A 57,671-nucleotide genomic window follows, 5' to 3' on the forward strand; every position below is an offset into this window, starting at 1 on the left:
GTTTCGCCGGTGATCCCACCTTAAGCCGTCAGGATCTGCGCAACATGGTGGCGGCGATAAAGAAGCAGGGCATTAACCATATTAAAGGCAATCTGGTTATCGACACCTCCGTTTTTGCCAGTCACGACATGGCGCCGGGCTGGCCATGGAACGATATGACCCAGTGCTTCAGCGCCCCGCCAGGTGCGGCAATCGTTGATAAAAACTGCTTCTCGGTGTCGCTCTACAGTGCTAATACGCCGGGTGAGAATGCCTTTGTGCGCATCGCCTCCTATTATCCGGCGCATATGTACAGCCAGGTACGCACCATTGGCCGCAACAGTGGTGAAGGGCAATATTGCGAACTGGATGTGGTGCCAGGCGAATTGAACCGCTACACCCTGACAGGCTGTATGCGACAGCGTGCCGAACCGCTGCCGCTGGCATTTGCAGTACAGGATGGCGCGGCCTGGGCTGGCGAAATCCTCAAGGCGGAATTGCGGTCATCAGAGATTGACTACAGCGGACATCTGGTGCGCCAGACCCAGGTCACGGAGCCGGGCACGGTACTGGCATCTACACAATCCTCGCCGCTGCATACGCTGTTGCACACCATGCTGAAGAAATCAGACAACATGATTGCCGACACGGTGTTTCGCACTATTGGTCATCACTACTTTAATGTGCCTGGTACCTTCCGCGCCGGGCAGGATGCGGTTCGCCGCATCCTGAAAGCTAAAGCCAACGTCGACATGGGCAACAGCATTCAGGTCGATGGTTCCGGTCTGTCGCGCCATGATCTGATTTCCCCGCAAACCATGATGCAGGTGTTGCAGTTCATTGCGAAGAATGACAACACGCTGGATTACATTTCGATGCTGCCGCTGGCGGGCTATGATGGCACACTGCAGTATCGCGGCGGACTGCATGAGGCGGGGCTGGATGGCAAAGTCTCGGCGAAAACGGGTTCACTGCAGGGCGTCTATAACCTGGCGGGCTTTATTACCACCTCAAGTGGCGCGCGGGTTGCATTTGTTCAGTTCCTTTCCGGGTATGCGGTTCCACCGGAAGATCAACGTACTCGCCGTATTCCGCTGGTGCGATTTGAGAGCCGTCTCTACCGCGACATCAATCAGAACAACTGATTATTCAGTCATAAAAAAGCGCAGCAGTCAGGTCAACCGCTGCGCTTTTTATTGCCCCTTCATCAGAAGCGGGTGTTCACGCTCATATAATAGGTGCGGCCCGACTCGTTAAAGGTATTGGCCCCTGCGCCATAGAGCCACGCTCCGGTGGTGGCATTGCCGGTGGTCTGCGCGTTGCCCTGACGGAAATGACGCTTGTCAAACAGGTTGTCGATACCTACGGTGACACTGGCATATTTATTAACGTCATAGGTGCCGCTCATGCCCACAACCGAATAGGGGCTCACCTGATCGGTGGCGCTACCGGTGACGGCGTTACCTTTATAATCATATTTCTTTGGAACCTGTTTACCGTACCAGGTCAGGGTGGTCTGCAGGGAGAGATCCTGCATCACCTGCCAGTTCAGCGTCGAATTGAGCGTATATTCCGGAATAATCGACAGACGATCGCCAGTCTCTTTATTCTTACTCTGCAGCATGTAAGTGAAATTATTGTTCCACGTTACGCTGTCGGAGAATGGGACATTGACCGTGCCTTCCAGCCCCTCGACGACCGCTTTTGGCACATTTTCCCATTTGTAGATGTCGGTTTTGCCGTTAGAAGCGGTGCCGGTTGGCGATGTACCTGCATCAATTTTGTTACGGTAGTCGTTGCGAAACCAGGTCAGGCCCGCCTGATAGCCGTCGCGCTTCCATTCGACCCCAATCTCTTTATTGATGCTGTTTTCCGCCTTCAGGTCGTCATTACCCATCAGATAACAGGCACCGGCACTGGCGGCACAACCCTGACCGTTGCTGTAAAGCAGATAGTTCGGGTTGGTCTGATAGAGGCTCGGCGCTTTGTAGGCACGCGCAATCCCCATTTTCAAAGTGAACTCATCGCCCAATCCCTGTGACAGATTGAGCGACGGGCTCCAGTTATCGCCGACAATCGAATGGTGATCGAAACGCAGGCCCGGCGTCAGCATGGTGCTGTCGGTCAGTTCAATATTGTCTTCGGCAAATAGCGAGAAGATCTCTGCCTGCGAATAGGGTGTGCGGCCGGTCGTAGCAATACCCGGAATCGAACCGTAGCTGGCAGCCTGAGTGGTCGAAGAAGGATCCTTCATACGCTGCTGATTCCATTCCGTCCCGAAGGTGGCGGTCTGATTCACCAACCATTCAAACGGCACGCTGATCTCACTGTGCAACAACACATCATCAAGCTGGATGGTATTAAAGTTGCTGTTGGCGAAGATGCCTTCGGTGCCGCCCGCCAGTCCCTCATTCAGACGTGAATTGCGGGTGTTCTCATATTGCGCGTAAGTATTGGTGCTGATGCCATTATCCCAGGCACCGGTCCACTTAACTGAAAAGTTCTGGCGATAAAGCCGGTTAGTCTCATCACCATATTTGCTTTTCACCAGGGCGTTGGTATTGGTGTTCTGCGTGTCCCCGGCATAAAGGTTGCCCTGACGACTGTAACCGGCCCCGACTTCCAGCGCCTGCATCGGCGCAAATGCCCAACGCAGCAGGCCATGAATATCTTTGTTGATCGAGCCTTCCCGACCCGCCGGGTACGATCCGGCATAACTGCCGGTGCGGTCTGCGGCGTGCCCTTCATTAATGTCGTAAGCATCAGCCTGGGTTTTTGCCAGACCGCCATAGAGCCGGAAACTGACATCATCGCCCAGTGGCCCTTCAAGGCTGAAGTTGGTGCGTCGGGTCGCACCCTCCTCCTTGTGCTGCGGCACGTTGTAATAGGCGCTCCATGAGCCGTGCCACTGATTATCCATCTCTTTTTTGGTGATGATGTTCACCACGCCGCCCGCTGCACCGTTACCGTAACGGGCCGCTGCCGGACCACGGATCACTTCAATGCGATCAATGATCTCTGGCGGCACCCAATTAGTATCGCCGCGCGTGTCGCGCTCGCCACGCCAGCCAAGCCGCACGGCGTTGCGGCTGGTCACCGGCAGACCATCGATCAGGATCAGAGTATTTTCTGGCCCCATACCGCGGATATCAATCTGACGATTGTTTCCGCGCTGGCCGCTGGTGGAGTTACCGGTCAGATTGACGCCAGGCATGGTGCGAATAATTTCGGCGACATCGCGTGCGGGTGGATGTTTTTTAATTTCGTCGGCGGTGATAGTCGACACACCAGGTGCCTGCAACGTCTGCTCGGCGGCGGTCACCATCATGGTGTCGTCGTGGAGGGTGTCTGAGTTGCTGCTGTTGATAGCCGGGTCGCGGGTGGCTTCGGCAGCCACTGCACCGGCAGAAATGAGAGAGGCGGTGAAACCCAGTTCAATCATAAAGGCGAACGAAAGCCGGGATAACTTTTTCATTTTTCTATTCCTGGATTGCCAGCGAGGATGCCACTGCCGGCGTGCCGATAAAAAGGTCATGACCTTGCCTGCAACATTTTTCCCTTCTCGCCGGGCCTGTTTCAGAACCGCTTTGCGCCAGTCTGAAAGCAGGTGCGGCAGAGAAGGTATGAGCGCTCCCTGTCGAGCGGAAACACCCTATTGCAAATGCAAATAATTATCAATACTATTATCTATAACATGCATGACCCTAATCAAGGGTGAGCGAAAGATGGCGCGTATGACGTGGTTAAATGAAGAAACCGGCAGTGAACGCTGGTGGCAACAGCAGCAGCAACGGGGCATTCCTCTGGTTGAAGCTGGCGAAAAGGGAACCTGTCAGGTCACCTTTTTCTGGCGCGATCCCCAGGGTAACACGCAGCACTCCAATACCCGGCGCGTCTGGATCAATATTACCGGCGTAACCGATCATCATCATTCAGCGGTTCCCTCCTCATTAACACCTGTTCCCGATACTGATGTCTGGTGGTGGCAAACCACTCTGCCCGCTGGCTGGCGCGGCAGCTACTGCCTGATTCCTGATAGTCAGGAAGAGACTTTTACCGGGCAGGCCGATATGCAGGCAGTGCGTCAGTGGTGGAGTCAGAAATTCCCGCAGGCGCAAAGCGACCCGCTGAATCCTCTGCGTAGCTGGGCGGGCGGGCGTGGAATGAGGGTCTCGCCACTGCACCTGCCACACGCACCTGATCAGCAGGCATGGCGTGCGGTTGATGAGGGCCATGCCGCCGATAGTCCTCTGCAACACTATTTGTGGCGCAGCGAACGGCTGGGAAACCAGCGTCAGGTCTGGATCTGTGTCACTGGCGAGGCCAGTGCAGGCGATCGTCCGCTGGCACTGCTGCTGGATGGTCAGTTCTGGGCGCACAGCATGCCGGTTGCCGGCCCGCTCCAGCAACTCACGGAGGCTGGCGAACTGCCCCCTGCGGTCTATGTCATGCCCGACATCATCGACCGTGAACACCGCACGCGTGAGCTGACCTGTAACCCTCACTTCTGGCTGGCAATTCAGCACGAGCTGTTGCCGCAGGTTCAGCGCTGGGCGCCGTTTCGTGCCGACCGCACGCTGGTAGTGGGACAGAGTTTTGGTGGTCTTTCTGCCGCTTACGCCACCCTGACCTGGCCGGAAACCTTTGCTGGTGCGATAAGCCTTTCCGGGTCGTTCTGGTGGCCCGCGCGCGGCGACCCCAATGGCTGGCTGCCACAACAGTTACAGCAGGGTTTGTTGCAGGCCCCACCGCGCCGCTTCTATCTGGAAGCGGGACGGCGTGAACGGCTGATTCTGGCAGCAAACCAGCAGTTTCAGCGCGATCTGACTGTGGCAGGACATCAGGTCAGCTACCACCCGATTGAAGGCGGTCACGATGCGCTGTGCTGGCGCGGCGGATTGCTGGCAGGCCTTAAAACCATGTGGCAACAGCCATAACCCACTGATATCCCCCCGCCTGCGTGCCATTAAAAGATATCGGATGTGCAGGATAGCGGCGTCAGCGCGCCCGGCGCCTGCGGACAGGAGACCGACATGCAACAACTTAATCCTTTCGACGATCCGCAGCAGGATTGTCAGGTGCTGAAAAACGATCAGCAGCAATACAGCTTATGGCCCGCTTTTGGTGCCATTCCGCCAGGATGGCAACCGGTGTTTGGCCCTGAGCTGCAGGCCCGTTGCCTGAGCTGGTTAAATGAAAACTGGCACGATATCCGTCCGGTTATGACGCAGGACAGAGACGACAATGTCTGAGATCACCCTTAACCCGCTGACAGAACAAAAAATGCTGCCGCTGGTCGCTGCCCAGCCTGGAATCTGGATCGCTGACCAGCTATCGCCCCATTCCAATGCTTACGCCGTGGCACATTTCGTCGAACTGCGTGGTGCGCTGAACAGTGCGCTGCTGTCCCGGGCTATCGTTGCTGGCATGCAGGAAGCGGACACGCTGAATATGGCCTTTGGGGAGCAGGAGGGCGAACCGCTACAGTGGCCTGCACCCCAGATTTTCCGCGATCCTGAGGTGATCGATCTGCGCGACGCCGCCGATCCGCAGGCCGCAGCACGTGCGCTGATGCAGCAGGATATGTCCGGCGATCTGCGGGTGCTAAGCGGTGCGCCACTTTACCATCACAGCCTGCTTCGGCTGGGCGAGCATCACTGGTACTGGTATCAGCGCTACCATCATCTGGTGGTCGATGGTTTCAGCTTCACCGCCCTGACCCGCCGTATCGCCAATCTCTACAGTGCCTGGCAGCGCGGCGACACGCCGGAGCCGGCCCCGTTTGTGCCGTTCAGCGACGTCGTTGATGAATATCAGCGCTACCAGCAATCTTCGGGCTGGCAGCGCGATCGCCAGTTCTGGCTGGAGAAAGGCGCACAGTTACCTGCGCCCGCCTCGTTGTCCGCTCTGCCACTGGCCGGTCAGAGCGCCAGTAGCGACCTGCTGCGCCACACGTTTGCCGTGGATCGCGACACTTTTCAGGCGTTGCTGGCGCACACACGGCAGCACAACCTCAGCACAGCGGATACCGCCTTTGCGCTGGTGGCGTTATGGCTGGCGCGCCTAACTGGTCAACATGCCTTCGCCGCCGGTTTCATCTTTATGCGCCGCATCGGCTCGGCGGCGCTCTGCGCAACCGGGCCGGTGATTAACGTGCTGCCAATAGCGGTCCGTTACGATCCGGCACAGCCGCTGGATGCGCTGGCCGCGCGACTGGCGGATGAAGTCAAAAAAATGCGTCGTCATCAGCGTTACGATGCCGAGCAGGTACAGCGCGACCTGGGTCGCTCCGGCGACAGCGATCCGCTCTACGGGCCGGTGATTAACCTGAAAATGTTCGATTACCAGCTCGATTTCGCCGGCATTGAAGGCGTAACTCATCAACTGGCATCCGGCCCGGTACGCGATCTGGAGATTGCTATCTACCTCAGCGAACAGGGCGACCTGACGCTGGAGTTGCTGGCCAATGCACAGCGCTACAGCAACACAACACTGAAGCAGCATGCCAGCCGCTTTGGCTTGCTGCTTCAGCAGCTTGCCGCCCGGCCAGCATGTGCCTGTGGTGAGCTTGATATGCTGATGGCGCAAGAGCATCAGCAGCTCGCCGCGATCAACCAGACCGCCGTGACGCTTCCCACAGAAACCCTGAGCAGCCTGCTGCTCCGACAGGCGCAGCGTACGCCGCAGGGCCCGGCGCTGGCGGATGAGGGTCATCAGCTTAATTATCAACAGATGCAACAGCAGGTCGCCGCGCTAGGACAACAGCTGATAGCGCAGGGTGTGACACAGGGTGATATCGTCGCCGTGGCGCTGCCGCGGTCGGTCTTTCTATCGCTGTCGCTGCAGGCGATTGTCAGCATTGGCGCAACCTGGTTGCCGCTTGATACTGGCTACCCGGATGATCGGCTGCAGATGATGCTGGAAGATGCCGCGCCGAAAATTCTGATCACCTGCCGTGAAGTGGCCGGGCGGCTGGCGGCACTCTCTCGGGTCACACCGCTGTTTTATGATGCGCTGTTAGCCCCCGTTGATAATGTGCTGACGCAGGCCCCGCGTCCACATGATGGCGCATACATCATCTATACCTCCGGCTCGACCGGTCGGCCAAAAGGGGTGCTGGTCAGTCACGAGGCGATCGTCAACCGTCTGTTGTGGATGCAGGATCACTATCCGCTCGGCAGTGATGATGTGGTGTTGCAGAAAACCCCGAGCAGCTTTGATGTTTCGGTGTGGGAATTCTTCTGGCCGCTAATCGTCGGCGCACAACTGGTGATGGCACCGCCCGATACCCATCGCGACCCGGACGCGCTGCAGCAGCTATTTGCCCGATACGGGGTGACGACCACCCATTTTGTTCCGTCAATGCTGGCAGCTTTTGTCGCCTCGTTGCAGGAGGATGACGCGGTGGAACATTGTGCCACCCTACGCCAGGTCTTCTGTAGCGGCGAAGCGCTGCCCACTGAGCTGTCACGACAGTGGCAGACGCTGACCCAGGTGCCATTGCATAACCTTTATGGCCCGACCGAAGCAGCGGTTGATGTCAGCTACTACCCGGCCTTTGGCCCGGAACTGGCGGCCATTGAAGGTGCCAGCGTGCCGATTGGCTTCCCGGTCTGGAACACCGGCTTACGGATTCTGGATGCGCGTCTGCAGCCGGTACCGCCTGGCGTGGCGGGTGACCTCTATCTGACCGGCGTGCAGCTGGCGCATGGCTATCTTGATCGTCCCGACCTCACTGCCAGCCGGTTTGTAGCCGATCCGTGGGGCCACGGCTCCCGGATGTACCGCACCGGTGATGTGGCGCGCTGGCTGCCAGATGGTGCGGTGGAGTATCTGGGCCGCAGCGACGATCAACTTAAAATTCGCGGACAGCGTATCGAGCTGAACGAGATCGACCACGCCATGGCTGCGCTATCCGGCATTGAGCAGGCCGTCACACATGCGGTAGTGCTGGGGAGCAGCAGCGATCGGCAGGGCGATGCCCGCCAGCTGGTCGGCTATGTGGTGGCTGATGGCCCGATCGATACCGACGCAATGCGTCAGACTCTGACCACACAGTTACCGGCGCATATGGTGCCGGTGGCGATTGTTCAGCTGGCGGCGTTACCGCTCAGCAGCAACGGCAAGCTGGATCGTAAAGCGCTGCCACTGCCACACTCCCAGACGGCGGTTACCGGTCGCGCGCCGCATCCCGGTCTGGAGACCACCCTGGCACAGGCTTTCGCCACGCTGCTGGAACGTGAGTCAGTCAGTGCACAGGATGATTTTTTCTCGCTGGGTGGCCATTCACTACTGGCGATGCGGCTGGCAGCACAGCTGCGCCGGACGTTGAATCAGCCGCTGTCAGTGGGTCAGATTATGGTGGCCTCCACGGTGGAAAAGTTGGCAGTACTGCTCAGCAGCGAACCCGCGGAGACAGCCCGCGCCGGATTTGAAGCGGTATTGCCGCTGCGGCGCACCACTGGCCCGACGCTGTTCTGCTTCCATCCCGCCTCCGGTTTTGCCTGGCAGTTCAGCGTCTTGCAACGCTATCTGGATGCCCGCTGGTCACTATTGGGTATTCAGTCACCCGACATCAACAGCCCGCTGAACCAGGCGCAGCACCTTGATGCGGTGTGTGAGGCGCATCTGGCGACGGTGCGCCAGCAGCAGCCACAGGGACCCTACTATTTCCTGGGCTATTCGCTGGGTGGCACGCTGGCACAGGGTATCGCCGCACGGCTGGAGGCCGAGGGTGAAACGGTCGCTTTCCTCGGGCTGCTGGATACCTGGCCGCCAGAGACGCAGAATTGGGATGAACGGCGCGGCGAAAACGTGCTGGATCCGGCTGTGCTGGCAGAGGTTAATCGTGAGCGAGAGCAGTTTATCGCCGCGCAGCGTCAGCAGGCGGGGGAAGGGATGGAGGCGCTGTTTACCACCATTGAAGCCAATTACGCCAGTTCAGTGCGGCTGCTGGCAACAGCGCGCAGTGCCCGTTTCCGTGGGCACGCAACCCTGTTCCTGGCGGAACAGACTCAGCAGCCCGGTCAGGACGCGCGCCGCGCCTGGGCGCCGTATGTCGGCGAGCTGACCATCTGGCCGCTGGACTGTGCGCACGTCGAGATCATCTCACCGCGCATGTTCGAACAGATTGGGCCACGACTGCAGCAGTGCCTGGCCTCGCTGAATCCCTGAGCCGTTCTGACTTTGCGCTTTCTCCACCCGAAGAAAGCGCAGGTCAGCCTCTTCCCAGCGGCACAATCATTGGCGTCCCGGCCACCGGATCGTTAATGATGATGCAGCGCAGATTGTAAATCGCTCCAATCAGTTCCGGAGTCACAATCTCTGCCGGTTTGCCTTCGGCAATGATTTTCCCGTCGCGCATCGCAATCAGGTGGCTGGCGTAGCGGCATGCCTGATTAAGATCGTGCAGCACCACCACCAGCGTGCGGCCATGCTGTTGATTGAGATCCTGCATTAATTCCAGCAACTCGATCTGATGGGCGATATCCAGCCAGGTGGTCGGCTCATCCAGTAGCAATAGCGGCGTCTGCTGAGCCAGCACCATCGCAATCCACACCCGCTGCCGCTGGCCGCCAGAGAGCGTATCAACCTGTTGCTGCGCTAAATCAGCCACGCCGGTGGCCTGCATTGCCTGCTGAACAGCCGCCTCATCCTCCTGTCGCCAGCGCCCAAACAACGACTGGTGCGGATAACGCCCACGCGCCACCAGCTCACTGACGCTGATGCCCGCTGGCGCATTCGAACTTTGCGGTAGCAGCCCCAGTCGGCGCGCCACCTCTTTGGTCGCGTAATGAGCAATCGTATTGCCATCCAGCAGCACCTCACCTTTCAGGGGCGAGACCAGACGGCATAAGGTGCGCAGCAGCGTCGATTTTCCGCAGGCGTTGGGGCCAATAATAACGGTCAATTCACCGTCGGGGATCGCGACGGTGAGATTCTCCGCCACGATTTTTTTGTCATACCCCAGCGTCAGCGCGTCGCCCTGCAAACGTGTTTTCACTGTCATTGGCGTCCAGCCTCCCGCACCAATAGAGCAATCAGATAGAGCCCACCCAGGCTAACCGTGATAACGCCAACCGGCAGCTGATAAGGCAGGAAAAAGTGCTGCGCAGCGTAATCCGCGGCGGTTAACAGCAGCGCGCCGCACAAGGCAGCCAGAGGCAGCGCACCATGGATGCCACCACTGAGCCGCCGGGCAATCTGTGGTGCCAGCAGTGCAATAAAAGAGATGGGACCGACCAGCGCGGTAGAGGCGGCGGTGAGAATCACGCCCGTCAGCATCAGCATGACGCGGCTGCGTTCAACCGGTACGCCCAGCGCGCAGGCGGTGTCGTCACCCATCTCCAGCAGATGCATGCGCCGGGCCAGCATGCCTGTTGCCAGCAGCGCCAACAGCAGCACGGTAATCACCGGCGTGGTTTTCGCCCAGGTAATGCCGTTAAGTGATCCTGCGCTCCAGAGTCCGGCGCTCAGTGCCGCCTCCAGTGATGCGCTGATAATCAGCCAGCTGTTCAGCGCCATCAGCAGTGCCCGCACGCTGATGCCCACAATAATCAGACGAAAAGTCTCCACGCCGTTGCGCCAGCTGAATAGCCAGACCACGCCCGCCGTGAGCAGCCCGCCAGCCAGTGCCGCCAGCGTCATCCCTTCCATGTTCTGCTGGAACAGTACCAGCGCCACCAGCACACCGCTATAAGCGCCGGTATTGAAACCCAGAATATCGGGACTGCCCAGTGGATTGCGCAGGAGCGACTGAAAAATCGCCCCGCTTACGCCCAGCGCCGCACCAATCAGCAGCGCCACCATGACGCGCGGCAGACGCCACTCCAGCACAATCAGCTGAATATTGCGCGCCGCCTCACCGTTGAGAAGTGCCCATAACTGGCTGGCAGAAATTGGCAAAGTACCGCGCGTAATACCCATAAAAGCCAACACCCCGCAGGCCGCCAGCAGCAGCAGCGCATTGATTATCACCCGTTTCATATCTGCCCTCTTCCCAGCTTGCGACGCACCAGCACAATCAGCATCGGCGCACCGAGAATGGCTGTGACAATCGACACGCGCAGTTCACCCGGCACCAGCAGTCGTCCCAGAATATCGGCGGCCAGCAGCAGACAGGGGGTAATAAGGAGGGTTCCCGGCAGCATCCAGCGATGATCGTTACCCAGCAGCCAGCGTGCCAGATGCGGCGTCATTAAGCCGACAAAGGCGATGGGCCCAACAGCGGCTGTCGCCGCCCCACTCAGTAGCGCAATAGCCAGCAATCCCACCAGTTGAGTGCGCACCACACGGGTGCCAAGCGCGGTTGCCATATCCCCGCCCATACTCAGGCTGTTGAGCGAACGCGCCAGCAGTAGCGCCAGAAGGCTACCGACCACTACCGCCGGAAAGGTAGTGCGCAGAAGGGCAAAATCGCGGATATCCAGCGAGCCACTGTGCCAGAAACGCAGATGATCGTAGATGTCAGGATTGAGCAGCGATAAACCAGAGGTTAACCCCTCCAGCACCGCGCCCAGCGCCACGCCTGCCAGCGTCAGACGTACCGGATTAACGCGGCCACCGCCCAGCGCACCGGTCAGCGCCACCAGCAGGGAGGCCAGCAGTGCGCCCGTAAAGGCAAAGCCTAGCCAGTCAGCGGGGGAATCGGCGCCAGACAGGGCGATGCCCAGCACCACCGCAAAACCCGCACCGGCATTAATGCCCAGAATGCCGGGATCGGCCAGCGGATTGCGCGTCAGGCTCTGCATCAGCGCGCCCGCCAGACCTAAACTGATCCCGGCCAGCAGACCCGCCAGGGTGCGCGGCAGTCGGGCATCGCGCACGATGACACAATCGACGCGGTTACAGTCGCTGAATAAGGCCTGCGTGACATCATGAAAGGGGATAGATTTGGCACCCAGCATCAGGCTGAGCACGAGAAGCAACAACAGCAGCATCCCTGAACCTGCTATTGCACGGAGTTGACGCATAACGTTTAAACCTTCACCGATTCAATGAGATCGCAGCACGAGTCATTATGATAATGATACTTGTTATCGTTCTTAGCCGTTTTTTGTATGTTACCATGACTCCCGGACTCAATGATGAGGAAAATGGGTGCAAAAAAGCGACGTTATGAACAAACCCTCCCACTTTATCGATCTCAGCCTGCTGAGAACCCACCCCGCCTTTCGCGCCATTTTTATCGCCCGCTTTATCTCCATCGTCGCCCTCGGCATGCTGGCGGTGGCGGTACCGGTTCAGATTCAGCAACTGACGCAGTCGCCGCTGCTGGTGGGTCTGGCGGTGACGCTGGCCGGTGCCGGCATGTTTATCGGCCTGCTGACCGGCGGCGTGCTGGCGGATCGCTATGAGCGCCGCCGTCTGATCCTGTTTGCCCGATCCACTTGTGGCCTGGGCTTTGTCGCCTTATGCATCAATGCCCTGCTCCCTTCGCCATCGGTGATCGCCGTCTTTGTGCTGGGACTGTGGGATGGTTTTTTCGGCGCGATAGGCGTCACCGCGCTGCTGGCGGCGACTCCGGCGCTGGTCGGGCGTGAAAATCTGATGAAAGCAGGTGCGATTACCATGCTGACGGTGCGATTTGGTGCGATTCTCTCCCCCGCCATTGCCGGACTGGTCATCGCGCAGGGCAGTGTGGCATGGAACTACGGGCTGGCGGCGTTTGGCACGCTGCTGACGGTCTTAACCCTGCTGCGGTTACCGCGGCTTGCGCCACCGCCGCAGCCGCGTGAACATCCGCTGAAAGCACTGGCCAGCGGCGTGCAATTCCTGTTTGCCAGCCCGATCGTTGGCATGGCGGCGCTGGTCGGTGCGCTGGTGACGTTAGCCAGTGCGGTGCGCGTGCTCTATCCGGCGCTGGCGCCACACTGGCAGGTGGGACTGAGGGAGTTAGGGCTGATGTATGCCGCCGTTCCGCTGGGTGCTGCCACAGGTGCCCTCACCAGCGGACGGCTGGCACAATCGCCGCAGCCGGGCCGCCTGATTCTGGCCAGTGCCATCGCTGCCTTTATCGCGCTGGCTCTGTTCAGCCTGATGCCGTGGTTCAGCGCGAGTCTGGTCTGCCTGGCGGCCTTTGGCTATTTCAGTGCCATCAACAGCCTGGTGCAGTACGCGATGATCCAGACGCTGACGCCTGATGCGCTGCTTGGCAGGATCAACAGCCTCTGGACCGCGCAGAATGTCACCGGCGATGCGATAGGTGCAGCGATGATTGGCGCGATGGGTTCACTGCTGTTGCCGCAGCAGGCGGCCAGCCTGTTTGGTCTGGCAGCCACCGTGCTGGGCATCAGCATGTGGCTGCTGATGGCGCGTCTGCGTCGCTATCAACCGCCTGCACCGGCGGAAAGAGGATCATGATTTAACGAACAGCGTCTCCAGCCGCGTCAGCAAATTGCTGGCGCTGTAGTAGTCGAGCCGGAAGCTATCCAGCCCCAGCGCATAAACCGCTTTTGCGCGCACAGCTGGGGTCTGCGCAAGGAAAGGGTTGCTCATCACCTGTGCGGCGGTGGGCTCTTCAGCGGCAAACAGCAGATATGATTGACCATTAAGGCCTGCCGCCAGATTTTCTCCTGACAGTTGCAGGATATCTTTACGCTGTCCCATGCTGTGACCAGACTGAAGAGTGGCCGGCGGCGTCGCCAGAGTGAAGCCCAGTTGCTGCAGTAATTTCCCCTGCGCCGACGCATCCGTCCACAGATTGACTGCCCGGCCATCCCCGTTCCACACCATCGCTGAAACCGGCTGCGGCGGCAGGGTCAGCTTCGCTTTCAGAGCCTTTTCTCGTGCCTCAAACTCAGCTTTCCGGGCGGCAGCTTCCGCTTCATGCCCGGTCGCCTCACCCAGCAACGTCACCAGTTGCTGCCAGCTTTTATCGTCGTAATTCACCACCAGCACCGGCGCAATCGCCGCGAGCTGATCGACCAGTTTGATCGCCGAATCATTCCCGGTGGCGCTGACCACAATCAGGTCTGGCGCTTCAGCAGCAATCGCTTCTGCACTGGGCTCACCAATGTAGAGACGTTTTACGCCGCGCTGTTTGGCCACTTCGCCCCACTGACGGAAGAATCCCTGCTTATCAGCCAGCCGACTGCCGGGTGCGGTTGCGCCACTGGCGACGACCGGCGCATCAATCGCCAGCAGCGAGCCGGTCAGGGTAACGCTGGTCGAAACAATGCGCATGGGTGCCTGGGTCAGCGTGATATTGCCTGTTGCCCCGGCGACAGTTCGCGGCCAGCCGGTCTGGGCAGCAGCGGTAACGCTGAACAGGCAAATACTCAGGAAAAACAGCGCTATCGCCGATGTGACACCATGTTTAGTCATAACTTTTCGTCCACTTCACTGGGGTGAGTTTAGAGGCTCTTTGTGCTGATTTAACCGGAAAATGCAGCCGAATCGCCGCGTATTTATTGACACTTTCAGCTAATCAACGTAGGTTACTGGCCATCAATACAAATGATAATCATTATTAGTTATCTTATCGTTTACAGGTGGGATTATGGTGGAATCGCTGGCGTTTGAACATCCCTTGCTGCAGGATTTCCCGGCACTCTGCCGCGGTTTCCTGTTTACCTCTCCCTGGCAAAGCCTGACTACCCAGGGCTGTTTTACCACCCTCTCCACCCCGGTGAAACAAGGCGAGCAGCTGACAGGGGATTTTCAGCAACAACTACAGCACCATTTTGCCTCTGCCAGAAAACAGGGTATTGCTCATCCCATTCTGGTGGGCGCGATCCCCTTCGATGTGGAGCAGCCTGCAGCGCTGTTTATCCCTGAATCCTGGCAGACCTTTAATCGTGACGATCTGAAAGCCCGTGCCTCATCAGTTGAGGCTGATTTGCCACAGGTTCGTCGTCGCACGGCGGTGCCGGATCATGACACCTTCATTGACATGGTTGCTCAGGCTGTTGCTGCCACGCAGCGCGGCGATCTGGATAAAGTCGTGCTGTCTCGTCTGATGGATATCATGGCTGAACAGCCGATTGATACTGCCGCCCTGATGCAGCGCATCGTGGCGCAGAACCCTGGCAGTTATCACTTTCATCTGCCACTGCCCGATGGCGGCGCGCTGGTTGGCGCCAGCCCTGAACTGATGGTCCGTAAGCAGGGTCGCCAGTTCAGCTCCTGTCCGCTCGCCGGTTCAGCGCCGCGCAATAGCGATCCGCAGCGTGACCAGACCTCAGGCGACAGCCTGATGCGCTCGGCGAAAGATCGCCATGAACATAAGCTGGTGACGGACGCAATGCGTACCACGCTGCAGCCGCGCAGCCGCCTGCTGTCGGTCCCCGAGACACCTTCACTGCTGACCACTGCGACACTCTGGCATCTCGCCACGCAGATTCGGGGGGAGGTGCTGGACGATCGTGAAAACGCGCTGTCGCTGGCCTGTCTGCTGCATCCGACACCGGCCCTCAGCGGCTTCCCGCATCAGCGTGCTCAGGCGCTGATTCAGCGACTTGAGCCGTTTGAGCGTCAGCTGTTTGGCGGCATCATTGGCTGGTGTGACGATCAGGGCAATGGCGAATGGGTCGTTACCATTCGCTGCGGTACAGTGAATGGCCCGCGGGTGCGGCTGTTTGCGGGCGCAGGCATTGTGGCGGACTCACAACCTGAATCAGAATGGCGTGAAACCGGCGTCAAACTTGACACCATGCTGCGCGCTTTTGGACTGCAATAAAGGAACCTGGATGACAATTTCCTACAGCCGCTGGCCGGACGATCTGGCCGCACGTTACCGTGAAAAAGGGTACTGGCTCGATCTGCCGATGACCGACATCCTGGAGCGTCATCGCGACAGCGACAGCGTGGCGGTGATTGATGGCGACCGACAATTTACCTATCGCCAGCTGGCGGCGCTGAGTGACAACCTTGCCGCGGCATTGCAGCGTCGCGGCCTGAAGTCAGGCGATACGGCGCTGGTGCAACTTGGCAACGTGGCGGAATTTTACCTGACGCTGTTTGCCCTGTTCAAAATCGGCGTCGCCCCGGTTAACGCCCTGTTCAGCCATCAGCGCACCGAACTGACCGCCTATGCCAGTCAGATCTCACCGCGGCTGCTAATTGCCGACCGCAGTCACTCACTGTTCGCCGATGATGCGTTTATTGAGCAACTTCGCCGCGAACAGCGTTCACTACAACAGGTGATCCTGCGTCATGACGCTCAGACGGAAAACAGCCTCGACACCCTGCTGGCCGAACCTGCTGGTGACTTCATGGCCACCCCGACCGCAGGCGATGAAGTCGCCTTTTTCCAGCTGTCGGGTGGCAGTACCGGCACACCGAAACTGATCCCGCGCACCCATAACGATTACTACTACAGCATCCGTGAGAGTGACGTTATCTGCGGTGTTACCGCCGACACCCGCTACCTGATCGCCCTGCCCGCCGCGCATAACTTTCCGATGAGTTCGCCGGGCGCGCTGGGCGTTTTTTACGCGGGCGGACAGGTGATCTTAGCCGCCGATCCCAGCGCAACCCTCTGCTTTCCACTGATTGAAAAACATCAGGTTACCGATACCGGCCTGGTTCCGCCCGCCGTCAGTCTCTGGCTGCAGGCGATTCAGGAATGGCACAGTAATGCTGCGCTCGCCTCGCTGCAACGCATTCAGGTCGGTGGCGCAAAACTGGGCGAAACGCTGGCCGCGCGCATCCAGAACGAGATCGGCTGCACCCTGCAGCAGGTATTTGGTATGGCGGAAGGTCTGGTGAATTACACCCGGCTGGATGACGATGAGCAGACCATTCTCATCACGCAGGGACGCCCGATCTCCCCGGATGACGAGGTATGGGTCGCCGACGATCAGGGTAATCCATTGCCAACAGGCTCCATCGGTCGCCTGATGACGCGCGGTCCTTATACCTTCCGCGGCTACTACAACAGCCCGGAACATAACGCCGCCAGCTTCGATGACCAGGGCTTTTACTGCTCTGGCGATCTGATTGAGATCACGCCTGCTGGCAACATCATCGTGCAGGGCCGGGAGAAAGATCAGATCAACCGGGGCGGTGAAAAGATCGCAGCCGAAGAGATCGAAAACCTGCTGCAGCGCCATGCGGATGTGATCCACGCGGCGCTGGTTTCCATGAGCGACGAGCTGATGGGTGAAAAGAGCTGTGCCTTTATTGTTACCCGGCAACCGGTTAAACCGGTGACGCTGCGTCGTCACCTGCGTGAACTTGGCGTCGCAGAATTTAAGCTGCCCGACCGTATTACCTGCGTAGATGCCCTGCCGCTGACCGCGGTCGGAAAGGTGGACAAAAAACGTCTGCGCCAACAACTTGCCGATCAACACGCGCAAGCCTGATCTGTCCGGAGATTTTCAATGGCTATTCCACAACTGACCTCTTACCCGCTGCCAGCCGCCACCGAGTTGCCGAACAACAAAGTGAAATGGACGCTGGAGCCGGGCCGTGCCGCCCTGCTGATCCACGATATGCAGCGCTATTTTCTCAACTTCTGGGGCGACAACAGCCCGCTGGTTGAGCAGGTCGTCGACAATATTGCCCGCCTGCGTCGCTACTGCAAAGCGCAAGGCATTCCGGTGTTTTACACCGCTCAGCCAAACGCGCAGAGCGATGAAGATCGTGCACTGCTCAACGACATGTGGGGACCGGGCCTGAATAAACATCCCGATCAGCAGAAGATCGTGGATGCGCTGGCACCGGATGAAGACGATCAGGTCCTGACAAAATGGCGCTACAGTGCTTTTCACCGCTCGCCGCTGGAGTCAATCCTGCAGGAGATGGGCCGCGATCAGCTGATTATCACCGGCGTCTATGCCCATATTGGCTGCCTGACCACCGCCACCGATGCGTTTATGCGCAATATACAGCCGTTTATGGTGGCCGATGCGCTGGCTGACTTCAGCCGTGAGGAACATATGATGGCGCTGACCTACACCGCGGGCCGCAGCGGAAAAGTGGTGATGACCGCCGATCTGATGCCTGTGCCACTCAGCAAAGACGATTTGCGCGCGTTGATCCTGCCGCTGCTGGAAGATGATGAGGTGCCGGAAGATGATGAAAACCTGATTGATTACGGTCTGGACTCAGTACGCGTGATGGCGCTGGCGGCACGCTGGCGTCAGGTACATCGTGATATCGATTTCGTCAGCCTGGCGAAAAATCCGAGCATTGATGGCTGGTGGGCGCTACTGGCGCGGGAGCCGGCGAAATGAGCCACACATTCGATTTTAGCGGTAAAATCGTCTGGGTAACCGGTGCCGGCCAGGGCATCGGCTATCATACTGCGTTAGCCTTTCATCAGGCTGGCGCACAGGTCGAGGCCTTTGATCAACGTTTTCAGGGCCATGATTACCCGTTTCCCTGCCACACGATGGATGTAGCCGATCCGGCTCAGGTCAAAACGATCTGCCAGCGCGTATTGGCCGCGCAGCCACGCATTGATGTGCTGGTCAACGCAGCCGGTATTTTGCGTATTGGTGCCACTGATGAGTTGTCATTTGCTGACTGGCAGGCCTGTCTTAACGTCAATGCGGGCGGCGCGTTTAACCTGTTCCAGCAAACATTGCCACGCTTTCGCGAACAGCGCAGCGGTGCCATCGTCACCGTTGCGTCTAATTCGGCTCATGCGCCGCGTATCGGCATGTCCGGTTATGGTGCTTCAAAAGCCGCGCTGCGCAGCCTCTGTCTGACCGTGGGTCTGGAGATGGCACCTTATGGCGTTCGCTGTAATATCGTTTCACCGGGTTCTACCGACACCGATATGCAGCGCAGCCTGTGGCATACACCGACCGGTGAGCAGGAGATGATTGCGGGCTTCCCGGATCAGTTTAAGCTCGGCATCCCGCTCGGCAAGATTGCGCAGCCGCAGGAAATTGCGGCCAACGTACTGTTTCTCGCGTCGGATCTTGCCAGCCATGTGACGCTGCAGGATATTGTGGTTGATGGTGGCGCAACCCTGGGAGCCTGATTATGTCAGCGATCTGGAAACGATCCATTGATCTGCCCGCCCTGAATGCCCTGGGTGAGAACTCACTGGTTGCCCATCTCGGTATCGTTTTTACCCTGATAGGCGATGATTATCTGGAAGCGACAATGCCGGTCGATGCCCGGACGCAACAGCCGTTCGGACTACTGCATGGCGGTGCTTCCGTGGTGCTCGCGGAGTCGATGGGCTCCATTGCCGGGTATCTGGCAGTTGAAGAAGGTAGTAGCGTGGTGGGTGTTGAAGTGAATGCCAGCCATCATCGTGCGGTGTCAGCTGGGTTAGTGCGGGGGGTTTGCCGTCCACTACATCTCGGTAAACGCAGCCAGAGCTGGCAGATTGAGATTCGGAACGGTCGTGATCAACTGTGCTGCAGTGCGCGACTGAGCGTGGCGGTGATGAGTTAGCTGCAGACAGAACGATGCCCCCTTTCAGGCCTGAAAGGGGGCATCGCATATCACGCTATAGCAGGCGATCTGTTAACGTTGATAGATAATTTCAACGCCTTCGTCGTCTTCATCATCCCAGTCGTCATCCCACTCTTCATCTTCTACTTCCACCGTGTTTTCAATGGTTTCTTTGTGGTAATCGTCCCACATGAACTCCACTTTCTCCGGCTGCTTCTGTTCAAGCTCCGCTTCTTTCGGGTTAGCGTTGATAAAGCTCATCACATCCCAACAGAGTTCGTTAACACCGGTACGGCTTGCGGCAGAGATCAGGTAATACTTATCTTCCCAGCCCAGCGCTTCAGCAACCGCTTTAGCCCGTGACTGCGCCTCTTCTTCACTGATGAGATCAATTTTGTTGAAGACCAGCCAGCGTGGCTTGTTGAACAGTTTCTCGCTGTATTTCTCCAGCTCGCCGAGAATGATGCGGGCATTTTCAACCGGATCGCTTTCATCGATGGGGTCAATGTCGATCAGGTGCAGCAACACACGGCAACGCTCAAGGTGCTTCAGGAAGCGAATACCGAGGCCTGCGCCATCGGCTGCGCCTTCAATCAGACCAGGAATATCGGCCACGACGAAGCTCTGTTCGCTGTCCATACGAACCACGCCCAGGCTCGGCACCAGCGTGGTAAACGGATAGTCCGCTACTTTGGGTTTGGCTGCTGATACGGCACGGATAAAGGTCGATTTACCGGCATTCGGTAAGCCCAGCATCCCGACATCTGCCAGCAGCATCAGCTCCAGCTGCAGGTCACGCTTTTCGCCTGGGGTACCCATGGTTTTCTGGCGCGGACTGCGGTTTACAGACGATTTAAAACGGGTGTTGCCCAGGCCATGCCAGCCACCTTTGCCGACCATCAGTTTCTGGCCGTGACGCGTCATGTCGCCGAGTGTCTCGCCGGTACCCTGATCAATAACCCGGGTGCCGACCGGCACTTTAACTTCGATATCTTTACCGCGTTTACCGGTACAGTCGCGGCTCTGGCCGTTCTGCCCACGCTCGGCGCGGAAAGATTTTTCGAAACGATAATCGATAAGGGTATTGAGGTTTTCATCAGCGATCAGATAAACGTCACCGCCGTCACCGCCATCACCCCCGTCAGGGCCGCCTCTCGGGATATATTTTTCGCGGCGGAAGCTAACGCAACCATTACCGCCATCACCGGCGACGACCAAAATTGTCGCTTCATCAACAAACTTCATTTTCACTCTCCGTCACACAATCGCCTGCAGCACTCTGCAGACGGGTCCGCCAGGGTCTTCTGCGCTGACCAGCGGCGGATAAATCAGGATTGGCTTTCGCCAGTGCGTACATAAAGTGTACAGCAAACTTTTGTGATGCGTCGCTTTTACCGCGACAGAGCGCAGAATGTAAAAAGCCCCGCAGGAGCTGCGGGGCCTTCAATTCGTGCGTTCAGACGTTGAACGTCTGCGTCACGACAACCTTACTCAGCAACGATGCTGATGTATTTACGGTTGTTCGGACCTTTAACTTCGAATTTTACTTTGCCGTCTGCGGTAGCAAACAGGGTGTGGTCACGACCACAGCCTACATTGGTACCGGCGTGGAATTTGGTGCCACGCTGACGAACGATGATGCTACCTGCCAGAACAGATTCACCACCAAAACGTTTTACACCCAGACGTTTTGCATTGGAGTCACGACCATTTCGAGTCGAACCACCAGCCTTTTTATGTGCCATTTGTCAGATCTCCTCTTACGCCGTGATACCAGTGATTTTCACATCAGTGAACCACTGGCGATGGCCTGCCTGCTTACGGTAGTGCTTACGACGACGAAACTTAACGATCTTAATTTTCTCGCCACGACCGTGAGCCACAACTTCTGCCTTGATCATTCCGCCTGAAACCAGTGGCGCGCCGATTTTCACGTCTTCGCCATTAGCAATCATCAGAACCTGGTCAAACTCAATCGTTTCACCGGTTGCGATGTCCAGCTTTTCCAGGCGAACGGTCTGACCTTCGCTTACTCGGTGTTGTTTACCACCACTTTGGAAAACCGCGTACATATAAAACTCCGCTTCTGCGCTTGCCTTTTAGTTCATCAGGCGGCGCGCTAAATATTCACAATAGGGCGCGAATTCTACGCAAAACTCCAGAAGAAGACAAGAGCACTTTGCACACTCTTGCAGAAAAAAAACACAGGCTGAATGCAACCGTTTCTCAGGCAGAAAATTCAAGTACAATCAGTAACAGATTACCTGAACGCTGGCTGGGTAAAAGCACTTACCATGGCAGAGATAACGAGTCATAGCTGAAAAGACGAATGAACTTAGAACAGATTAATGAATTAACCGCACAGGATATGGCTGCCGTTAACCAGACCATCCTCGACCAGCTGAATTCAGATGTCTCGCTCATCAACCAGTTGGGCTACTACATCATCAGTGGTGGGGGCAAGCGTATCCGTCCCATGATTGCCGTGCTATCCGCACGAGCCATGGGCTACAAGGGCGACCTGCATGTAACCAATGCGGCGCTGATCGAATTTATCCACACCGCCACGCTGCTGCATGACGATGTCGTGGATGAATCCGATATGCGTCGTGGCAAAGCGACCGCGAACGCGGCGTTTGGCAATGCGGCAAGCGTGCTGGTCGGTGATTTTATTTACACCCGCGCCTTCCAGATGATGACCAGCATGGGGTCGCTGCGTATCCTGGCGCTGATGTCAGAAGCGGTAAACGTGATTGCTGAGGGCGAAGTCCTGCAGCTGATGAACGTCAACGATCCCGACATCACCGAAGAAAGCTACATGCGTGTGATTTACAGTAAGACAGCGCGCCTGTTTGAAGCGGCCTCACAAGCCTCTGCAATACTGGCTGAAGCCACACCTGAAGAGGAAAAAGCGCTACAGGATTATGGGCGCTATCTGGGTACTGCTTTCCAGTTAATTGACGATTTACTGGATTACAGCGCAGACGGCGAGACGCTGGGTAAAAATACCGGCGATGACCTGAGTGAAGGCAAACCGACGCTGCCACTACTGCATGCTATGCAACACGGCTCGCCTGAACAGGCGAAAATGATCCGTGAAGCCATTGAACAAGGCAATGGCCGCCATCTGCTGGAACCGGTACTGGAAGCGATGAATCAGTGTGGTTCACTGGAATGGACGCGCAGCCGAGCCGAACAGGAAGCGGATAAAGCGATTGAAGCCTTGCGAATTCTGCCCGAATCGCCGTGGCGCAGCGCTCTGGAGTCGCTGGCGCACATGTCAGTTCAGCGCGATTTCTGATCCCTCACGGAGCCTGGCAGGCTCCGTTTTTGCGTCCCTGCTCTCACGTCTTTCTTCCTTCTTAACTTTTGCCCTCCTTTTGCGCGCCATCACACAGAGCCGATGCTGAATCTAAATATTACTGGAAATTAATGGGAATTATTTGATATAAAAACCCAGCTCTTTCCAGATAACGGTAAAAAGTAAAGCCAACGTCCCGCTGGACGACGCAATGACAAGGAAAAGGAGAACAGGGTATGCAAAAAAGTATGGAAGACTGGCACCCGGCTGACATTATCGCAGCGCTGCATAAGCGTGGTATGACACTGGCGGCGCTGTCACGCGCAGCAGGTCTGAGTTCATCAACGCTGGCTAATGCACTGACGCGTCCATGGCCTAAGGGCGAATGGTTGATCGCGGATGCAATCAAGGTTCATCCTTGTGAGATCTGGCCCAGCCGCTATTACGATCCCGCTACCCACTGCCTGCTGGATCGCAGAAAACGTATCAGGACACCGGCCGATCATACCGGTGACACCTGAGATCTCAGGCGATCTTCAGGCAAAAAAACAGCCCCAAAGGGGGCTGGCTCTTTCAGAACATCTCCGGGATTACTCTTCGCTGACGCGCTCGATATTCGCGCCCATGGCTTTCAGTTTATCTTCAATGTGCTCATAGCCGCGATCGATGTGATAAATACGATCAACGAATGTCGTTCCTTCCGCAATACAACCAGCCAGAACCAGACTGGCAGAAGCACGCAGATCGGTTGCCATCACTTGCGCACCTGACAGGGTTTCGACCCCATGACAGATTGCCGTATTGCTCTCAATCTCAGCATGTCCGCCCATACGAATCAGTTCAGGGATATGCATGAAACGGTTTTCGAAGATGGTTTCGGTAATCACGCCCGTGCCTTCCGCTACCATGTTTAACAGTGTGAACTGCGCCTGCATATCGGTTGGGAAACCTGGATGCGGTGCGGTGCGCACGTTGACCGCTTTTGGCCGCTTGCCGTGCATATCCAGGCTGATCCAGTCATCTCCGGTTTCGATATCTGCACCGGCATCCCGCAGCTTAGCCAGTACAGCATCGAGCGTATCAGGCTGGGTTTTGTGACATATCACTTTGCCGCCCGAAATAGCTGCAGCCACCAGGAAAGTACCGGTTTCGATACGATCGGGCAGGACACGGTAAACACCGCCGCCCAGACGCTCAACGCCTTCGATGGTGATTCTATCGCTGCCCGCACCACTGATTCGCGCACCGAGGGTGTTAAGGAAGTTGGCGGTATCAACAATTTCCGGCTCACGCGCCGCATTCTCAATTACGGTGGTACCGGTCGCCAGTGTCGCAGCACTCATAATAGTCACGGTGGCACCGACGCTGATTTTGTCCATGACAATCAGCGCGCCCTTCAAGCGGCCGTTGACTGACGCTTTTACGTAGCCCTCTTCCAGCTTGATCTCGGCACCCAGTTGTTCAAGACCGGTAATGTGCAGGTCAACCGGCCGTGCGCCGATAGCGCAGCCGCCCGGCAGGGAAACCTGACCCTGACCAAAACGAGCGACCAGCGGGCCCAGCGCCCAAATTGAGGCACGCATTGTTTTGACCAGATCGTAAGGTGCACAAAATACATCTACCGCGCTGGCATCGACATGCACAGAACCGTTGCGTTCCACCTTCGCACCCAGCTGGCTCAGCAACTTCATGGTGGTATCAATGTCGCGCAGCTTTGGTACGTTCTGAATCTCTACCGGCTCTTCAGCCAGCAGGGCAGCAAACAGAATAGGAAGCGCGGCGTTCTTCGCCCCAGAAATGGTTACGTCACCACTTAAGCGGGTGGGGCCTTGCACACGAAATTTGTCCATTGACACGGCTCTCAATTAACTAGCTAAAGATTAGACTCGCCCACGGCGAGTTCACCACGCTGGGGATCAGAAACCGTTGAGTTTACGATCACGCGCCCATTCAGCGGGAGTATAGGTTTTGATAGAGACAGCATGCATGCGGTTATCTGCGATAAATTCCATCAGTGGCGCGTAGACAGCCTGTTGTTTTTTCACGCGGCTCAGTTCGCCAAACAATTCGCCTACTGCGATCACCTGAAAATGGCTACCATCATTGCTCATCACATGAACTTCGTCTAAAGGCAATGCTGCCATCAGCACGGCCTGAATTTCACTGTTTTCCATTGGGCTTAACTTCATCTTAATAATAATAAGGCTGACATAGTAGAGGAAAGCGGCTGACTCTTAAATACGCAAAAGCCCCTATAGTAAACAGGGGCTTAGCATAACAACTGGAAATCAGGCGCTTTTATCCACAGAAACAATAATCTGTTGCAGATTGTAAAGCGTAATCAGAGAGTGCAGTTTGTCGCTGATGCCCGTAAAGCGAGGGGTAATACCCTGTGCTCGTGCGATTTCCCGCAGATGCACCAGCAGGGCGAGACCGGAAGAATCAACACGCTCCAGCGCCGCAACGTCGATCGTATCGACATCTTTAATCAACGTCTCACGTTGCTGCCAAAGGCTCATCAACGTGTCGCGATCCAGTTCGCCTTTCAGTAATAGCGTGCTGACTTCCCGCTCCCAGCGTAACGATTCGTGCATTATTGTTGTTTATCCAGCGTGATTGACTGTGCCGCAGAGGATTTGAGCTGCGCCGTCAGACCATCGATACCTTTGGTACGTAACAGATCGCTCCACTCATTTTGTTTGGTGGTGATCATGCTGACGCCTTCGGCGATCATGTCATAAGCTTGCCAGTTACCGCTCTGGCTGTTTTTACGCCACTGAAAGTCGAGGCGAACCGGCGGGCGGCCATTTGGATCGATAATTGAGACTCGAATGGCGACAATTTTGGCATCGCCTAATGGCTGCTCAGGCTGAATCTGGTAGCTCTGTCCGTTATAGAGTGCCAGTGCCTGGCCATAAGCCTGCGCCAGGTAGTCGCCAAAAGCACTGAAGTAAGCTTCACGCTGAGCGGGTGTCGAATCACGATAGTAGCGGCCCAGCACTAACGCGCCCGCATATTTGATCTGTACATAAGGCAGCAGTTCCTGACGCACAATCTCACGCAGGTAGTTAGGATTCTGTTTGATTTTCGGCTGCTCATTTTTCAGACGGGTAAAGGTCTTCTGCGCCGCTTCATTCATCAGTTTGTAGGGATTGCTCTGATCGGCTGCGGTTGCCGTCAGCGGTACTGCAACCACCAGCATGGCAATCATCAGTAAACGTTTAAACATGGTATACCCTCTTCTTTAAGGTTGAGCCGGTGCCGCAGGCACAGCACTGTCGCCTTCCTGGGCATCCTTGTTACTTTTTTGTTTGTTGTCGCCGCTTTTATAAAGGAACTGACCGATCAGGTCTTCGAGCACCATGGCTGATTTAGTATCGCGCAGCGTATCGCCATCTTTCAGCATCGCCGAACCCAGTTCAGGATCGTCAAATCCTAAGTTGAGCGCCAGAAATTGCTCACCCAGCAGTCCCTGAGTGCGAATCGCCAGCGAGCTGGTGTCTGAAATTTTATTCGCATATTGTTCGCTGATGTCCATGGTAACACGCGGCAGCAGCGTTTTCGGCTCAAGCTCGATGCCCGTTACCCGTCCAATCACCACGCCACCTATTTTGACTGGCGAACTGGCTTTCAGGCCGCCAATATTGTCAAAAGTGGCGTAGAGTTTCCACGTCGGCTCCGTGCCCATCGACTTTAAATCGGCGACACGTAGACAGAGAAACAATGCGGCGATCAACGCCATAATCATAAAAATGCCAACCCAGATTTCGCTTTTTTTGCTTTGCATTGCATCAATTCCCAAACATCAGTGCTGTCAGCACAAAATCCAACCCGAGCACCGCCAGTGAAGCATGTACTACGGTACGCGTTGTCGCGCGACTGATCCCTTCAGAAGTGGGAATCGCGTCATAGCCATTAAAGAGTGCAATCCAGGTGACCGTCACGGCAAATACGGCGCTTTTGATGATGCAGTTAACAACATCGGTACGAAAATCGACCGCGTTCTGCATGGCTGACCAGAAGAAACCCGGATCGATCCCTTTCCAGCTCACGCCAACCAGTGCACCGCCAGCGATACCGACAGCGGTAAAGATCAGTGCCAGCAGCGGCATACTGATAAAGCCTGCCCAGAAGCGCGGCGAGACGACGCGGCGCAACGGATCCACCGCCATCATCTCCATACTGGAAAGCTGTTCAGTGGCTTTCATCAGGCCGATTTCAGCAGTCAGTGCCGATCCTGCCCGTCCGGCGAACAGCAGCGCGGTAACAACCGGCCCCAGCTCTCGCAACAACGACAGCGCCACCAGCATGCCCAGACCGGTTTCGGCGCCGTAAGTGGTCAGCACCAGGTAACCCTGCAATCCGAGGACCATGCCTATAAACAGACCCGAAACCACAATAATCAGTAACGACAACACGCCAACACTATAGAGTTGTTTGATCAATAGGGGCCAGTGTCTGCGGAACGCGGGTTTGCCTACCAGCGCGTGAAACAACATTAATCCTGCGCGTCCAAAACTGGCGCACGTTTCAATTCCCTGACGACCGAATGACGCCAGCGCCTTCAAGAACATCTGTTTAGTTACTCCCTGAGCCGGTTAAATCAGCGAGATAGTCGCCGGCAGGAAAACGGAATGGAACCGGACCATCCGCATCGCCATCAATAAACTGGCGGACGCGCGGGTCATTGTTCTCTCGCAGTTCCGGCGTGGTGCCGTGTGCGATAATTTTTTGTCCGGCCACAATATAGGCATAGTCCGCAATACTCAGTACTTCCGGTACATCGTGCGAGACTACAATACAGGTCAGGCCCAAAGCATGGTTCAGTTCGTCAATGAGTTTTACCAGCACGCCCATGGTGATCGGATCCTGACCAACAAAAGGCTCATCAAACATGATAAGTTCAGGCTCCAGCGCGATAGCGCGCGCCAGTGCCACCCGACGCGCCATTCCGCCCGACAGCTCAGCAGGTTTCAGATGGGCCGCGCCACGCAGACCTACCGCTTCCAGCTTCATCAGCACCGTGCTGTGCAGCAGCGGAGCGGGCAGACGGGTATGTTCACGCAGCGGCCAGGCAACGTTCTCATAGACCGTTAAGTCAGTGAACAGGGCGCCAGACTGGAACAGCATGCTCATTTTCTTTCGCGCTTCGTACAATTTAGCGCGAGACAGTGACGGAATGTTTTCGCCACGGAAAAAGATTTCACCGCTGGTCGGCTGAAGTTGCCCCCCAATCAAGCGTAGCAGAGTGGTTTTTCCAATCCCCGACGGTCCCATTATCGCCGTCACTTTGCCTTTCGGCACGGTCAGCGAAATGTCATCGAAGATTGTGCGATCTCCGCGCGAAAAACTCACGCCACGAACCTCAACCAGATTCGTTTGCTGGTGGATCATTATTACCTCTTGTAAGGATCGGGCGTAAACATGGGGTACGATGGTAGCCTGTTCGGTCCTGATTCACGATAGCTTTACAGAAACTTACCGCTAAGATTTGGCGAAAGTGGTCATTAAATTTACTTTTGCCGTTCAGACGGTCAAAATCAGCGCCTGTCTCGCCAAACAGAACCTTAAACCGGTAGGAAAAGGCATTGCCTGCCTGGGTTTTTACGCAAGGATTTTTCATGTTCGTAGCTTCTGCACTGCTGATTATCGGTTTGCTTTTACTGGCGTATGGTGCCGATCGTCTGGTGTTTAGCGCCTCTATATTGTGTCGATCATTGGGTATCCCGCCGCTGATCATTGGCATGACCGTTGTCAGCATCGGCACCTCGCTGCCAGAGATGATTCTCTCCTTTTCTGCGGCGCAGCATGGCCAGATGGATCTTGCCGTTGGCACCGCGCTCGGCTCAAATATTACCAACATTTTACTGATCCTGGGTGCCGCTGCGCTAATGCACCCGCTTAGCATCCATTCTAATCTGATACGCCGTGAACTGCCGTTAATGTTGCTGGTTACCCTGCTCAGCGGATTCATGCTATTTGACAACCAGCTTAGTCGACTGGATGGAATTGGCCTGATCGCCATTGCCGGTATTTATTTGATGGTGGTAATTCGTATTGCGCGTAAAGCAGAACGGGATAACAACGACACCCTGACCCGCGAGCAGCTGGCCGAGCTGCCCCGCGAGGAGAGCGGAAATACGGTGGCCTTTCTCTGGCTGGCCGTCGCACTGATTATCCTGCCGATGTCCACACGAATGGTAATCGACAATGCCACGGCATTTGCCGACTACTTTGGCGTCAGCGAACTGGTTATGGGCCTGACGCTGATCGCAGTGGGCACCAGCCTGCCAGAGCTGGCAACGGTCATTGCCGGTGCGCTGAAAGGCGAAGATGATATCGCGATCGGCAACCTGATCGGCGCCAACATTTATAATATTGCCATCGTGCTGGGCCTGCCGGCGCTGATTCACCCCGGTAGCGTCGATTATCACGCCTTCACCCGTGATTACTGGGTGATGCTCGGGGTCAGCGTGCTATTTGCCCTGCTCTGCCTGCTTCGTCGCCGAGGGGTTGGTCGTACGGCAGGCTCGATTTTACTCTGTGGTTTCTTCGTCTGGGTGACGCTGCTGTGGATGCAGCCGGCATTCATAGACGGCTAACAAGGACAGACTCGCTATGTCATATCAGCAACCAACAGCATTTGATTTCCAGCAGGCGGGGAAAACCGTACTGCGTATTGAGCGTGAAGGACTGGAACAGCTCGATCAATATATTAATAGCGACTTCGCCCGCGCTTGCGCCCTAATCTACGCCTGTCAGGGCAAAGTGGTCGTGATGGGCATGGGCAAATCTGGCCATATCGGCAAAAAAATGGCAGCCACCTTTGCCAGTACCGGTACACCAGCCTTTTTTGTACATCCGGCCGAAGCCAGCCATGGTGATCTAGGCATGGTGAGCAAAAATGATGTGGTCATCGCCATCTCAAACAGCGGTGAGTCGAACGAAATCCTTGCGCTGATTCCGGTGTTAAAACGTCAGCACATTGCGCTGATCTGCATGACCGGACGGCCTGACAGTGCGATGGGTCGGGTTGCCGATGTGCATCTGTGTGTCCATGTCCCGCAGGAAGCCTGCCCGCTGGGTCTGGCACCGACCACCAGCACCACGGCCACGCTGGTGATGGGTGACGCGCTGGCGGTTTCGCTGCTGGAAGCGCGCGGATTTACGGCGGAAGACTTTGCTTTGTCCCATCCTGGCGGAGCGCTGGGCCGCAAACTTCTGCTGCATGTGGCTGATATTATGCACTGCGGTGATGAACTGCCGCACGTCACGCGTGACGCTTCATTGCGTGATGCACTGCTGGAGATTACCCGCAAAAATCTGGGACTGACTGTGATTGTCGACGGTCTGATGAAAATTGAAGGTATTTTTACGGATGGCGACCTGCGCCGCATCTTTGACATGGGCATCGATTTTCAGCGCGCCACCATCGGGGAAGTGATGACGCCTGGTGGTATCCGCGTCCGGCCTAATATGCTGGCGGTTGAAGCCCTGAACCTGATGCAAACCAAAAACATTACCTCGATTCTGGTGGCCGATGACGACCATCTGCTCGGTGTGGTACATATGCATGACATGCTGCGCGCTGGCGTAGTCTGAACAGGAAGAGAAAATGCAACAGGCAACCCACCCGATTGAAACCTGCTATGGCCCGGTCATTGCTGACGTCATGGCACGTGCCAGCAGGATTCGTCTGCTGATCTGCGATGTCGATGGCGTAATGTCCGACGGGGTGATCTACATGGGGAATAATGGCGAAGAACTGAAAGCATTCAACGTGCGGGACGGTTACGGTGTTCGCTGTTTACTGACCTCAAATGTGGAAGTGGCTATCATTACCGGCCGCAATGCCCGTCTGATGGAAGACCGCTGCAAAACGCTCGGCATCCGCCATCTTTATCAGGGACAATCGGATAAGCTTTTGGCCTATCGTGAACTTCTGGATAAACTGTCTCTTTCCGACGACCAGGTCGCCTACATAGGTGACGATTTGATCGACTGGCCGGTTATGGCAAAAGTGGGATTAAGCGTGGCGGTGGCGGATGCACATCCAATCCTGTTGCCGCGCGCGCATTATGTCACGCGGATCGCCGGTGGACGCGGTGCGGTACGCGAAGTGTGTGACCTGATCTTAATGGCGCAGAACAAATTTGAGGATGCCAAAGGGCAATCAGTATGAGTAAAAGCAGGCGTTGGATAACGCTGATTCTGACCTTGATTGCACTGGTTTTGATCGGCTGGAATCTTACTAAGCAGGATGACGATGGCACGCCAGTCGGGACGGGCAGTCAGTCGCCGACCTATACCAGTGCTGATTCACACACTGTGGTTTACAACCCGCAGGGCGCGTTGTCATATAAACTGGTCTCTGACAAAGTGACCTATTTCTCGGATGATGAACTGAGCTGGTTCGAAAATCCGGTGATGACCACCTTTGATGAGAACAAAATCCCCACCTGGACGTTACGCGCGGATAAAGCAAAGCTCACCAAAGATCGTATGCTTTATCTTTATGGCCATGTTGAGCTGAATACGCTGACGCAGGATTCTCAGCTTGAGCGCATCAAAACAGATAATGCACAGATCAATCTTGTCACTCAGGACGTTACTTCTGATGACCAGGTGACATTGTATGGCCGCAGTTTTAACTCCACCGGCATGAAAATGCGCGGCAATTTACGGACAAAAAACGCCGAGTTAATCGAGAAGGTCAAAACCTCTTATGAAATTCAAAATGAACAAAAATAGCCTGAAGCTTTTACTGGCCAGCATGTTGCTGGTAACCAGCGTTCCGGCGCTGGCCCTGACCGGTGACTCGGACAAGCCCGTCAATATTGACTCGCAAAATCAGGCGCTGGACTTACAAGGCAATGTCGCGACCTTTACCGGCAATGTCATCGTGACGCAGGGCTCAATCAAAATCACGGCAGATAAAGTCGTGGTGACCCGCCCGGGCGGCGACAGTAAGAAAACCATCGTTGACGCCTATGGTAACCCCGCCACCTTCTATCAGATGCAGGATAGCGGCAAGCCGGTTCAGGGCCATGCCTCAAAACTGCACTATGAACTGGCTAACGATTTCGTTGAACTGACTGGCAATGCTTTCATTGAGCAGCAGGACAGCAACATCAAAGGCGATCGTATTACCTACCTGGTGAAAGAGCAGAAAATGCAGGCTTACAGTCAGGGCCAGAACAAGCGCGTCACTACGGTACTGGTGCCGTCGCAACTTCAGGATAAAGGTTCGTCCAACAGCGGAAAGAAGAGTAACTGATAGCTATGGCCACATTAATCGCAGAAAACCTGGCGAAGGCATATAAAGGCCGTCGCGTGGTAGAAGATGTCAGTCTGCAGGTAAAATCCGGTGAGATTGTCGGCTTGCTTGGGCCGAACGGTGCCGGTAAAACTACCACCTTTTACATGGTGGTGGGCATTGTGCCGCGTGACGCTGGCCGCATTATTATTGATGATGAAGATATCAGCATCCTGCCGCTGCATGCGCGTGCGCGTCGTGGCATCGGCTATCTGCCGCAGGAGGCATCCATTTTCCGTCGCCTCAGCGTCTACGATAACCTGATGGCGGTACTGCAGATTCGTGATGATCTGACCGAAGAGCAACGCCAGGATCGCGCCCGTGAACTGATGGAGGAGTTTCACATCGAGCACCTGCGCGACAGCATGGGTCAGGCGCTTTCAGGTGGTGAGCGGCGTCGTGTTGAGATTGCGCGCGCGCTGGCTGCCAATCCTAAGTTTATTCTGCTGGATGAACCTTTTGCCGGTGTTGACCCCATATCCGTAATCGACATTAAGAAGATCATTGAGCATCTGCGTGACAGCGGCCTCGGCGTGCTGATTACCGACCACAACGTGCGCGAAACACTAGCGGTCTGTGAGCGGGCTTATATCGTTAGCCAGGGCCATCTGATTGCGCATGGCACACCCAATGAAATTCTTGCGGATGAGCAGGTTAAGCGGGTTTATTTGGGTGAAGAGTTCAGACTCTGATAAGGTGTCGTTAATACCGATGTTTACCTGGGAACTACCATCCTGTCTATGAAGCAAGGTTTACAACTCAGGTTCAGCCAACAGCTGGCAATGACTCCACAGTTGCAGCAGGCAATTCGTCTGCTGCAACTCTCCACGCTTGAACTCCAGCAGGAGTTACAGCTTGCACTGGAAAGTAATCCGCTGCTTGAGCAGACTGACCTGCATGAAGAGATCGATTCCCGGGAATCTTCGGAGGCTGAGACGCTGGATACACGCGAAGCGCTTGAGCAGAAAGAGATGCCCGATGAACTGCCACTGGATGCCACCTGGGATGAGATCTACACTGCTGGCACGCCTTCCGGAACCGGCACCGATTATCAGGATGATGAGTTACCGGTTTATCAAGGTGAAACCACGCAGTCACTGCAGGATTATCTGATGTGGCAGGTCGGACTGACGCCTTTCAGCGATACCGATCGCGCCATTGCCACCTCGATTGTCGATGCTATTGATGACACGGGATATCTTACCGTTTCGCTTGAGGAGATCCTCGACAGTATCGGCAATGATGAACTCGAAGTGGATGAAGTTGAAGCGGTGCTGAAACGCATCCAGCGCTTTGACCCGATTGGTGTCGGCGCGCGCGATCTGCGTGACTGTCTGCTTGTCCAGCTTTCACAATATGCGCCCGAAACGCCGATGCTGGCAGAAGCGCGCCTGATCGTCAGTGACCATCTCGACCTGCTGGCAAATCACGATTTTCGTAGCCTGATGCGGGTGACACGCCTCAAAGAAGAGGTGCTGAAAGAAGCGATGCTGCTGATTCAGTCGCTGGATCCGCGTCCTGGTCAGTCGATCAATACCAGCGAACCGGAATATGTCATTCCCGATGTGCTGGTGCGTAAGGTTGGCAGCCGCTGGACAGTTGAACTCAACGCCGATAGCCTGCCTCGCCTCAAGATCAATCAGCACTATGCCGCAATGGGTGGTGCAACGCGCAACGATAGCGACAGCCAGTTCATTCGCAGTAACCTGCAGGAAGCCCGCTGGCTGATTAAAAGTCTTGAAAGCCGTAATGATACGCTGCTGAAAGTGACGCGCTGTATTGTTGAGCAGCAGCAGGCTTTTTTCGAGCAGGGTGAAGAATTTATGCGCCCCATGGTGCTGGCGGATATTGCCCAGGCCGTTGAGATGCACGAATCGACCATTTCCCGAGTTACCACGCAGAAGTATCTGCACAGCCCGCGTGGCATTTTTGAACTGAAGTACTTTTTCTCCAGTCACGTTAATACGGAAGGTGGCGGCGAAGCCTCCTCGACCGCAATCCGTGCCCTGGTGAAGAAATTAATTTCGGCGGAAAATCCAGCCAAACCCTTGAGCGACAGTAAACTGACCTCCATGTTATCTGTTCAGGGGATTATGGTGGCACGGCGAACCGTCGCCAAATATCGTGAGTCTTTATCCATCCCGCCATCGAACCAGCGTAAACAGCTGGTTTGACAGAAATGAGAAGGAAGACCTATGCAGCTGAACCTGACCGGGCAACATGTTGAAATCACCGCACCTCTGCGTGAATTCGTCAGCGGTAAATTTGCCAAATTGGAACACTATTTTGAACATATCAATCAGGTCTATATTGTCCTGAAAGTTGAAAAAGTCACCCAAGTGGCTGACGCAACACTACATGTTAACGGTGGCGAGCTGCACGCCACATCGGAAGCGGAAGATATGTATGCGGCAATTGATGGGCTGATTGATAAGCTCGCCCGTCAGCTGACCAAACACAAAGATAAACTGAAAAAACACTAACCTTCACGCTAGCTACGCGCGCCTGGCGCGCAGAGCCGACAGGATGGGGCGGATAATCCGCCCCGTTTTGTCATCTAAGCAAGTGCCGTTTGTCACAAGTGTCAAGACGCGCTGGCGGTGAACGGCCTGGTGAACACGCAAGTGAAACGATAATGAACAACGATCTCACACTGGAATTGAGCACAGTGCTTTCGCCAGACTGCACCCGCAGCGGTGTACACTGCCAGAGCAAAAAACGTGCGCTGGAAATCATTAGCGAATTGGCCGCTAAGCAGCTCAACCTGCCGCACCAGACGCTTTTCGAAGCGATCCTGACCCGCGAACGCATGGGCAGTACCGGTATTGGTAACGGGATAGCTATCCCTCATGGCAAGCTGGAAGAAGATACGCTGCGTGCGGTTGGTGTGTTTATCAGCCTCGAACAGCCGATTGCGTTTGATGCCGTCGATAACCAGCCGGTCGATCTGTTGTTTGCCTTACTGGTACCGGCTGACCAGTGCAAAACCCATCTGCACACCCTTTCACTGGTGGCAAAGCGTCTGGCAGATAAAACGGTTTGTCGTCGTCTGCGTGCTGCGCAGAGCGATGAAGAGCTTTATGCCATTATTACGGAAGTCCAGACAGAGCAGTAACGCGTCTTTACCGGCCGGTTGCCGGTTTTAAAACGGGAGAGAAGGTCATGGTGCTGATGATCGTGAGCGGTCGTTCAGGCTCGGGGAAGTCAGTGGCGCTCCGTGCGCTGGAAGATATGGGGTTCTACTGCGTTGATAACCTGCCGGTCGTTCTGCTGCCTGAGTTAGCTAACTCGCTGGCCGAGCGCAATATTTCGGCGGCGGTCAGCATTGACGTTCGTAATATGCCTGAATCCCCGGAAATTTTTGAAACCGCGCTGAATAATTTGCCTGATACATTTTCACCTCAGCTGCTGTTTCTCGACGCCGATCGCAACACCCTGATTCGCCGGTACAGCGATACGCGCCGTCTGCATCCCCTCTCCAGCAAAAACCTGTCGCTGGAAAGTGCCATTGATGAAGAGAGCGATCTGCTGGAGCCGCTGCGTTCGCGTGCCGATCTGATCATCGATACCTCAGAGATGTCGGTGCATGAGCTGGCAGAGATGCTGCGTACCCGCCTGCTGGGTAAGCGTGAACGTGAGCTGACCATGGTGTTTGAATCCTTTGGCTTCAAACATGGCATTCCTATTGATGCCGACTATGTGTTTGACGTGCGCTTTCTGCCTAATCCCCACTGGGATCCCAAGCTGAGGCCGATGACCGGCCTTGATCGCCCTGTGGCGGCATTCCTTGATCGCCATACTGAAGTGCATAATTTTATCTACCAGACACGCAGCTATCTTGAACTCTGGCTGCCGATGCTGGAGACCAACAATCGTAGCTATCTTACCGTGGCGATTGGCTGTACCGGCGGTAAACACCGCTCAGTCTATATCGCAGAACAGCTGGCGGATTACTTCCGTTCGCGCGGTAAGAATGTACAGTCACGCCATCGTACGCTGGAAAAGCGCAAATCATGACCGTCAGACAAACTGTAGAAATCAAAAATAAACTGGGGATGCACGCACGTCCGGCAATGAAGTTGTTTGAGCTGGTGCAGAGCTTTGAGGCCGAAGTGTTGCTGCGTAATGAAGCAGGCACGGAAGCCGAAGCCAGCAGCGTTATTGCGCTGCTGATGCTCGACTCGGCAAAAGGCGGGCACATTGAGATTGAAGCCAGCGGCCCGGAGGAGATTCAGGCGCTGGCAGCAGTCATTGAACTATTTGAAGCGGGCTTCGATGAAGATTAAGGCTTAGTCGAGCTGATTACGTTGCAAAAAGCCTTCCCCACCCAGCTGGCGCATCTGACGCATTATCCACTGCTGCCGCTCTCTGACGTAGCCTGAGGGCGCAGCAGCATGATAACGAATCGGATTAGGCAGAACCGCCGCCAGTAAAGCAGCGTCTGCAGCGGTAAGGCGGCTGGCGGGCTTATGGAAGTAGTGTTGTGAAGCCGCTTCAACGCCAAAGATACCCGGCCCGAACTCCGCAATATTGAGATAGACTGTCAAAATACGTCGCTTCGTCCAGATCGTCTCGATCCCTACCGTCAGACCCGCTTCCAGACCTTTACGGATCCAGCTGCGACCCTCCCAGAGGAACAGATTCTTCGCCGTTTGTTGTGACAGTGTGGACGCCCCGCGCATCCGGCTATCGTTGTTATCCAGTACAGATTCAATCGCTGCTACATCAAAACCCCAATGGGTGGGAAACTTTTGATCTTCTGAGGCGATAACTGCCAGGCCCATTAAGGGCGAAATCTCGTCATGGCCAACCCAGTCCGAATGGGCGACATAACTAAAATCACCGCGTAACCAGGCACCGATCTGTCGTTCAGCCATCACTGCTGAGAAGGGGACCGGTAATAACGAAAAGAGTAAAATGCCCGCCATCCATATTCCCAGCCACACCAGCACGATACGACCAACAATACGTCTGATACGCTGTCCAGCGCTTCCTTTATGCTTGTTCATGCAATCTTCCCACACTTGTTTCAGACGTTAATCAATCACTCATGTAATCACTGCCAGAAAAGCAGGCTTTTTACAATTATCGCTGGAAACCAACAGGCAGTTTCCAGACTTTATTCAACCATTTTGCATCAAAATGCTGCAACAGGTCGAAATAGTTCAAGTACTTCCGAAAAAAGGAATCGGTTCCATTCACTCTCAGTGCTTAGCACCTTTCCAGATAAATACTTAATAATGGGTAATAAGCGCCTGTTTTAATCATTCGACATACTTAACTGTTATTTTCCCCTTATTCCAGACCTGTCCAAAAATTAATCATAATTAGGGTTGTAACGTATAAATAAACAGCACTTAACAGCCTCACTCATTGCTGAAGTGGCACTGTTTCCTTCCAGTAAAAACCCTGATGTCAGAACGATAAAAGGGCAAAGTTCTGGATTCTTTTTTATTATTCCAAATCGTTTTGGATAATTCGTGTCATTTCAGGTCGCTAGCTTGCAATATCAGCGTGTTAGCCTTGCTGAAGAGGCAGATGTTCACGCTGGCTCACTTTATTGCTGCTAACCCTCTGCTTACCGCCAGGGTAGCATTAAAACTAAACAAAAAAGCGCAAATTTGATTAAAATATCAGCAATACGGCACAGAAATTGATTCCTTACTTGACTGTGTTGCCAAATTAATGTTTTCTGTCTTTAAACGCTGCTCAATATCACAAATTTTAATGAATCTTGTCGCATGAGAAGATGAATTTGCTAAGGTGATGGCAGTGTTAACCAATACCCTGCGGCTGCATCAATTATTTAAATCATAGCTGCCGCAATATTTTCCCTGGTGTTGGCGCAGTATTCGCGCACCCCGGCCTCGGCTGGGGTCATTTTTTTCTGGGGTATCACTTATCCTGCTCGGCCACCCAATCGCGTAATATCTGCACATCGTGCCGCCACTCATGCTTCAGCTCATCAATCCATTCAACAACATTGTCCCACCACGCCGGTAACTCCGGACTCTGGATCTGTTTCGCCAGCATCTGCAAACGCTGAAGACCTACAGAACCCGCCGCCCCTTTGATTTTATGCCCCTCTTCAGCAATACCTTTCTCATCGCGCGCCATCAAATTCGACTCCAGCACCGCCAGATAGTCCGGCATCATCTTTTCAAACATCGTCAGGCTTTGGGTAATCAGGCTAGGGCCAACCAGCTCCATGTACTGTTCCAGCATTGCGACATCCAGCAACATCCGGGTTTTATCATTGCTGGCATCAGAGGTCTCTTCTTCCGGTTCTGCCTGATAATCCCAGTACTTTTTGATCATCGCAGTCAGTGCCGGTACAGCCAGAGGCTTGCTCAGGACGTCATCCATTCCTGCCTCGAAATACTCTTTTTTGTCTTTGAGGACATTAGCGGTAAGCGCAACCAGCGGTGGCAGATGTGTTCCCTGATACTGTTGGCGAATGGCACGTGAGACATCCAGCCCGGTCATATCGGGCAGCTGAATATCCAGCAGCACCAGATCAAACTCCAGCGGGTCAAACATTGCCAGCGCCTCGCTGCCGGTCATAGCGACTTCCACACTGCAGCCTAGCTTCTCCAGCACCGAGCGCGCCACAATTACATTAAGCTCAATATCTTCAACCAACAGCACATGCAGCGCAGGCAATGGCAGGCTGTCGTCCACGCCCTCATCTTCCACCTCTTCAGCGATGCGTGGCGCTTTGATCTCTACGGTAAAGCATGAACCCTGTCCTGGCGCACTGTGTACACGGATATCACCGCCCATCGCCTGCGCCAGACGGCGTGAGACCGCCAGTCCGATGCCGGTACCGGTTGCCGGTTTACCGCCATGCTGATCTTTAACCTGATAGTACATAGCAAAGATCTTATCCTGCTCATCCTGGCGGATACCCATGCCGGAATCCTGTACCTCAAAACGCAGCGTCTCGTCCTGCTCATAGGTTACCCGCACCACGATTTCGCCTTGCCGGGTGAACTTCACGGCGTTACCAATCAGGTTCCAAAGAATCTGGCGCAGACGCGTCCCATCCGTCGAAATCATATGCGGTAGCGGCAGTTGAGGCACGAGCACAAACTTCAGCCCTTTTGGCTGTGCCAGCAGACCCGAGAGATTTTCTAAATCGGCAAGGAAACCGGTGAAGTCGAGCGGCTGATTATCCAGTTGCACTTTACGGCGCTCGATTTTGTCCACCTCAATCACATCATTGAAGATGTTGCCCAGCGTGATAGCGGAAACGTGGATGGTTTTCAGGTATTTCAGCTGTTCCTGATTGAGGTCGGTATCCAGCAGAATGCGGCTGAGACCGACAATGCCATTAAGCGGCGTACGAAGCTCGTGGCTGATAGTAGAGATAAAGGTGGTCTTCTCCCGGCTGGCGTTCTCTAACGCGTCCTGATAGCGCTTACGCTCAGTTATATCGCGACCAAAGCCCATTAACCCGCTGCGCTTACCTACGCGGTCGTAATAAGGCACTTTACGAATCTCGTAACAGGCTTTGCGCCCGTCAGGATATTGCAGCCACTGTTCATAAGTCAGCGAGACGTTATGGCGGAATACCTTCTCATCCGTTTCCAGTACCTTAGTCGCCGCTTCATTATCATAGATATCGCGCGGCGTCAGGCCAATCAGCTGCTTTTCGCTTTTGCCGGTCAGCAGCTCCATCGCGCGGTTGCAGCCGGAGAACTGTTTATCGATGTTGCGATAGAAAACCAGGTCAGGCGAGGCATCCAGAAATGAACGCAGGAAGGAGGATTGCTGTTCCAGCTCAATTTGTGCCTGCTCACGACGCGTCACCTCTTCACGCAGCTTATCCATTACCTGTTCGCGTGCCAGCTCCGCTTTTTTACGATCGCTAATCTCCTGATTCAGTTGTGTAATGGTCTCTTTCATCTGCTGATTGAGTTCCAGATCGCGGGTACGCATCTCTTCCAGCTTATCTACGAGCCTTGCCAGCCGTTGCCGTGATTCCTCCAGCTGATCGACCACCACCGATAGAAAATAGACGGCCCAGGGCGTAATCAGCAGTCCGAAGAAGACCGAACGTACCACGTCAATGCTCTCAACATGGCCCCGTAATACCATCGTGACCGCCATCTGGACAATCATCGCCAGCACCACCAGCGCAGACGCCAGCAGCAGCGAGAATCTCACTAGTCCAAGCTTGACCATTAAATCAACGTAGTACTGCGCCAACAGACGAATTTGTTTCATAACAACTCCCTGGAAGAGAAACAGCCTCATAATAGCGTAGTTAGCCCGCTGACGTCGCAGCACGTCGCATGGAGATAAGGGGTCATATGCGCTTTTATGGTGCATCCGCATAACCGATCGGCGACGTTAAGACCAAAGCGGTTAAAACCTTTGACTTATTGAGCCAAATGAATAATCTGTAATGCCGCCAGCGAATCACCGATCTCTCTGTATGGCCTTTTTTCAATACCCTGGCAGCGTCCTGCTGCGCAGATACATCCTTTCATATGCATACTCATTCATCCTTAATGATGTTTTAAGCAAACACAGGCTGATTAATTTTTCTTATAACTAACCGCTGTTTCATTCAAATAGCCGGATATAAGAAAAACAGATACATGCTATGCATCAACGGTGCTGAACAGCATTTAATGCTGTCTAATACCCTATCACCAGCATGGTGCAGAGTTCTGATGCCTGCACTACAGTGAGTCAGTTCACATTTATAGGCTGTTCGCCATGCATCAGAGTGATACATTTTAAACCATAAAAACCATAAAATTCATTAGGTTAATAAGATAAAACACGTAATAACCCCGTTTAACTACCCTATTTGACCTGATTACGCTTTCCCGATAAGTTGGAAATCCGCTGAAAGCTTTCCAGACGGGCCATTGTCTCGGCATATCTATGCAACAAGAAGACTCCCGCGTGGTTTAAGTCATTTCCTTTAAGAGACCGGAAATCAGAGAGCAGCTCAATTAGGGACGTTTTACCGATGTCTGGAGAGAAATGCTCAGGGCTATGACGCGCGCTCGACAGAGCATGGCGATGAAAATGATGTTGCGCCTCAGTTGCGCTCAGACCCTGAAACAGTGCAGGTAATGTCAAAGCAGTTTAAGGAGACCCTCAATGTCCACTAAAAAACCTCAATCCTATGGCTTGTATGATCCGACAGCAGGCAGTGACAGCTGTGGTGTAGGTTTCATTACGCGTAAGGACGGCGAGCAGACCCACGAGATTCTTCAGATGGCGCACAGCGCCCTGTGTACGGTGCCTCACCGCGGCGGCATGTCAGCGGAAGGCGTCGGCGATGGCGCGGGGGTCAACGTCGATCTCTCGCTGCATTTCTTCCGCAAGATTACCGGCCAACCGCTGGAAGCTGGCCGCTTTGGCGTCGGTAACTTCTTTGTGCCAAAAGATGCCGAACTGCGCGCAAATGCCGAACGTCTGGTGGATGAGACCCTCAGCAGCTTTGGTCTGCCGGTGATCATGAAGCGTGACATGCCGCTCGACAGTAATGTGACGCGCCCGGCTGCCGTGCAGTTCCAGTTACCGATTCTCCAGTGGATTTTCACTGCGCCACAGGACGTGGTCGACCAGAACGACTTCGAAAAACGTATCTACCGCGCCCTGTTGGCGATTGAAGCCCGTGCCTTTACCGAAAGCGAATTTGGCGGTCTCTATCCGCTGTCGCTGTCGTCACGCACGCAAGTGTTTAAAGCCCGTTTGAATTCCAATGAAGTGATTCCGTACTTTAAAGATCTGACCGATCCCGACCATCAGGTGCGCGGGCTTTTCTTCCATACCCGCTTCTCCACCAACACCGATCCTCATACTACGATGGCGCAGCCGTTCCGCCTGATGGCGCATAACGGCGAGCTGAATACTGACCGTAAAAACCGCATCGCCGAGTCCGCGCTGGCGCTGGCTCGTGGCAAAAAAATCGTTCGGCCTAAAGGCCAGTCCGACAGCTCACGTCTGGATCAGAGCATCCACAGCCGTCTGATGGAAGATAACCTCGATCTGATCACCGCCGTCGTCTCAATGATGCCACCCGCCTGGGAAAACGACAGCGCGCTGTCGCCAGAAGTGCGTGACATGCTGGAGTATTTCTCATTGTATGAAGAGAAGAATGACGGCCCGGCGGCATTAATCTTTGGCAATGGCGAAGTGATTGGCGCCCGTCTTGACCGTCTTGGCCTGCGTCCACTGCGTTCAGTTGAAACCGCTGAGTATATCGGTGCGATGTCGGAAGCGGGCCAGATCGCCTTTCCACCTGAAAGCGTGTTACGTCGTGGCCGTATTGAAGCAGGCGGCATGCTCTATTTCGATCATCGTGAAAAACGCAGCTATACCACGCTGCAGGCACTGGAAAAACTGGCCGCCGAAAAAGATTACCCGGCGCTGCTACGGGAAGCACGCGTCGGTCTTGACGATCTGCCCGCGATCCCGGCAGAACAGCAGGGTTCACCGCTGCGTTATCGCGGTGATCTGAAAACCTATCAGCGCTTTGTTGCCTACTACTACAACCAGGAAAGCTTCAAATTCATGATGGACCCGATGCTGAATACCGGCGCAGAGAAGATCTCCGCGATGGGTTACGGTAACGCCATCAACGGATTATCCGATCATGAAGGCGGCATGGCGCACTACTTTTCACAGCGTTTTGCTCAGGTTACCAACCCGCCGCTGGATTCAATCCGCGAAGTGGATGGCATGACGCTGCGTGTCGCGCTGGGCGCGAAACCGCATCTGGGCCGCAGTAAAGGTCGTCAGATTGTGGTGCCGACACCGATTCTTAGCCATCTTGATATGCTGCGTTTACGTGAGCAGACCCTCGCACCGTATGCCCGTTTTGAGATGCTCTATGAGCCGGTAATCGGCAAAGACCTGCTGAGCACCACCGCCAACGCGAATGCCCTGGAAAAAGCGATTGATGATCTGGCGCAACAAGTGGTTGATTTTGCGCAAACCCAGGGTGGCATCGCCGTGCTTACCGATCGCCACATCTCTTCAAAACACGCCGCGATCCCGATGCTGCTGGTGGTTTCCGCCATCAACCAGCGCCTGGTGCAGGAAGGCTTGCGTCTGGATGTCTCTCTGGTGGTTGAAAGCGGCCAGAGCATCTCCTCGCACCATATTGCCGCCACACTTGGCTTTGGGGCTTCCGCTATCTATCCACTGGGCGTACAGATGCGCGCAGAGGAAAAATTTGGTGAAGGTGAAGAAGGTAATAAAGCCTTTAAGCGCTATGCCAAAGCGGCTGAAAAAGCACTGATGAAAACCATGGGCAAAGTGGGCCTCTGTACCGTTGAGAGCTACAGCAGCGGTGAGTTCTTTGAGCCTAACTTCCTCAACACCGATGATCCGGTGCTGAAAAAGTACTTCCCGAATATCAGAACGCCAGTGGGCGGCGCAGGCTTCGCGACTATAGCGCAGATGGCTGTTGACTGGCATCAGAGCGCACTGAAGATTCAGGGTGAGTCTGAAGTTCCATTACTGGGCCTGTTTAAAGAGCGTGCAGAAGGCGCAGGTCACTCTTACGGCACCATCGCCGTGCGCACTTTTATCGACATGACCGAAGAGCCTATTCGCTTTGCCGACAAAGCGCGCGAAGAGGACAACTTCATCCGCCTGATGACGCTGGCAAAACTGGATAATGCTTTTGGTATCAAGCCAGAGACCTTCAAAGACAGCAGCTTCGAACGCATCCCGGATGAGGTGATCAACAATTTTGCGATTACTGCCGATTACCGTCAGTTTTCAAGCCTGATGTATGAAGAGCGTAAACGTCGCCCCGCGGCCCTGCGCGACATCCTGACATTCCCGGCTGACCTGACCCACATTGACAGCGAAGCGGAGTTCCGCCGCAAGCTGGGACGCTACTCACTGACCAACAATGGCTTTGCCATTCGTGGCATGGTATGCGAAGCGGTAGATGGCAGCCTGAATCACTTTATGCTGCGCCTGACCGATGCGATTGAGGGACTCAAGCCTGAGAGCGAACGCCTTCAGAACCTGTCTCGCGCCCTGAAATTCCGCTTCGGCGATGATATTGAAAGCAGCGAAGTGTTTACAGGCGGTCTGAAAGTGACCGCTTACGGTAAAGCGGCAGACTATCTGGCTCGTATTTTCACCACCCTGCCCTCACTGCCACTGAGCGAAGTGCAGCCAGCCTGTGAAATTACCCGTACCTTTGCCTCCGGGGCGATGAGCCATGGCGCATTAGTGGCGCCTGCTCATGAAGCGGTCGCGCACGGCACCAACATGGTCGGTGGCATGAGTAACTGCGGTGAAGGCGGCGAGCATTACTCCCGTCACGGCACCATCCGTGCCTCCCGTATCAAACAGCTGGCTTCCGGTCGTTTTGGCGTCTGGGCTGCCTATCTGGCGGATCCGATGCTGGAAGAGCTGGAGATAAAAATCGGTCAGGGCGCGAAGCCTGGCGAAGGCGGCCAGTTGCCAGCAGCCAAAGTCACGGTGGAGATTGCGGCAGCACGTGGTGGTACGCCAGGCGTCGAGCTGGTTTCGCCGCCGCCGCATCACGACACCTATTCAATTGAAGATCTGGCGCAGTTGATCCACGACTGTAAAGCGGCGCGGGTGCGCGTTATCGTCAAACTGGTTTCTTCCGAAGGGATTGGCACCATCGCGGTTGGCGTGGCCAAAGCTGGTGCAGACGTGATTAACGTTGCGGGTAATACCGGCGGTACGGGCGCGGCTTCTGTGACCAGCCTGAAATACACCGGACGCGTGGCTGAAATCGGCATCGCTGAAGTACACCAGGCGCTTTGCGCTAATGGCCTGCGTGAGAAAGTGCTACTGCGCTGCTCTGGCGCACAGCAGACCGGCAGCGACGTGGTGAAATCTGCTCTGCTGGGCGGCGATAGCTTCGAGTTCGGCACTACGGCGCTGATGATGCTGAAATGCGTGATGGCGAAAAACTGCAACGTTAAGTGCCCGGCTGGCTTAACCACCAACGCCGAAGCGTTTGATGGCGATCCGCGCCAGCTGGCGCAGTATTTCCTCAATGTGGCGCATGAAGTGCGTGAGATTCTGGCACGTATGGGCCTGCGTTCCCTGCGTGAGGCACGCGGTCGATCTGATCTGCTGCACCTGATGGATCACCCGCTGGAAGTGGGCAAGCTCGACTTACGCGCCATGCTGACCGTGGTGCCTGAGATGAAAATCGACAAGCCTGTTTATCTGGAAAAAGATTTTGAGCTGGACGATGGCTGGATTGAGCAACTGAAGCTGTCGCTGTTGGACCAGGGTAATCCTGACGTCGCATTGGGCAACAACATCGTGCTGAATAACCGGAACAAAAGCGTCGGTGGCCAGCTGGCAATCGATATTGAGCGCATGTTGAACCATCAGCTGAGCACACAGCAGTTGCAGGCGATGCCTGCGGTAATGACCGACGATCGCGGTCGCCGCTATCTGGCCCCTGAGAGTGTAAAAATTTCTACCACCGGTTCTGCCGGTCAGTCATTTGGCGCATTTTGCAACGACGGCATGCAACTGGCCCATTATGGCACCTGTAACGACGGTGTCGGCAAAGGACAGTGTGGCGGCGAACTGATCGTGATGTCGCCTGGCGGCGGTGCGCAGGACGCCGATGGCAATGTGCTGATTGGTAACTTTGCGCTGTTTGGCGCGACTGGCGGGCGTCTGTTCGTGCAGGGCCAGGCCGGTGACCGTTTCGCGGTGCGTAACTCAGGCGCAACGGCCGTGGTTGAAGGCGTTGGTGATTTCTGCTGCGAATATATGACTAACGGCGCCATCCTCAATCTGGGCACCTTTGGTAAAGGATTCGGCAACGGCATGAGCGGCGGCTTTGCCTACCAGTACGACCCCTATGGTTCGCTGGCCAGCCATGCTGCCGGTGATTCGGTGCAGTTCGGCTCGATTGCCGATCAGAATGAGATGGCGCAGGTGCATAAGCAGGCGGTGCTGACCATGCTGAACTGGCATCTGGAGGCAACGAAATCACCGCGTGCCGCCTGGCTGCTGGACAACTGGGAAACAGAGTGTCACCACTTTGTTTACGTTATGCCGCGCTCGCTGCTGCTCTATCAGGATGGCGGCGAGATTCTGAAAGCCAAGAGCCGCAAAGATCTGCTTGAAGAGCTGTCGACAGCGCTGGCAGGCCATCAGGTCGCGAAATTTAAAGCCGCATGGCGTCAGGGTAAAACCATCGCCAACGGTGCCGTACCGGCCTATGGTGCGACCGATACGCTGGAGATGTTTGTCCTGCTTAACAACTACACCGTGCTGAGCTTTGCCCAACAACTGGCACTGGCTAAGTTGCCGAAAGGCACGCCGGTTGAAGATCCGGCGGTAGAAAAAGCGGTCCGTAATCTGCTGATGACCGAAGACTTTTCGCTGGTCAGCAAGCTGCAACGTCATGCCCGTTCCGCCATCGAGAGTTACAGCGATGATGAACTGGCCAGTCTGATTGGTACCAAACGTATGTCAGATTACAAAGCGGCGCTGACGCAACGTAACATCCGCTCTATGGACAGTCTGGCAACCTATGGCTGGATCATGTATCAGGATGCCTGTAACCGGGAAGTGCTGGGCCACCTGCCGGACTTTGAAGAGCTATTTGCACGTGCAGCATTGCCGGAAATCGCAGCCGCGGTGGGTAAACTTTCCTGACAGTGATACTGATCAGGCTGAACTGAATATTATTAATTGATTATTGCCCGGATTAAACGTTGTACCGGACAGATGCAGAACCGCTCTCCCCTGTCGCAAATGCTGCGGCGCGGGAAAGCGGAACCGCTTTCAGACCGGAGAACGCCAATGATGATGGGCGACAACGGGATTGAGTAAAAGTACCCATGAAAATTCCTTATATTCCAGAAGATGCACCCTTTAATGGCGATCAGAAGTACTGGCTGGCTGGCTTTCTTGCGGGTCTTCACTCCCGTTTGCTGGTGTTAGAAGACAAACAGCAACCCGCCGCGGGTACGGGCTCAGCAGCGACCACACAACTGCACATTCTTTACGGCTCACAGACCGGCAATGCCGAAGCGCTGGCGCAGACCGCAGCGAAATCAGCCCGTGCGAAAGGGCTGGTGCCGGTGGTTCAGGCGTTGGGCGATGTCGATCTCGATGTATTCGCCACCATGCGCCATGCGCTGATTGTTACCTCGACCTATGGCGAAGGTGAAATGCCGGACAACGCGCAGCTATTCTGGGATGCGATCTCGGCCAGTACCGCCCCGCGTCTGGAACAGATGCATTTTGCCGTGCTGGCGATTGGCGATACCGGTTACGATGGCTTCTGTCAGGCGGGCAAATTCATCGATATGCGCCTTGAGCAGCTAGGTGCGAAACGTGTAGTTGATCGTATCGATTGTGATATCGACTATGAAGAACCTTCCAGCGAGTGGCTGAACAGCTCAATGCCTCAGTTTGCAGCCAGCGCTGGCAGCAGTGGTACCGTGCTTGAGAGCGCGCCTGAAGCGCCGGTCATTCCAGGCAGCAACAAATCAAATCCGTACGCCGCCGCGCTGATCACCAATAAGCGCTTGTCAGGCGAGCAGTCAGCCAAAGATATTCGTCATTTCGAGTTCGACTTATCTGACAGCGGCCTGAAATATGAAGCGGGCGATGCGCTGGGCGTGATACCGGTCAACGAACCCTCGCTGGTCAGCCTGCTGCTGACTCAGCTTAACGCTGACTACCAGACGCCAGTGCCCGGTTTTGACCGCAGCCTTGGCGACCTGTTGACCTATCAGTTTGAGATTTCAGAGCCATCACGCAAGTTAATCGAATGGGTCGGGCAGAACACCACCAACCAGGAACTGCGTCATGTTTTACAACATGATGATAAAGATGCGCTGGGCGTGTGGCTGTGGGGTAAAGATACCCTTGACCTGCTGCAACTTGAGCTGACACGCACGCTGGCGGTACCTGAGTTTGTCGCCCTGCTGCGTCCGCTGCAGTATCGTGCTTACTCTATTTCATCCAGTTCAAAAGCCCATCCTAACCAGGTGCATCTGACGGTTGCCTCGGTGCGTTATCACAGTGGCGGCCGTAATCGCGGTGGCGTCTGCTCGACCTATCTGGCCGAACGTGTGCGTCGTGGTGAGAAGCCTGCCATCTTTATCTCACCGAATAAATCGTTCCGCGTGCCTGCCAATAACAGCGCACCGCTGATCATGGTAGGACCAGGTACCGGTATCGCGCCATTCCGTGCCTTCCTGCAGGAGCGTCAGGCAACCGGGGCTCAGGGGAAAAACTGGCTGTTCTTCGGCGACCAGCATCAGGAACATGACTTTATCTATCAGGATGAGTTGCTTGCCTGGCGGGATAACGGCTTGCTGACACGCCTGGATCTGGCGTTCTCACGCGATCAGGAGAAGAAGATCTACGTGCAGAGCCGGATGCTGGAACAGGGCGCAGAGCTCTATGCCTGGCTGCAGGAAGGGGCTTACTTCTATGTCTGTGGCGATGCCTCGCGTATGGCGAAGGATGTGGATAACGCGCTGTATGAAGTGGTTCGTCAGTTTGGTGGTCTCTCTACCGAGCGTGCTGCGGACTACGTCGATCAGCTGAAGAAAGAGAAACGCTACCTGCGCGACGTTTACTGATTGCGAAGGTCTGCTGATAAAAATCCGGCTTGCGCAGGCTGCCGGATTTTTTTTATGGCTGACAGGCAAAAAAATACCCGTCACATGGACGGGTATTCGCTGTTATGTCACGGCTATTTCACTACACGCAGTGAAGGCCGTCCGCCACGTGGCGGTGGATCGTCATCAGGCGGTGTTTCGTCATCGCTGGCATCGTCAGGACGATCACCATCAATTACCGACATCATGGTCTCTTCCTGACCCTGTGACGCCTCCTGAGTACCGAGCTCGTAAGCCGGTTCCGGTTCAAACATCGTCCCGGCACCATTTTCACGCGCATAGATTGCCAGAATGGCTGCCATCGGCACGTTGACCTGGCGAGGAACGCCACCAAAGCGAGCGTTGAATGAAACCTGATCATTCGCCAGATCGAGGTTGCCGACAGCGCGTGGCGCGATATTCAGGACAATCTGACCATCCCGCGCATACTCTAATGGCACCTGTACACCAGGCAGATTAATATCGACCACCAGGTGAGGCGTCAGCTGATTGTCGAGCAACCAGTCATAGAAGGCGCGCAGCAAATAGGGGCGACGTGCAGTAAGTTGCGACATTTCCATACGTTAAGCCCGGGCTTGCAGGCGCATTTCACGTTCAGCTTCAGTTAATGAAGCGAGGAAAGAATCACGCTCAAATACGCGGTTCATGTAACCTTTCAGCTCTTTTGAACCTGAGCCGATCAAATCAATGCCCATGGAAGGCAGACGCCATAACAGCGGAGCCAGGTAGCAATCAACCAGGCTGAACTCCTCACTCATGAAGTAAGGCGTACGGCCAAACAGTGGCGCGATGGCCAGCAGCTCTTCACGCAGTTGCTTGCGTGCAGCTTCCGCTTCCTGACCACTGCTGTTCTCTACTTTCCTCATCAGGCTATACCAGTCCTGCTCGATGCGATGCATCATCAGGCGGCTATCACCACGGGCAACCGGATAAACCGGCATCAGTGGCGGATGCGGGAAGCGCTCATCTAAATATTCCATGATGATGCGTGATTCATACAGCGTCAGCTCACGATCTACCAGCGTCGGTACCGTGCGATACGGATTGAGGTCAATCAGATCCTGCGGCAGGTTATCCATTTCGACCTGCTCGATCTCTACGCTGACACCCTTCTCCGCCAGGACGATACGTACCTGATGGCTGAAAATGTCAGTAGGACCAGAAAACAGCGTCATTACCGAACGTTTGTTGGCAGCGACAGCCATGAAAACCTCCAAGTTTGTTCACAAAAAGATACTGCGAATAGCCAACCACACGGCGGCTCACTTGCTTATCGAACTCGCAAGCAACCTGGTTAGCTGCGCCGTAGATACTGACGCCCCGACAGAGTAGAGGCGCATAACGCACCGGCCTGCGGGCGCAAAGTGACAGAGAGTTTACCAGATTTTAGGCTGCTTGTGGGCGTGGAATGAATCTTTGCAGGTAAATTGAGCGCAACGTTACTGTTTTCGCGGAGAGTCGATGGGAAGGCAGAAAATAAAAAACCCGCCGAAGCGGGTTTTTTGAGCCAATTGACGCAGCCTGAGCTGCAAACAATTAACGTTTGGAGAACTGAGGACGACGACGTGCTTTACGCAGGCCGACTTTCTTACGTTCAACCTGACGCGCATCACGCGTTACGAAGCCAGCTTTACGCAGCTCGCCACGCAGTGATTCGTCGTATTCCATCAGAGCGCGGGTGATACCGTGACGGATCGCACCAGCCTGACCAGAAATACCGCCACCTTTAACAGTGACATACAGATCGAATTTACCAACCATGTCCAGCAGCTCAAGCGGCTGACGAACTACCATGCGGGCAGTTTCGCGACCGAAGTACTGTTCCAGAGAACGTTGGTTAATTACGATGTTACCGCTACCCGGCTTAATGAATACGCGAGCGGTAGAGCTTTTGCGGCGACCAGTGCCGTAGTTTTGAGTTTCAGCCATTGCCTTTAATCCCGATTAAATGTCAAGAACTTGCGGTTGCTGTGCCGCATGGGTGTGCTCGTTGCCTGCGTAAACTTTCAGTTTACGGTACATAGCACGACCCAGCGGGCCCTTCGGCAGCATGCCTTTAACCGCGATCTCAATCACACGCTCAGGACGGCGAGCAATCATCTCTTCAAAGGTCGCCTGTTTGATACCACCGATGTGACCAGTGTGGTGATAGTAGATCTTGTCAGTACGCTTGTTGCCGGTTACAGCAACTTTTTCTGCGTTCAGAACGATGATGTAATCACCCGTATCAACGTGCGGAGTGTATTCCGCTTTATGCTTACCACGCAGACGGCGCGCCAGTTCAGTCGCCAGGCGACCCAAAGTTTTGCCCGTTGCGTCAACTACAAACCAGTCACGTTGGACGGTTTCTGGTTTAGCTGTAAAAGTTTTCATCGAAAAGCTTACCCAAATTAAGTTACACGTTGGTGAAATCCCAAACGCTTAAGTAAACGAATGAGGCTCACACGACCATTTTGACCAGCAAGCCACCCCTTCGGATAGAGTTACTGGAACACAGAGGATTTGGGAAAAAAATCCTTTGCTGTAACGTGGGGTCGCAAGATTATAGAGAAGTCGGTTTCAAAAATCGAACCCTATTTCGGTATTTATCCTGATTATTCTCACGGCAGGTGCGGTAAACGCAGATACTCTTCACTCTGCATCTCCTGAAGTCGGGATAAACAGCGCTGGTATTCAAACTTGAGCCGCGTACCCTGATAAATCTCGGTCAGTGATGTTTCTGCCGCGACCACCAGTTTCACATGACGTTCATAGAATTCATCGACCAGGGCCAGGAAACGGCGCGCCTGATCTTCAGTTTTGTAGATCATTACAGGCACGTCATACAGGAGCACGCTGTGAAAACGGCGTGACAGCACAATATAATCATGCTGGCTGCGCCCTTCACCACATAGGGTAGTAAAATTAATCGCCAGCACACCTTCGCTGACGCCCAGCGTCGGCATCTGGCGGTGATTAATTTCCAATACCGGTGCCGCTTCAGGCTGGCTGCCCGACAGCGCCTTAAACATACGCGCCATTTCAGCGCGCGTTTCTTTGTTCAGCGGAGAGTTCCACAGATGCGCAGACGTCAGCGTGCGTAACCGGTAGTCGATACCGGCATCCACATTCATCACATCACAGTGCAGTTTTATCTGCTCAATGGCAGGCAGAAAGCGCGCACGCTGCAGACCATTGCGATAGAGGTCGTCAGGCGGAATGTTTGAAGTTGCCACCAGCGCGATGCCGCGTTCAAACAGCGCTTGCATCAGCGTGCCCAGCAGCATCGCATCAGTGATATCGGAGACAAAAAATTCATCAAAACAGAGGATGTCCGTTTCTGCTTTAAATTTGTCCGCAATAATCAGTAACGGATCGCTCTGCCCCTGAAGCTGCGTAAGCTCTTCATGCACCCGCAGCATAAAGCGGTGAAAGTGCAGACGCAGTTTGCGATCGCCAGGAATAGACTGAAAAAAGAGATCCATTACCCAGGTTTTGCCGCGACCCACACCGCCCCACATATAAAGCCCACGCACCGGCTGTGGCGTCTCGTTTTTCTCTTTACCGATCAATTTTGACAGGCGACTCAGCAGGCCGGATGTGGCTGGCATGGCGGATTGTTGTCGGGCAACCAGCGACTGCTGTAGCGCGTCTAAACGGGTAATCGCTTCACGTTGTATGTCATCGGGCCTGAATTCGCCCTGCGACAGCGCCTGCTCATAGCGTGCAAGCGGAGTTGAGGTTTGCATTGTTGTTTCAAAGTCCCTGAATAGTGTCTGATTCAAACCACGGTTGCTGAAAAAAAGGCCGTTCTACACTAAGCCATGCTGCTCCGGAGTTCCACAACCATAAGATTAACGGGTATAGTGACTATTATTGAAATGGTGCAACGCCCTACGGAACAATGGAAATAACACGGGAGTCATTATGACCTGGGAATACGGGCTAATTGGTTTAGTGGTAGGTATTATTGTCGGCGCAGTCGCCATGCGTTTTGGCAACAAAAAGCTGCGTGAGCAGCGCAGTATGCAGTACGAGCTGGAAAAATCGAAAGCGGAGCTGGCGGATTATCGCGAAGAGCTGACCAACCACTTTGCGCAAAGCGCGGAGCTGCTGGACAATATGGCGCGTGATTATCGTCAGCTCTATCAGCATATGGCAAAAGGCTCAAATGACCTGCTGCCAAATCTGCCTGGCCAGAAAAATCCGTTTGCCTATCAGCTGACTGAAGCCGAAGCAGACAACGATCAGGTGCCGGTGCAGATGCCGCGCGATTATTCTGAGGGCGCATCCGGTTTACTGCGTGGCGAGCGCCCTGCCCGCGACTAATCTTTTTGTGGCGCAGCCTGTCTGCGCCTACTATTTTTGCGAACCCTGACCGCAAACGACTGTCACATTCATTAACTCCTCCCACCTTTTGCAGCGAGAGCGTTGTAGCAATGAAAAAACAAGCACGCCTGTTTAGCGCATTAGCCCTGAGTATTGGGATGAGCGTTGCCGCCGCGCCAGACGCGATGGCAACGCTTCCTGCACAAATTGCGGGCCAGCCGCTGCCGAGTCTGGCACCGATGCTGGAAAAAGTATTACCTGCCGTGGTCAGTGTTCACGTAGAAGGCACCGATTCGGGTGCGCAGGCTCAGGATATTCCTGAACCGCTGAAGCGTTTTTTCGGTCAGATGCCTGGCGGAAACAGTCAGCCACAGCCGTTTGAAGGTTTAGGTTCTGGCGTCATCATTGATGCCGCTAAGGGCTACGTGCTGACCAACAATCACGTGGTCAACGGTGCAGATAAAATCAATGTACAGCTTGGCGATGGCAGTGAATATGAAGCCAAACTGATCGGCCATGATGAGCAGACTGATATCGCGCTGATCCAGATTGAAGGCGCAAAAAATCTCACCCAGGTGAAAGTTGCGGACTCTGACCAGCTAAAAGTGGGCGATTTTGCGGTAGCGATCGGGAACCCGTTTGGTCTGGGACAGACCGCCACCTCCGGTATTATCTCCGCGCTGGGCCGCAGCGGCCTTAACCTCGAAGGGCTGGAAAACTTTATTCAGACCGATGCCGCGATTAACCGCGGCAACTCAGGCGGTGCGCTGGTCAATCTTAATGGCGAACTCATTGGTATTAACACCGCCATTCTCGCCTCCAGCGGCGGTAACATCGGCATCGGCTTTGCTATTCCCAGTGACATGGCGATAAATCTCGCGCAGCAGCTGATCAAATTTGGTGAAGTGAAACGTGGTCAGCTCGGCATCAAAGGCACTGAAATGACGGCCGATATGGCTAAAGCGTTCAATGTCGATGCGCAGCGCGGCGCCTTTGTCTCGGAAGTCTTACCGCAGTCTGCCGCGCAGAAAGCGGGCGTGAAGTCTGGCGATATCATTACCTCGATCAATGATAAGCCGATCACCAGCTTCGCTGAGTTGCGCGTAAAAGTGGGCACTACACCGCCAGGTGAACAGGTTAAGCTTGGCCTGTTACGTGAAGGTAAACCGTTAACGGTGACGGTTACGCTGGAGCAGAGCGCACAGACCACCGCCAGCGCACAGCTGATGTCACCCGCACTCCAGGGTGCAACCCTGAGTGATGGACAGACAAAAACCGGTGATAAAGGTGTGAAGGTCGATACCCTCGAAAAAGGCACACCAGCTGAACAGGTTGGTCTGCAGAAAGATGATGTGATCATCGGCGTTAATCGCAATCGGGTTCAGAACATTGCTGAAATGCGTAAAATATTGGAAGGAAAACCACCAGTACTGGCACTGAATGTGGTGCGCGGCGATGAAAATATCTATCTGTTGTTGAGATAAACCTCGCATTACGGCGGACACAAGCGCGTGTGTGTCCGCCGCTCTCATGCTATTCTCCCCTGCGATCTCCCCTGGCGTGATTTAACACCATGTTTATTAAACTTTTGCGTGCCGTGGTGCTGGGCCTGATTGTGGCGGGTATTTTGCTCGCAGCACTGCCTGCACTGCGTATGGGCAGCAACGCCCTCTATAACCACGAAAATATCACCGACGAAACGCCCTTTAGCTTCAATCAAGGGGTGCGCCGCGCCGTGCCTGCCGTTGTCAATGTTTACAATCGTAGCGCCCACGGCAACAACAATCGTGGCATCACGACCCTAGGTTCAGGGGTGATCATGAATGCAAAAGGCTACATCCTTACCAACAAGCATGTGATCAACAATGCCGATCAGATTATCGTGGCGCTACAGGATGGCCGCTTCTTTGAAGCGACGCTGGTGGGTTCCGATGGAATGACCGATCTGGCAGTGCTGAAGATCACTGCCTCCGGCCTGCCCGTTATCCCAATCAATCCAAACCGACAGGCGCATATCGGGGATGTGGTGATGGCGATCGGCAACCCGTATAACCTCGGTCAGACGGTCACGCAGGGCATCATCAGCGCCACGGGCCGGGTTGGCCTGAGTTCATCAGGCCGACAGAACTTCCTGCAGACTGATGCATCAATCAATCAGGGTAATTCCGGCGGCGCGCTGATTAACTCGCTTGGCGAGCTGATGGGCATTAACACCCTGACCTTTGATAAGAGCAATGATGGTGAAACCCCGGAAGGGATTGGTTTCGCTATTCCAACCGTCTTAGCCTCGAAAATCATGGATAAGCTGATTCGTGATGGTCGGGTAATTCGCGGCTATATCGGCATTACCGGGCGTGAGTTGCCGCCGCTGCATGGACAGGGCAGCAATCTGGATCGGGTTCAGGGCATTATTGTCAGCGTGGTCACGCCAGATGGACCAGCGGATAAAGCCGGTATTCAGGCCAACGATGTGCTGCTCAGCGTGAATGGCAAGCCTGCCATCTCTGCGCAGGAGACCATGGATCAGGTGGCAGAAATTCGTCCGGGTTCAGTGATTGATGTGCAGGTGCTGCGTAACGATCAGAAACTGACACTGCCAGTGACCATTCAGGAGTTTCCTGATAATAGCAATTGATTGCCGGGACCTGAGGCTAATAGCAATGATTTAGCCTGACGGACAGGGGTGACCCATCTCGAAGAGCAAAGTGTCCGAACCAGGATGGTGAGGCAGACCTACAGAGATAAAAGTTTCCTTTGCAATCAGATGGGCCATCCCTGCCCTTTTCACCCGGACGTCTAGCAGCGATCAACCGGAAATGCGATCACGTCGCTCAATGACTCCGCTTTCAACGCCAGCATAATCAGGCGATCAATACCCAGTGCGACTCCGGAACTTGCTGGCATGCCATGCGCCAGCGCATCCAGCAGATAAGTATCAATAGGATGCACAGGCAGGCCGCGCGCTGCGCGGCGACGGTTATCCTGCTCAAAGCGCTGACGCTGCTCACGGCTGTCGGTCAGTTCACGAAAACCATTCGCCAGCTCAATGCCCTTGTAATAGACCTCAAAACGTTCGGCCACACGGTGGTCTTCAGTACTGATCTCCGCCAGTGCTGCCTGGCTGGCCGGAAAATGATAAACGAAGCAGGGCTTATCCTGACCAATCTTCGGTTCCACGCCCAGCATAAACAGCAGCATCAGTAAGGTATCGCGATCCTCTTCTGTACGCGCCAGCTCGCCTTCACCCAACTTTTCTGCCGCTTCACGCAACTGCGCTTTATCCGCTGACAGGGGATCAAGCCCCAGATGCCGGATAAACGCCTGCTGATAGGAGAGCGACTCTGCGCTGTCACACTCCAGCACCTGCTGCATCAAATCGTCGACTTCATTCATCAGACGGTACATATCGTAATGCGGCCGATACCACTCCAGCATGGTGAATTCCGGGTTGTGGTGACGTCCCGCCTCTTCATTGCGGAAGCTGCGCGCCATCTGGTAGATCGGGCCACTGCCCGCCGCCAGCAGACGTTTCATATGATATTCCGGGCTGGTCATTAGCCAGAGATCGCGCCCATGGGCAGCGCCAGGCCCGACAAAACGCGTCTGGAATGGCACCAGATGGATATCGGTAATGGTCGCCTGGCTCATCGCCGGCGTATCGACTTCCAGCACGCCGCGATCGGCAAAGAAACGACGCACTTCTGCTAAAATAGCGGCGCGTTTCAACAAATTGGCGATGGATGCGCTTGGTTGCCAGCTTGCCGTTTCGCTCATGGTGATGACTCCTGATGCAAATTAGGGGGGGAAGTCTACCTGTAATGCCTGCGGCAAACAATCTCGTGCGCGTGTTGTCAAAAACAGCGTTCCGGCTTCTATACTTAAGGGGTTAAATCACAAAGGAATCCCACTATGTCTCCATGGAAAACCGTTGTTGCCAGCCTGAGTGCTTTTCTCTCTGTTGCGTGCAGCACCACGCCGCCAAAGAACGTGATAGTTGTTGATAACTTTGACAGTCAGCGCTATCTCGGTCAGTGGTATGAGATTGCCCGCCTTAACCACCCTTTTGAGCGCGGCCTTGACCAGGTAACGGCAAACTACAGCCCGCGTGAAGATGGCGGTCTGAAAGTAATCAATCGCGGTTATAACGTTAAAAAACAACGCTGGCAGGAGAGCATCGGTAAAGCCTATTTCACCGGTGAACCACAACGTGCGTCTCTGAAAGTCTCTTTTTTCGGCCCCTTCTACGGCGGCTATAACGTTATCGCGCTGGATCCCGACTATCGCTATGCGATGGTGTGCGGCCCAAATCGCCACTATCTCTGGATACTGTCACGAACACCACAACTGGAGCCGGGCGTAAAAGAGAAATTGGTTGAACAGGCGCGTCGGGATGGCTTCCCGGTTGAAGAGTTAATCTGGGTAAAACAGCAATAGTGCAGAATCTGACAAGCCGGTACGAAAAGCATTTCGTACCGGTTGGAATAACAGGTTACTTCGTGCTGTTCTGAATCGCCTGGCCACCCGCTTCGACATCTTCACCTACGCCACGCGTTGTATTACACGCCGTCAGCAGAGAAGAGAGCACCAGTACAGAGAAGATTGTGGCAATACTTTTCTTTAACATAACAATGTCCTTTTTGATGGATGTAAAGTACAGCGCTTTAAGCATAGCCGGATTTCCGGCGGTTGCTGCTGGCGGGACTCTAAAAAGGACAATCAGTTAAGGTCACTTTGCCGCACGCGAAATGGCACCACCTAAGTGAGAGACATCTTCGCC

General features: G+C 54.9%; 54 protein-coding genes (2 of these 54 running past the window's edge). 29 read left to right on the forward strand and 25 right to left on the reverse strand.

Features of this window, described 5'->3' with window-relative positions; genetic code table 11:
- Positions 1-1,124 carry the 3' portion of a serine-type D-Ala-D-Ala carboxypeptidase gene (gene dacB, locus WFO64_RS09980; RefSeq protein WP_337011224.1) on the forward strand. Its footprint begins 310 nt before the window's first position, so only the last 1,124 of its 1,434 coding nucleotides appear in the window; the start codon falls outside the window, past its left edge; its stop codon occupies positions 1,122-1,124.
- Between the two features lie 62 nt (positions 1,125-1,186).
- On the opposite strand, the gene WFO64_RS09985 is transcribed toward dacB, so the two are convergent.
- A complete protein-coding gene (locus WFO64_RS09985) occupies positions 1,187-3,454 on the reverse strand; it encodes a TonB-dependent siderophore receptor (protein WP_337011226.1) in 2,268 nt (755 codons plus the stop codon).
- 250 nt (positions 3,455-3,704) lie between these two features.
- Here WFO64_RS09985 and fes point away from each other — a divergent pair, with 250 nt between their 5' ends.
- The 3 genes from fes (at position 3,705) to WFO64_RS10000 (ending at position 9,153) form a co-directional block, all read left to right on the forward strand.
- Positions 3,705-4,916, forward strand: a complete 1,212-nt coding sequence (gene fes, locus WFO64_RS09990) for an enterochelin esterase (RefSeq protein ID WP_337011228.1) — start codon at positions 3,705-3,707, stop codon at positions 4,914-4,916.
- A gap of 96 nt (positions 4,917-5,012) precedes the next feature.
- Positions 5,013-5,231: an MbtH family protein gene (locus tag WFO64_RS09995; protein WP_337011229.1), complete on the forward strand. Its 219-nt coding sequence runs from the start codon at positions 5,013-5,015 to the stop codon at positions 5,229-5,231.
- A complete protein-coding gene (locus tag WFO64_RS10000; RefSeq protein ID WP_337011231.1) occupies positions 5,224-9,153 on the forward strand; it encodes an enterobactin synthase subunit F in 3,930 nt (1,309 codons plus the stop codon). Before WFO64_RS09995 ends, WFO64_RS10000 begins: the two co-directional genes overlap by 8 nt.
- Positions 9,154-9,196: 43 nt before the next feature.
- Here the strand turns inward: WFO64_RS10000 and WFO64_RS10005 are convergent, their stop codons facing one another.
- The 3 genes from WFO64_RS10005 to fepD are packed head-to-tail and all read right to left on the reverse strand — an operon-like array spanning position 9,197 to position 11,951.
- Positions 9,197-9,988: an ATP-binding cassette domain-containing protein gene (locus WFO64_RS10005; protein ID WP_337011233.1), complete on the reverse strand. Its 792-nt coding sequence runs from the start codon at positions 9,986-9,988 to the stop codon at positions 9,197-9,199.
- Positions 9,985-10,965, reverse strand: a complete 981-nt coding sequence (fepG, locus tag WFO64_RS10010; protein WP_337011235.1) for an iron-enterobactin ABC transporter permease — start codon at positions 10,963-10,965, stop codon at positions 9,985-9,987. Before fepG ends, WFO64_RS10005 begins: the two co-directional genes overlap by 4 nt.
- Entirely contained in the window at positions 10,962-11,951 is a 990-nt protein-coding gene (gene fepD / locus WFO64_RS10015; protein WP_337011237.1) for a Fe(3+)-siderophore ABC transporter permease, read from the reverse strand. Before fepD ends, fepG begins: the two co-directional genes overlap by 4 nt.
- 145 nt (positions 11,952-12,096) lie before the next feature.
- Here fepD and entS point away from each other — a divergent pair, with 145 nt between their 5' ends.
- Complete coding sequence (gene entS / locus WFO64_RS10020) at positions 12,097-13,341, forward strand: enterobactin transporter EntS (RefSeq protein ID WP_337011239.1); 1,245 nt, start codon at positions 12,097-12,099, stop codon at positions 13,339-13,341.
- Here the strand turns inward: entS and fepB are convergent.
- Positions 13,336-14,304: a Fe2+-enterobactin ABC transporter substrate-binding protein gene (gene fepB, locus WFO64_RS10025; protein ID WP_337011241.1), complete on the reverse strand. Its 969-nt coding sequence runs from the start codon at positions 14,302-14,304 to the stop codon at positions 13,336-13,338. The two genes, entS and fepB, sit on opposite strands and share 6 nt — an antisense overlap.
- Before the next feature lie 175 nt (positions 14,305-14,479).
- Between fepB and WFO64_RS10030 the strand changes: the two genes are divergently transcribed.
- The 5 genes from WFO64_RS10030 to WFO64_RS10050 are packed head-to-tail and all read left to right on the forward strand — an operon-like array spanning position 14,480 to position 19,335.
- Positions 14,480-15,658 carry an isochorismate synthase gene (locus WFO64_RS10030; protein WP_337011243.1) on the forward strand — a complete coding sequence of 393 codons (1,179 nt, stop codon included), beginning with the start codon at positions 14,480-14,482 and terminating at the stop codon, positions 15,656-15,658.
- Positions 15,659-15,668: 10 nt separating this feature from the next.
- Positions 15,669-17,285: a (2,3-dihydroxybenzoyl)adenylate synthase gene (locus tag WFO64_RS10035; protein WP_337011245.1), complete on the forward strand. Its 1,617-nt coding sequence runs from the start codon at positions 15,669-15,671 to the stop codon at positions 17,283-17,285.
- A gap of 18 nt (positions 17,286-17,303) precedes the next feature.
- Entirely contained in the window at positions 17,304-18,158 is an 855-nt protein-coding gene (locus WFO64_RS10040) for an isochorismatase family protein (RefSeq protein ID WP_337011247.1), read from the forward strand.
- Entirely contained in the window at positions 18,155-18,913 is a 759-nt protein-coding gene (gene dhbA, locus WFO64_RS10045) for a 2,3-dihydro-2,3-dihydroxybenzoate dehydrogenase (RefSeq protein ID WP_337011249.1), read from the forward strand. Before WFO64_RS10040 ends, dhbA begins: the two co-directional genes overlap by 4 nt.
- A gap of 2 nt (positions 18,914-18,915) precedes the next feature.
- The gene (locus tag WFO64_RS10050; protein ID WP_337011251.1) at positions 18,916-19,335 is read left to right on the forward strand and encodes a hotdog fold thioesterase; all 420 of its coding nucleotides are present in this window, start codon (positions 18,916-18,918) and stop codon (positions 19,333-19,335) included.
- 72 nt (positions 19,336-19,407) lie between these two features.
- Here WFO64_RS10050 and cgtA read toward each other — a convergent pair whose 3' ends face one another.
- The 3 genes from cgtA to rplU form a co-directional block, all read right to left on the reverse strand.
- Positions 19,408-20,580, reverse strand: coding sequence for an Obg family GTPase CgtA (gene cgtA / locus WFO64_RS10055; protein ID WP_337011253.1), 1,173 nt, complete (start codon positions 20,578-20,580; stop codon positions 19,408-19,410).
- 242 nt (positions 20,581-20,822) lie between these two features.
- Positions 20,823-21,080, reverse strand: coding sequence for a 50S ribosomal protein L27 (gene rpmA, locus WFO64_RS10060; RefSeq protein WP_017349604.1), 258 nt, complete (start codon positions 21,078-21,080; stop codon positions 20,823-20,825).
- A gap of 15 nt (positions 21,081-21,095) precedes the next feature.
- Entirely contained in the window at positions 21,096-21,407 is a 312-nt protein-coding gene (rplU, locus tag WFO64_RS10065) for a 50S ribosomal protein L21 (RefSeq protein WP_008925416.1), read from the reverse strand.
- A gap of 257 nt (positions 21,408-21,664) precedes the next feature.
- Between rplU and ispB the strand changes: the two genes are divergently transcribed.
- Together ispB and WFO64_RS10075 are read left to right on the forward strand one after the other, a co-directional pair.
- Entirely contained in the window at positions 21,665-22,636 is a 972-nt protein-coding gene (ispB, locus tag WFO64_RS10070) for an octaprenyl diphosphate synthase (RefSeq protein WP_008925415.1), read from the forward strand.
- A 236-nt stretch (positions 22,637-22,872) separates the two neighbouring features.
- On the forward strand, positions 22,873-23,157 hold the full coding sequence (locus tag WFO64_RS10075) for a helix-turn-helix domain-containing protein (protein WP_337011257.1): 285 nt from the start codon (positions 22,873-22,875) through the stop codon (positions 23,155-23,157).
- 69 nt (positions 23,158-23,226) lie between these two features.
- Here WFO64_RS10075 and murA read toward each other — a convergent pair whose 3' ends face one another.
- From murA to mlaF, 7 genes are all read right to left on the reverse strand, one after another.
- Positions 23,227-24,486, reverse strand: coding sequence for a UDP-N-acetylglucosamine 1-carboxyvinyltransferase (murA, locus tag WFO64_RS10080; protein ID WP_337011259.1), 1,260 nt, complete (start codon positions 24,484-24,486; stop codon positions 23,227-23,229).
- Positions 24,487-24,552: 66 nt separating this feature from the next.
- On the reverse strand, positions 24,553-24,810 hold the full coding sequence (gene ibaG, locus WFO64_RS10085; protein ID WP_003851098.1) for a BolA family iron metabolism protein IbaG: 258 nt from the start codon (positions 24,808-24,810) through the stop codon (positions 24,553-24,555).
- 114 nt (positions 24,811-24,924) lie between these two features.
- Positions 24,925-25,230 (reverse strand): lipid asymmetry maintenance protein MlaB, encoded by a 306-nt coding sequence (gene mlaB, locus WFO64_RS10090; protein ID WP_337011261.1) that lies wholly within the window; start codon positions 25,228-25,230, stop codon positions 24,925-24,927.
- Positions 25,230-25,865, reverse strand: a complete 636-nt coding sequence (mlaC, locus tag WFO64_RS10095; protein WP_337011263.1) for a phospholipid-binding protein MlaC — start codon at positions 25,863-25,865, stop codon at positions 25,230-25,232. The genes mlaB and mlaC overlap by 1 nt, the downstream gene beginning before the upstream one ends.
- Positions 25,866-25,880: 15 nt before the next feature.
- Positions 25,881-26,423 carry an outer membrane lipid asymmetry maintenance protein MlaD gene (gene mlaD / locus WFO64_RS10100; protein WP_337011265.1) on the reverse strand — a complete coding sequence of 181 codons (543 nt, stop codon included), beginning with the start codon at positions 26,421-26,423 and terminating at the stop codon, positions 25,881-25,883.
- Positions 26,424-26,427: 4 nt separating this feature from the next.
- Positions 26,428-27,210 (reverse strand): lipid asymmetry maintenance ABC transporter permease subunit MlaE, encoded by a 783-nt coding sequence (gene mlaE, locus WFO64_RS10105; protein ID WP_337011267.1) that lies wholly within the window; start codon positions 27,208-27,210, stop codon positions 26,428-26,430.
- Positions 27,211-27,214: 4 nt separating this feature from the next.
- On the reverse strand, positions 27,215-28,030 hold the full coding sequence (mlaF, locus tag WFO64_RS10110; RefSeq protein WP_337011270.1) for a phospholipid ABC transporter ATP-binding protein MlaF: 816 nt from the start codon (positions 28,028-28,030) through the stop codon (positions 27,215-27,217).
- 227 nt (positions 28,031-28,257) lie between these two features.
- Here mlaF and WFO64_RS10115 point away from each other — a divergent pair, with 227 nt between their 5' ends.
- The 11 genes from WFO64_RS10115 (at position 28,258) to npr (ending at position 36,238) form a co-directional block, all read left to right on the forward strand.
- A complete protein-coding gene (locus WFO64_RS10115) occupies positions 28,258-29,238 on the forward strand; it encodes a calcium/sodium antiporter (RefSeq protein WP_337011272.1) in 981 nt (326 codons plus the stop codon).
- A gap of 16 nt (positions 29,239-29,254) precedes the next feature.
- A complete protein-coding gene (kdsD, locus tag WFO64_RS10120) occupies positions 29,255-30,238 on the forward strand; it encodes an arabinose-5-phosphate isomerase KdsD (RefSeq protein WP_337011273.1) in 984 nt (327 codons plus the stop codon).
- 13 nt (positions 30,239-30,251) lie between these two features.
- The gene (kdsC, locus tag WFO64_RS10125) at positions 30,252-30,818 is read left to right on the forward strand and encodes a 3-deoxy-manno-octulosonate-8-phosphatase KdsC (protein WP_337011274.1); all 567 of its coding nucleotides are present in this window, start codon (positions 30,252-30,254) and stop codon (positions 30,816-30,818) included.
- The gene (gene lptC, locus WFO64_RS10130; RefSeq protein ID WP_337011275.1) at positions 30,815-31,387 is read left to right on the forward strand and encodes an LPS export ABC transporter periplasmic protein LptC; all 573 of its coding nucleotides are present in this window, start codon (positions 30,815-30,817) and stop codon (positions 31,385-31,387) included. Before kdsC ends, lptC begins: the two co-directional genes overlap by 4 nt.
- Positions 31,362-31,913, forward strand: coding sequence for a lipopolysaccharide ABC transporter substrate-binding protein LptA (lptA, locus tag WFO64_RS10135; protein ID WP_337011276.1), 552 nt, complete (start codon positions 31,362-31,364; stop codon positions 31,911-31,913). Before lptC ends, lptA begins: the two co-directional genes overlap by 26 nt.
- A 5-nt stretch (positions 31,914-31,918) precedes the next feature.
- Positions 31,919-32,644, forward strand: coding sequence for an LPS export ABC transporter ATP-binding protein (gene lptB, locus WFO64_RS10140; protein ID WP_003851107.1), 726 nt, complete (start codon positions 31,919-31,921; stop codon positions 32,642-32,644).
- A gap of 48 nt (positions 32,645-32,692) precedes the next feature.
- The gene (rpoN, locus tag WFO64_RS10145) at positions 32,693-34,126 is read left to right on the forward strand and encodes an RNA polymerase factor sigma-54 (RefSeq protein ID WP_337011277.1); all 1,434 of its coding nucleotides are present in this window, start codon (positions 32,693-32,695) and stop codon (positions 34,124-34,126) included.
- Between the two features lie 21 nt (positions 34,127-34,147).
- Entirely contained in the window at positions 34,148-34,435 is a 288-nt protein-coding gene (gene hpf / locus WFO64_RS10150) for a ribosome hibernation promoting factor (RefSeq protein WP_337011278.1), read from the forward strand.
- Positions 34,436-34,587: 152 nt separating this feature from the next.
- Positions 34,588-35,067: a PTS IIA-like nitrogen regulatory protein PtsN gene (gene ptsN / locus WFO64_RS10155; protein WP_013359876.1), complete on the forward strand. Its 480-nt coding sequence runs from the start codon at positions 34,588-34,590 to the stop codon at positions 35,065-35,067.
- Positions 35,068-35,114: 47 nt separating this feature from the next.
- A complete protein-coding gene (gene rapZ / locus WFO64_RS10160) occupies positions 35,115-35,969 on the forward strand; it encodes an RNase adapter RapZ (protein WP_010251920.1) in 855 nt (284 codons plus the stop codon).
- Positions 35,966-36,238, forward strand: a complete 273-nt coding sequence (gene npr / locus WFO64_RS10165; protein WP_337011279.1) for a PTS phosphocarrier protein NPr — start codon at positions 35,966-35,968, stop codon at positions 36,236-36,238. The genes rapZ and npr overlap by 4 nt, the downstream gene beginning before the upstream one ends.
- A 3-nt stretch (positions 36,239-36,241) precedes the next feature.
- On the opposite strand, the gene mtgA is transcribed toward npr, so the two are convergent.
- Together mtgA and arcB are read right to left on the reverse strand one after the other, a co-directional pair.
- Entirely contained in the window at positions 36,242-36,961 is a 720-nt protein-coding gene (gene mtgA, locus WFO64_RS10170) for a monofunctional biosynthetic peptidoglycan transglycosylase (protein ID WP_337011280.1), read from the reverse strand.
- An 886-nt stretch (positions 36,962-37,847) separates the two neighbouring features.
- Positions 37,848-40,181: an aerobic respiration two-component sensor histidine kinase ArcB gene (gene arcB / locus WFO64_RS10175; protein WP_337011281.1), complete on the reverse strand. Its 2,334-nt coding sequence runs from the start codon at positions 40,179-40,181 to the stop codon at positions 37,848-37,850.
- Between the two features lie 891 nt (positions 40,182-41,072).
- Between arcB and WFO64_RS10180 the strand changes: the two genes are divergently transcribed.
- Together WFO64_RS10180 and WFO64_RS10185 are read left to right on the forward strand one after the other, a co-directional pair.
- On the forward strand, positions 41,073-46,604 hold the full coding sequence (locus WFO64_RS10180; protein ID WP_337011282.1) for a glutamate synthase-related protein: 5,532 nt from the start codon (positions 41,073-41,075) through the stop codon (positions 46,602-46,604).
- A 185-nt stretch (positions 46,605-46,789) separates the two neighbouring features.
- Positions 46,790-48,547 (forward strand): sulfite reductase subunit alpha, encoded by a 1,758-nt coding sequence (locus tag WFO64_RS10185; RefSeq protein ID WP_337011284.1) that lies wholly within the window; start codon positions 46,790-46,792, stop codon positions 48,545-48,547.
- A 113-nt stretch (positions 48,548-48,660) separates the two neighbouring features.
- Here the strand turns inward: WFO64_RS10185 and sspB are convergent, their stop codons facing one another.
- From sspB to zapE, 5 genes are all read right to left on the reverse strand, one after another.
- Positions 48,661-49,146 (reverse strand): ClpXP protease specificity-enhancing factor, encoded by a 486-nt coding sequence (gene sspB, locus WFO64_RS10190; RefSeq protein ID WP_337011286.1) that lies wholly within the window; start codon positions 49,144-49,146, stop codon positions 48,661-48,663.
- Between the two features lie 3 nt (positions 49,147-49,149).
- On the reverse strand, positions 49,150-49,791 hold the full coding sequence (gene sspA / locus WFO64_RS10195) for a stringent starvation protein SspA (protein ID WP_009092481.1): 642 nt from the start codon (positions 49,789-49,791) through the stop codon (positions 49,150-49,152).
- A 331-nt stretch (positions 49,792-50,122) separates the two neighbouring features.
- Positions 50,123-50,515: a 30S ribosomal protein S9 gene (gene rpsI / locus WFO64_RS10200; RefSeq protein ID WP_337011288.1), complete on the reverse strand. Its 393-nt coding sequence runs from the start codon at positions 50,513-50,515 to the stop codon at positions 50,123-50,125.
- A gap of 15 nt (positions 50,516-50,530) precedes the next feature.
- Complete coding sequence (gene rplM, locus WFO64_RS10205; RefSeq protein WP_008925400.1) at positions 50,531-50,959, reverse strand: 50S ribosomal protein L13; 429 nt, start codon at positions 50,957-50,959, stop codon at positions 50,531-50,533.
- Positions 50,960-51,186: 227 nt separating this feature from the next.
- Positions 51,187-52,314, reverse strand: a complete 1,128-nt coding sequence (gene zapE, locus WFO64_RS10210; RefSeq protein ID WP_337011290.1) for a cell division protein ZapE — start codon at positions 52,312-52,314, stop codon at positions 51,187-51,189.
- A gap of 178 nt (positions 52,315-52,492) precedes the next feature.
- Between zapE and zapG the strand changes: the two genes are divergently transcribed.
- The 3 genes from zapG (at position 52,493) to degS (ending at position 55,529) form a co-directional block, all read left to right on the forward strand.
- The gene (zapG, locus tag WFO64_RS10215) at positions 52,493-52,894 is read left to right on the forward strand and encodes a Z-ring associated protein ZapG (RefSeq protein ID WP_003848291.1); all 402 of its coding nucleotides are present in this window, start codon (positions 52,493-52,495) and stop codon (positions 52,892-52,894) included.
- Positions 52,895-53,004: 110 nt separating this feature from the next.
- Positions 53,005-54,378 (forward strand): serine endoprotease DegQ, encoded by a 1,374-nt coding sequence (degQ, locus tag WFO64_RS10220; RefSeq protein WP_337011292.1) that lies wholly within the window; start codon positions 53,005-53,007, stop codon positions 54,376-54,378.
- An 89-nt stretch (positions 54,379-54,467) separates the two neighbouring features.
- Positions 54,468-55,529 carry an outer membrane-stress sensor serine endopeptidase DegS gene (gene degS / locus WFO64_RS10225; protein ID WP_337011294.1) on the forward strand — a complete coding sequence of 354 codons (1,062 nt, stop codon included), beginning with the start codon at positions 54,468-54,470 and terminating at the stop codon, positions 55,527-55,529.
- Positions 55,530-55,690: 161 nt separating this feature from the next.
- On the opposite strand, the gene epmA is transcribed toward degS, so the two are convergent.
- Complete coding sequence (gene epmA / locus WFO64_RS10230; protein ID WP_337011296.1) at positions 55,691-56,668, reverse strand: elongation factor P--(R)-beta-lysine ligase; 978 nt, start codon at positions 56,666-56,668, stop codon at positions 55,691-55,693.
- Between the two features lie 135 nt (positions 56,669-56,803).
- Between epmA and WFO64_RS10235 the strand changes: the two genes are divergently transcribed.
- Positions 56,804-57,328, forward strand: coding sequence for a lipocalin family protein (locus WFO64_RS10235; protein ID WP_337011298.1), 525 nt, complete (start codon positions 56,804-56,806; stop codon positions 57,326-57,328).
- A gap of 55 nt (positions 57,329-57,383) precedes the next feature.
- On the opposite strand, the gene WFO64_RS10240 is transcribed toward WFO64_RS10235, so the two are convergent.
- Entirely contained in the window at positions 57,384-57,518 is a 135-nt protein-coding gene (locus WFO64_RS10240) for an entericidin A/B family lipoprotein (RefSeq protein WP_337011300.1), read from the reverse strand.
- Positions 57,519-57,620: 102 nt separating this feature from the next.
- Positions 57,621-57,671, reverse strand: partial view of an entericidin A/B family lipoprotein gene (locus tag WFO64_RS10245; RefSeq protein ID WP_003848306.1) — the end only. 81 nt of this gene lie beyond the right edge of the window; only the last 51 of its 132 coding nucleotides appear in the window; the start codon falls outside the window, past its right edge; its stop codon occupies positions 57,621-57,623.

The sequence above is a fragment of the Pantoea sp. AS142 genome (assembly GCF_037152305.1).
GTDB lineage: Bacteria > Pseudomonadota > Gammaproteobacteria > Enterobacterales > Enterobacteriaceae > Pantoea.

Coding starts and splice junctions, on each gene's coding strand:
- rpoN (WP_337011277.1), top strand. CDS start 32,693: ATGAAGCAAGGTTTACAACTCAGGTTCAGCCAACAGCTGGCAATGACT.
- WFO64_RS10050 (WP_337011251.1), top strand. CDS start 18,916: ATGTCAGCGATCTGGAAACGATCCATTGATCTGCCCGCCCTGAATGCC.
- murA (WP_337011259.1), bottom strand. CDS start 24,486: ATGGACAAATTTCGTGTGCAAGGCCCCACCCGCTTAAGTGGTGACGTA.
- kdsC (WP_337011274.1), top strand. CDS start 30,252: ATGCAACAGGCAACCCACCCGATTGAAACCTGCTATGGCCCGGTCATT.
- WFO64_RS09995 (WP_337011229.1), top strand. CDS start 5,013: ATGCAACAACTTAATCCTTTCGACGATCCGCAGCAGGATTGTCAGGTG.
- dhbA (WP_337011249.1), top strand. CDS start 18,155: ATGAGCCACACATTCGATTTTAGCGGTAAAATCGTCTGGGTAACCGGT.
- ptsN (WP_013359876.1), top strand. CDS start 34,588: ATGAACAACGATCTCACACTGGAATTGAGCACAGTGCTTTCGCCAGAC.
- zapG (WP_003848291.1), top strand. CDS start 52,493: ATGACCTGGGAATACGGGCTAATTGGTTTAGTGGTAGGTATTATTGTC.
- WFO64_RS10180 (WP_337011282.1), top strand. CDS start 41,073: ATGTCCACTAAAAAACCTCAATCCTATGGCTTGTATGATCCGACAGCA.
- WFO64_RS10005 (WP_337011233.1), bottom strand. CDS start 9,988: ATGACAGTGAAAACACGTTTGCAGGGCGACGCGCTGACGCTGGGGTAT.
- WFO64_RS10035 (WP_337011245.1), top strand. CDS start 15,669: ATGACAATTTCCTACAGCCGCTGGCCGGACGATCTGGCCGCACGTTAC.
- lptC (WP_337011275.1), top strand. CDS start 30,815: ATGAGTAAAAGCAGGCGTTGGATAACGCTGATTCTGACCTTGATTGCA.
- entS (WP_337011239.1), top strand. CDS start 12,097: ATGAACAAACCCTCCCACTTTATCGATCTCAGCCTGCTGAGAACCCAC.
- WFO64_RS10240 (WP_337011300.1), bottom strand. CDS start 57,518: ATGTTAAAGAAAAGTATTGCCACAATCTTCTCTGTACTGGTGCTCTCT.
- WFO64_RS10185 (WP_337011284.1), top strand. CDS start 46,790: ATGAAAATTCCTTATATTCCAGAAGATGCACCCTTTAATGGCGATCAG.
- mlaD (WP_337011265.1), bottom strand. CDS start 26,423: ATGCAAAGCAAAAAAAGCGAAATCTGGGTTGGCATTTTTATGATTATG.
- epmA (WP_337011296.1), bottom strand. CDS start 56,668: ATGAGCGAAACGGCAAGCTGGCAACCAAGCGCATCCATCGCCAATTTG.
- WFO64_RS10030 (WP_337011243.1), top strand. CDS start 14,480: ATGGTGGAATCGCTGGCGTTTGAACATCCCTTGCTGCAGGATTTCCCG.
- arcB (WP_337011281.1), bottom strand. CDS start 40,181: ATGAAACAAATTCGTCTGTTGGCGCAGTACTACGTTGATTTAATGGTC.
- WFO64_RS10000 (WP_337011231.1), top strand. CDS start 5,224: ATGTCTGAGATCACCCTTAACCCGCTGACAGAACAAAAAATGCTGCCG.
- rpsI (WP_337011288.1), bottom strand. CDS start 50,515: ATGGCTGAAACTCAAAACTACGGCACTGGTCGCCGCAAAAGCTCTACC.
- sspA (WP_009092481.1), bottom strand. CDS start 49,791: ATGGCTGTCGCTGCCAACAAACGTTCGGTAATGACGCTGTTTTCTGGT.
- ispB (WP_008925415.1), top strand. CDS start 21,665: ATGAACTTAGAACAGATTAATGAATTAACCGCACAGGATATGGCTGCC.
- WFO64_RS10235 (WP_337011298.1), top strand. CDS start 56,804: ATGTCTCCATGGAAAACCGTTGTTGCCAGCCTGAGTGCTTTTCTCTCT.
- fepD (WP_337011237.1), bottom strand. CDS start 11,951: ATGCGTCAACTCCGTGCAATAGCAGGTTCAGGGATGCTGCTGTTGTTG.
- mlaF (WP_337011270.1), bottom strand. CDS start 28,030: ATGATCCACCAGCAAACGAATCTGGTTGAGGTTCGTGGCGTGAGTTTT.
- mtgA (WP_337011280.1), bottom strand. CDS start 36,961: ATGAACAAGCATAAAGGAAGCGCTGGACAGCGTATCAGACGTATTGTT.
- rplU (WP_008925416.1), bottom strand. CDS start 21,407: ATGTACGCGGTTTTCCAAAGTGGTGGTAAACAACACCGAGTAAGCGAA.
- WFO64_RS09985 (WP_337011226.1), bottom strand. CDS start 3,454: ATGAAAAAGTTATCCCGGCTTTCGTTCGCCTTTATGATTGAACTGGGT.
- lptB (WP_003851107.1), top strand. CDS start 31,919: ATGGCCACATTAATCGCAGAAAACCTGGCGAAGGCATATAAAGGCCGT.
- cgtA (WP_337011253.1), bottom strand. CDS start 20,580: ATGAAGTTTGTTGATGAAGCGACAATTTTGGTCGTCGCCGGTGATGGC.
- ibaG (WP_003851098.1), bottom strand. CDS start 24,810: ATGGAAAACAGTGAAATTCAGGCCGTGCTGATGGCAGCATTGCCTTTA.
- npr (WP_337011279.1), top strand. CDS start 35,966: ATGACCGTCAGACAAACTGTAGAAATCAAAAATAAACTGGGGATGCAC.
- kdsD (WP_337011273.1), top strand. CDS start 29,255: ATGTCATATCAGCAACCAACAGCATTTGATTTCCAGCAGGCGGGGAAA.
- WFO64_RS10075 (WP_337011257.1), top strand. CDS start 22,873: ATGCAAAAAAGTATGGAAGACTGGCACCCGGCTGACATTATCGCAGCG.
- lptA (WP_337011276.1), top strand. CDS start 31,362: ATGAAATTCAAAATGAACAAAAATAGCCTGAAGCTTTTACTGGCCAGC.
- fes (WP_337011228.1), top strand. CDS start 3,705: ATGGCGCGTATGACGTGGTTAAATGAAGAAACCGGCAGTGAACGCTGG.
- WFO64_RS10115 (WP_337011272.1), top strand. CDS start 28,258: ATGTTCGTAGCTTCTGCACTGCTGATTATCGGTTTGCTTTTACTGGCG.
- WFO64_RS10040 (WP_337011247.1), top strand. CDS start 17,304: ATGGCTATTCCACAACTGACCTCTTACCCGCTGCCAGCCGCCACCGAG.
- rplM (WP_008925400.1), bottom strand. CDS start 50,959: ATGAAAACTTTTACAGCTAAACCAGAAACCGTCCAACGTGACTGGTTT.
- rpmA (WP_017349604.1), bottom strand. CDS start 21,080: ATGGCACATAAAAAGGCTGGTGGTTCGACTCGAAATGGTCGTGACTCC.
- zapE (WP_337011290.1), bottom strand. CDS start 52,314: ATGCAAACCTCAACTCCGCTTGCACGCTATGAGCAGGCGCTGTCGCAG.
- mlaC (WP_337011263.1), bottom strand. CDS start 25,865: ATGTTTAAACGTTTACTGATGATTGCCATGCTGGTGGTTGCAGTACCG.
- degQ (WP_337011292.1), top strand. CDS start 53,005: ATGAAAAAACAAGCACGCCTGTTTAGCGCATTAGCCCTGAGTATTGGG.
- fepB (WP_337011241.1), bottom strand. CDS start 14,304: ATGACTAAACATGGTGTCACATCGGCGATAGCGCTGTTTTTCCTGAGT.
- sspB (WP_337011286.1), bottom strand. CDS start 49,146: ATGGAAATGTCGCAACTTACTGCACGTCGCCCCTATTTGCTGCGCGCC.
- fepG (WP_337011235.1), bottom strand. CDS start 10,965: ATGAAACGGGTGATAATCAATGCGCTGCTGCTGCTGGCGGCCTGCGGG.
- mlaE (WP_337011267.1), bottom strand. CDS start 27,210: ATGTTCTTGAAGGCGCTGGCGTCATTCGGTCGTCAGGGAATTGAAACG.
- hpf (WP_337011278.1), top strand. CDS start 34,148: ATGCAGCTGAACCTGACCGGGCAACATGTTGAAATCACCGCACCTCTG.
- mlaB (WP_337011261.1), bottom strand. CDS start 25,230: ATGCACGAATCGTTACGCTGGGAGCGGGAAGTCAGCACGCTATTACTG.
- degS (WP_337011294.1), top strand. CDS start 54,468: ATGTTTATTAAACTTTTGCGTGCCGTGGTGCTGGGCCTGATTGTGGCG.
- rapZ (WP_010251920.1), top strand. CDS start 35,115: ATGGTGCTGATGATCGTGAGCGGTCGTTCAGGCTCGGGGAAGTCAGTG.